Origin of the sequence: Gallibacterium salpingitidis, from assembly GCF_001678495.1 — a bacterium.
In the GTDB taxonomy this organism is placed as follows: Bacteria; Pseudomonadota; Gammaproteobacteria; order Enterobacterales; family Pasteurellaceae; genus Gallibacterium; species Gallibacterium salpingitidis.
In genome coordinates this window covers 1-57671 of record NZ_JTJL01000012.1, presented here as the reverse complement: position 1 = coordinate 57671, position 57671 = coordinate 1, and the positions used below count along the sequence as shown (strand labels likewise).

The window sequence follows — 57671 nt, the reverse complement described above, 5'->3', positions numbered from 1 at the left end:
TTAGTCAGTTTTAGTGATATCTCATTTGTGATTAAAGAGGCTCACATTAACGGCTTTCGTTCACAATGTTCAACAATGAACTTAGTGCAAAGCCTAGCGATTTCATTAGCTTTCCAACAGGAAGAAGAGGCTTAAAAATTGAATTATTTGCAAAAAATAACCTAACCCAAAAAAGGTTAGGTTATTTCATTTACGCTTCCACTTAAAATTAACGACTAACCACGATATTTCTTCCAAAGATGAATTAAGCGACGATATTTTTCTGAAACTGCTTTCACTAATGCTTGATCATCTAACTCATTCGCTAGCCATTGTGCAGAAGGCTCACCAAAAATGGTTCTACCCACCGCAAACCCTTTCACCATTGGAGCTAATGCTGCTTCTTTAAAAGTTGCATCAAATACACTTTCTGGTGCATCTAAACCAAGAATTAAAATACCGCGACAATATTTATCGTTAGCATTAATAACTGCGGTTAATTGCTGCCAAGTAATTGACGTCATTCCCGGAAGTTTCCACCAATCTGGTTTAATACCTAATTGATAAATATGGCGCACAATATCTACATAATAGGCTTCATTTTGCTCCATATCTTTTGGCAAAATGATTTCGAGTAATAACTCATGCCCTGTACGGCAACACGCTTGATAAACTTCTAATAATTTATGATCTTGGCGTTGTTTAATACTGTCATTATCATTTGGATGATAGAAAGTTAAACATTTCACGACGTGCTCTTTCGGCCAAGAAATTAATTGGCTACCTAAATCACCATGTTCTAATTCCAATGGACGAGAACCCGGTTTTTCAATCGGACGTCCAATCCACCATTTCTTACCAGTAATCGCATTTAACGCATCTTGTCCATAAGTCGTATCCGCTAAAATGCCTGCGTGTCCTTGATAGATTCCCTCTTCTTGCGCAGTCTGTTCTGCCGCTCGCAATAATAATTGTTTAAGCTGTGGAATACGTTTCACATCTGCGCCGCACTTCGCTGCCATCTCTTCTAATTGCATACGGTGATCAAAGGCAAAAATACAAAGATTTTCCCACTGCTGTTTACGGGTAGTCACACGATGTAAATGATTCAACGTACTATCTAAATCTGGACGAGGTACCGATTCTGCTCGTGATAGATAATCATCTAATTCCGCTTTTGTTGGCATTGCCGGCGCACAACCATGACGAGAAACCACTAACGCTCCACACGCATTAGCATAACGACAGGCTTGTTCCCATCCTTCACCATTGACATAACCACGCAATAAACCTGACATAAAGGCATCACCAGCGCCTAATACATTCAAGACTGCAACGCGTACACCATAAACATTTAAACCGCCATCAAGATCATCAGGGATTTCACTTTCAAAGACAGAACAACCCAATGCACCACGTTTACATACTAAAGTTGCTTTCGTAAATGTACGCACATTCTTTAATGCAGTTAGCGTATCTGTTGAACCACCAGCGATATGAAATTCTTCTTCTGTTCCCACTAATACATCAAAATGGTGTAAAACTTCTTGTAATGATTTAGTTACTGCTGCTGAGTCAATATAACGAGTTTCACCATCACCTAAAGAAGTTAATCCCCAAAGTACAGGACGATAGTCAATATCTAATAAACGTTTAGTACCATTACGTCCTGCATACTCTAATGCAGTCAATACAGCGTGGCGAGTTTTCGGATGTGATAAATGTGTACCAGTAATCGCCAGCGCTTTCGCAGAAGCAATATACTCTTCACTAAAGTCATCTGCCGTAATTGCCATATCTGCACAATTATCACGATAGAAGATCAATGGAAATGTTTCTGTATCTTTAATACCTAAGATAACTAACGCAGTTAAACGCTCTTTATCTGTAATTAAATGGCTAGTATCCACTCCCACACTTTGCAATTCTTCACGTAAAAAGCGCCCCATATGTTCATCACCAACACGAGCTAACATTGAAGATTTCAAACCTTGAATTGCAGTACCATAAGCAACGTTACCAGATGAACCGCCTAAATATTTGGAAAAACTACTCACATCTTCTAAACGAGAACCAATTTGTTGTGAATATAAATCCACTGCAACCCGTCCTAAACAAATGACATCTAGCGTTTTAGACATTTCCTGCCTCCTAAAATCAGTATTGCTTTGCATTTAAAGAAAATAAAAAATCTAATGAATTTAATTTTAGAATAAAAATTTCAATTTTCCACATCTTATCATCTTTTTTGCGAGAAAGATCGCAAAATTTTTTTCACTTACTATCAAAACTATATTTTTTCTGACTAATACATATAAAGTATGCGGCTATTTCTTCCTCAATCATCAACAAATTTTTTTAAAATAGTTGATCCACCTCTCAAAAATGAAATTTATATTTCATATTTCGTTTTATTGAAAAATTTTTTGAGTAGAATAACCACAAATCAATCTTAATTGATACGATTCATTAAGGAGAGGTAAATGAAAACTCAACGTCTTACAGTTGCTCAAGCGCTGGTCAAATTTTTAGATAATCAATATGTCGAAGTTGATGGCAAAGTGACTAAGTTCGTCAAAGGTATTTTTGGTATTTTCGGACATGGTAACGTACTCGGTTTAGGTCAAGCATTAGAACAAGATAGTGGTGAGTTAATTGTTCACCAAGGTCGTAATGAACAAGGAATGGCGCATATCGCTACAGGTTTTGCCAAACAAAAATTAAGAAAACAAATTTATGCTTGTACTTCTTCTGTTGGTCCAGGTGCAGCAAATATGATCACTGCTGCAGCAACTGCAACAGCAAACCGTATTCCTTTATTACTCTTACCGGGTGATGTGTTTGCTACTCGCCAACCCGATCCAGTGTTGCAACAGATTGAGCAACCTTATGATTTAAGTATCAGTACCAATGATGCTTTCCGCGCCGTCAGTAAATATTGGGATCGTGTTACTCGCCCAGAACAATTAATGAGTGCTTGTATCAATGCAATGCGTGTGCTTACCGATCCAGCTGAAACTGGGGCAGTCACTATCGCATTACCACAAGATGTGCAAGCCGAAGCCTATGATTATCCTGAATATTTCTTTGCAAAACGTATTCATCGTATTGAAAGAACACCAGCAACTGCAGCAATGTTGGCACAAGCCGTTGAATTGATTAAGAGTAAGAAAAAACCATTGATCGTTTGCGGTGGTGGTGTGCGTTATTCAGAAGCAGCTCAAGAGCTTAAAGCTTTTGCTGAAACCTATCAAATTCCATTTGCAGAAACTCAAGCAGGAAAAAGTGCTATCGTGGCAGATCATCCATTAAATGTCGGCGGTGTTGGTGAAACTGGTTGTTTAGCTGCAAATTTATTAGCAAAAGAAGCTGATTTAGTGATTGGTATTGGTACTCGTTATACCGACTTCACCACTTCATCTAAATGGATTTTCCAAAATGAAGAAGTGCAATTCCTTAATATTAATGTTGCTCGTTTTGATGCTTATAAACTTGATGGAGTACAAGTAACCGCAGATGCCAAAGCAACTTTACAGCAATTACAACCATTACTTGCGGGCTATCAAGCACAATGGGATGAACAAATTGCAACTGCTAAACAACAAATGGCAGCAGAATTAGATCGTGTTGCTCACGTGACTTATGGCGAAAACTTTGTGCCTGAAGTGAATGACGCTTTACCAAATCGCGACAAGATTTTTGCCGAGTTTATTAAATTAACTGGATCCTGCTTAACACAAAGTCGTGTCTTAGGCATTTTAAATCAACAACTGACCGAAAATGACATTATTGTGGCAGCGGCAGGTAGCTTACCGGGTGATTTGCAACGGGTATGGCAGGCAAAAGGCGAAAATACCTATCATCTTGAATATGGCTACTCTTGTATGGGTTATGAAGTAGCGGCTTCTTTAGGCGCCAAACTCGCCGAACCAAATAAAGAAGTTTATACCTTATTAGGCGATGGTTCTTATCTAATGCTCCATACTGAGCTAGTTACCGCGGTTCAAGAGCATAAAAAAATCAATGTAGTGTTATTCGATAATATGACTAATGGTTGTATCAACAATTTACAAGTTGGTCATGGTATGGATAGCTTCTGTACCGAATTCCGCTTTAGAAACCCGAATACTAATAAATTAGATGCTGGCTTTATTCCAATCGACTTTGCAATGAATGCAGCAAGCTATGGTTGCAAAACCTATACCGTTCGCAACGAAGAAGAACTACTTGCTGCATTAGCAGATGCAAGAAAACAAACAGTTCCAACTTTAATTGATGTCAAAGTATTGCCGAAAACAATGGTTCATGGTTATGGCAGTTGGTGGCACGTTGGCGTTGCCGAAGTTTCCACTAAAGAACGTGTACGCCAAGCTTATGCCAATGCGCAATTACGCATCAATGAAGCTAGACGTTATTAATAATTAACTTATCTTCCAGTAGGAGAAATTTATGAAAGCAGAAAATGTAAAACTTGGTATCGCACCAATTGGCTGGACTAACGATGACTTACCTGAACTAGGCAGCGAAAATACCTTTGAGCAATGTGTAAGTGAAATGGCGCTTGCGGGTTATCAGGGCTGTGAAGTGGGTAACAAATATCCTCGCGATATCGCCGTATTGAAACATAAGTTAGATGTACGTGGTATTCAAATCTGTAATGCGTGGTTTAGTACATTTTTTGTCGATGGTAAAAAAGAAGAAACTATTAAAGGTTTTATTGAGCATCGTGATTTTCTCCACGCAATGGGAGCAAAAGTGATCGGTTGTTCAGAGCAAAGCCGTAGTATTCAAGGACAAAAGAAAGCGATTTTCAAAGAAAAAACAGTATTTACTGACGCAGAATGGCAACTATTAGCAGAAGGCTATAATGAATTAGCGAAACTCGCTGCTGAAAAAGGAATGAAAGTTTGTTTACACCACCATATGGGTACAGGTATTCAAACACCTGCAGAAGTTGATAAATATATGGAAATCACTAACGATGATGTTTATCTCCTCTTCGATTCAGGTCACCTTTACTATTCAGAAGGCAGTCAAAAAGCGATGTTAGATGTATTAGAAAAATATATCGATCGCATCGTTCACGTTCACTTAAAAGATGTGCGTGATGAAGTAGTTGCTGAAGTGAAAGCAAAAGATCTTAGCTTCTTAGAAGGCGTGAAAAAAGGGACTTTCACTGTTCCGGGCGACGGCGTTATTGATTTCAAACCAATTTTTGAGATCTTAGAAAAACACAATTACAAAGGTTGGATGGTCGTAGAAGCAGAACAAGATCCTGCGTTAGCGAATCCATTTGAATACGCATTAAAAGGTCGTAAATATATCAAAGAAGTTGCAGGTATTTAAGGAGTCTATGATGATTAAAGTAGGTATTATCGGTGCTGGTCGTATTGGTCGTGTCCATTCAGAAAGTATCAGCAAATATGTAAAAGGCGCTGAAATTAAAGCGATTTCTGATATTAAAGTAACAGAAGAGTTGCAATCTTGGGCAGCAAGTATGGGGATCCCAAATGTTTACGATGATTATCGTAAAATCTTACAAGATCCAGAAATTGATGCAGTATTAGTTTGTTCATCAACCAATACTCACGCACCAATCTCAATTGAAGCAGCACAAGCAGGAAAACATATTTTCTGTGAGAAACCAATCGATCCAAACAAAGATAAAATTCGTGAAGTGCTTGATGTCGTTGCAAAAGCTGGCGTGAAATTCCAAGTAGGTTTTAACCGCCGCTTTGACCACAACTTTAAAGCAATCAAAGATCGTGTTGTGGCAGGTGATATTGGCGAGCCACATCTTATTCGTGTAACTTCTCGTGACCCAGATGCGCCACCAATCGAATATGTCAAAGTGTCTGGCGGTCTATTCTTTGATATGACCATTCACGATTTCGATATGATTCGCTACTTATCTGGCAGCGAAGTAGTGGAAGTGTATGCAGCAGGTGGTGTGTTAGTTAATCCGGAAATTGGTAAAGCTGGCGATATTGACACTGCCGTAATCACGTTAAAATTAGCCAATGGTGCAATTGGTGTGATTGATAATAGCCGTAAAGCAGTTTACGGTTATGACCAACGTGCCGAAGTATTTGGTTCTAAAGGTGCGGTACAAACTCGCAATGATACAGACTCTACTGCAGTTTACTCTTGCGAAGCTGGCGTGATTGCTGAAAAACCAAAATATTTCTTCCTTGAACGCTATATGCAATCTTTTGCTGATGAAATTAAATGCTTTGTGGATTCTATTGTTAATGACAAACCAACATTAGTGAATGGCAATGACGGCTTACAACCAGTATTAATCGCATTAGCAGCGAAAAAATCATTGGACGAAGGCCGCCCAGTGAAAATTAGTGAAGTAGCTTAATTAGTCATTATTATTAGACTTACCCCGATATGGCGAACCTATATCGGGGTTTATTTTATGTTTAAGCAACCTCGCGATTAACCAAATTTTTCTTTGGTTTTTCTGGTTGTAACGCAGCAATGAGATTTTCAACGGCTAATTCCGCCATTTTATATCTGGTTTCAAAAGTAGCTGAACCAATATGTGGCGCTAACACAACATTGGATAATTGCAATAATTCAGAGTCCATTGGCAACGGTTCTTGCACAAAGACATCCAAACCTGCTGCTCGAATTTGCTTTGTTTTTAATGCATTGATCAACGCCTGCTCATCAATAATTTTACCGCGTCCGCCATTAATTAAGATCGCGCTCGGTTTCATCAAACTTAATTTTTCTTGATTAATCAAATGTTCAGTTTCTTTTGTTAATGGCAAGGTAATACAAACAAAGTCCACCTCTTTTAATAATTGATCTAACTCGCACCATACAGCTTGATATTGTTGATCTACTTCTGGTTTACGATGACGGCTGTAATAAAATACCTGCATATCAAAGCCTAGATAAGCCCGCTTCGCTACTGCTTGTCCAATATTTCCCATTCCGATAATGCCGATTTTCTTATGATGAATATCAACGCCAAATAAAGATTGATCAACACTTCTTTTCCAATGTCCTTGATGAATAAAATCAGATACTTCTACAATTCTTCTTGCGGTTGCCATCAACAACGTAAAAATCAAATCAGCGGTAGTATCAGTCAATACATCTGGCGTGTGCATCAAACGAATCCCTTTCGCCGTTAACTCTGCTACATCAAAGTTATCATAGCCAACAGAAATGGTAGAAATCGCTTTTAAATTAACTGCTTTCGCTAAACGATCGCCTTTAATATCAATTCCTGTACCAATTACACCTACCGCAGTGGGTAATGCTGCTAAAAATTGTTGCTCATTATTCTGATCAATTTTATTGAAAAAAATGACTTCAAATTCCTGTTCTAAACGAGCGCGAAGTTCGTGAGCAATAGGCGCATATAGAATTACTGTTTTTTTCATACTAGTTCCTCTTTGTGTTTTAGCATATTGTGTCATCCTATCACTTAATAAATATTTGAAATAGACAAAAAATAACCTAGCACATCGGCTAGGTTATTTCTCATTATGTTGTCATTTAAATGGCAAACAGCAATATCGCTAACAACTGCGGTGAAATAATCCGTAAGAACATTACCAGCGGATACACAGTAGCATAAGAGAGCGCCGCTGCACCGCTTTCTTCTTTCATTGCATTAGCAAAAGCTAACGCTGGGGGATCGGTCATTGAACCGGCGAGTAAACCACAAATAGTAAGATAGTTTAACTTGCCATAAATTCTCGCGATGATTCCTGTTATAAAGAGTGGAATAAAGGTAATAAAGACACCATAAAGCACCCATTCACCACCATCACCATCAATCAATGACTCTAAGAAATTACCGCCTGATTTTAAACCAACCACAGAAAGGAATAAGACAATCCCAATTTCCCGTAATGCTAAGTTAGCACTTGGCGGCATAAACCAATAAAGTTTACCGATACTACCGATTCTTGCCAAAATTAACGCTACCACTAATGGCCCACCTGCTAACCCGAGTTTTAATGCTACTGGGAAACCAGGAATTTGTACTGGAATAGAACCGAGTAATACCCCTAAACCAATCCCAATAAAAACTGGCAACATTTGTACTTGTTGTAATTTTTGTTGTGCATTACCAATAATCGCAGTAACGGCTTCAATCGCATCTAAACGTCCAACAAGGTTTAACACGTCCCCGAACTGTAAACTGGTGCTTTGACTTGGTACAAGTTCTACCCCAGCACGATTTAAACGAGAAATTACTACTTCATATTTTTGATGAATATTTAAATCACGAATTTTCTTACCAAGCACCTGTTCATTAGTAACTACCACACGCACAGTACGTAAATCTGTACCACGAGTTGTTAATAATTCACTACCAGCCAATTCACCAACAACTAATTGCACACGATGCAACGCTGCTGGCTCACCGACTAAATGTAAGTAATCATTTAACTGAACAATGGTTTCATCTTTTGGCACTAACAAAGTATCGCCGCGTTTTAAGCGAGAACAAATCACTTCTTTTACTTCTAATCCTGGGATTTCACCAATGCGTAAGCCTTCAAGATTTGGGTTGGTCACTTTAACATTGATCGCACTTAAGGTTTCCTTGTCGTGATTCATTTCACGTTCAAACGCTGCGGCTTCTTGATCAATCTTGATTTTGAAGAATAAGCGCACTAACCACATAGTGAGCAAAATACCACAAATACCAAATGGATAAGCCATTGCATAAGCAGTACCCATCGTTTCAGTAATATTGGTAAAACCTAATTCAGCAAGAATTTGTTGCCCTGCCCCTAATGATGGCGTATTAGTTACCGCACCTGAGAAAATACCGAGTATTACAGGCAATTCCAAACCAAATAGTTTGTACATAACGACCACTAACACCGCACCTAAAAAAACGATCATCATGGCGAATAAATTGAGTTTTAAGCCAGATGATCGTAGTGAAGAGAAGAAGCCCGGTCCAACTTGAATCCCTATGGTATAAACAAAGAGAATGAGACCAAATTCTTGCACAAAGTGCATAGTGTGCGCATCTAAAGTGATACCATATTGTGTAGTGAAATGGGAAACTAATATTCCGCCAAACAATACACCGCCGATACCAAGACCGACGCCCCTAATTTTCCAGTGTCCTATCCATAATCCAAGTACAGCAACTAATGATAGGAGACTGATAGTGATAGCAATATCACTCATACAACTACTCCTTAATAGTTAAAAAATAAAACTGCGCAAAATTATAGTGCTTTCTTTTTGGAAAAAAACTGAGAAAAGGCAATTTTTGCTAAATTTTTTCGAAATTTTTTGCTTAAATTGTTGTCTGTAGGCAAAATAATAAGCAACGTTGTATCAATTACTTAGCAATTTTAGGTTTTAACAGAATGGATTTAGTTTCAGAAGCAGTCACTTCTCTTGTTTGGATACTCAAAAGTCTAATTATCAGCAGCATTTGTTTTTGTTTAGCACTCACCTTATTGATTAAATTTACCCGTTGGGGGCATCAATTTTGGCAACTAACCAAAACTTATTTTTTTGGTAAACATGGCGTGGTGCCGTTAATTACTTTCACCATTATTGTCTTTTTAACGCTCTTATCTGTGCGACTCGATGTAATCTTTTCGCAGTGGTACAACAATATGTATAAATCCTTACAGGATCTAAATGAAGAAGCGTTTTGGCAACAAATGATCTTCTTCTGTATCATCGCCGGGATCAATTTAATCAATGTACTAGTGATTTATTTTGTAAAAAGTAAATTTAATATTCACTGGCGGGAATGGCTTAACAGCAATTTTCTCGATCGCTGGCTCAGCAATCAAAGTTTTTATAAAACGCAATATACTTACAACCAATTAGATAACCCTGATCAACGTATTCAACAAGATATTACTGCTTATGTCGAAAACTCAATGAATTTCTCTACCGGCGTCATTAGTGCGACTGTATCCATTGTCGCCTTTACCGGTATCTTATGGAATTTATCTGGACCAATGACCATCGCTGGTTTTGAAATTCCACATATGATGGTGTTTTTAGTATTTATCTACGTTTTGATTACCAGTGTGTTCGCATTTAGATTAGGGCGCCCATTAATCAAACTTAATTTTGCTAATGAAAAACTTAATGCGGATTATCGTTACTCATTAATTCGTATCAAAGAGTATGCGGAAAGTATTGCCTTTTATGCCGGTGAAAAAATCGAACGAATTCTATTAAATGATCAATTCAGAAAGATTATTGATAACGTGTGGAAGCTCGTTTACCGTACATTGAAATTATCAGGCTTTAACTTAGTCGTCAGCCAGGTTTCGGTCGTCTTTCCATTTATTATCCAAGCACACCGTTTCTTCTCTAAACAAATTACCTTAGGTGATATGGTACAAACTGCGCAAGCATTTGGACAAGTTCACTCTTCACTCTCTTTCTTCCGTAATAGTTATGACGCTTTTACCGAATATCGTGCAACTTTAGAACGGTTAAGCGGTTTTACTGCGGCAATTCAAACTTGCCAGCAAAGCAATGTAGCACAAATTGCCCTCAATACAGACGACGTTGTTTTTGATCAATTATCCGTTTATAACGCCGAAGGGAAAACACTATTAAAACAACTCAATTTAACCTTAAAAACAGGGCAACGTTTATTAATCCAAGGACCTTCCGGTGTAGGTAAAACCACATTATTGCGAACAATCGCGGGTTTATGGTTATATTCAGAAGGGAAAATTCAACGCCCAGATGAAGCATTGTTCTTATCTCAGAAAAGTTATCTACCGCAAGGGACTTTACGTTCAACCCTATATTACCCAAATACTATTCCTGACAATGATCAAGCACGCGCAGCGGAAATCTTAAAATCGGTACAATTGGCACATTTAATCGATAAATTAGATGAAGAACGCGATTGGACTAAAATTCTATCCTTAGGTGAACAACAACGTGTTGCTATCGCACGTTTATTGCTGGCGCAACCAAAAGTTGCTTTCCTAGATGAAGCGACTTCTAGTATGGATGAGGGGTTAGAATTCGCAATGTATCAATTGCTAATAGAACGTTTGCCTAATACGATTTTAATCAGCGTTGGTCACCGTTCAACCTTACATCAACATCATTCCGATCTACTTACCTTATTAGGCAATGGCGAATGGCAAGCTAAAACAATCCATTAATCACAACAAATAACCTTATATGTTTCCTATATAAGGTTATTGCAGACTGCTGACAAACCTATACCTCTAAAGGTTTGTCAGCAGTCTGTATTTATTACTATTTCACTACTTGGAATGTTCGGTTGAAATAGACTAAACCTTGTCCCTCATGCACATCGATCTGATCTAATGTCACTAGAAATAATGAATGTGTTCCGACTTCATGCACTGTAGTAATTTTGCCATGTAAATTAGACAAAGAACCTACTAAAGCGGGTGCATGTCCCGGTTCGCACTTCTCTTTCCAGATATCCATTTTAAAACGATCTTCCATCGAGCTATCACGCATGCCAGCAAAATGACAAGCCAGCTCTTCTTGTTCTGCGGAAAGAACATTAATACAAACTTGTTTATTTTGTTGGAATACAGGATTCATTTGGCTATTACGATTTACACAAACCAACACCGTAGGAGGGGTATCCGTAATCGAGCAAACCGCTGTTGCAGTAATACCACAAGTTCCCGCTTCACCATGCGTTGTAATAATATTTACCGCAGCAGCCATCTTTGACATTGCATTACGGAAATTTTGTTGTTCTGGGGTCAAGGTTTTCGACATAAAACACTCCTAGCGTTCAGGATAAAAGAAGGTACGTGATCTCTGCTCACGTACCTTAATACATCATTATTTACAGAATTTATTAAGGTCACCGAGCATATTAATATCATCCGGGTTAGTCAAGTGCGGTACTTTCCAACCGTTTTCATCGTAATCAGCCAAACATTGATCAGCAAGATCAAAGCATTTTTGCAGAATACCATTAGCAGTTGATTGTCCAAGCACTTGTAAGCGTACTTCTTCTTGGCTACCCGCATAGTTAATTTCATAAAGCTCGTGACGTCCACCAAACTCTGTACCAATAGCGTCCCAAAGTAATTTTAAGATCTTAATACGTTCGCGATATTCAATATTGTTAGAACCACGCACATATTTTTCGAGATACTTATCAATATCTGGGTTTTCAAAATCTAATTTGTGTGACGGTAGATAAATTAAACCACTGGTTACGGTTTGTTCAGCAATCTTCTTCACTGCTAAATAAGCCATTGGCGCCATTACACGATAAGTTTGAATCGCCGGTAAGCTTGGCATACGGCAACCACTTTCCCAAGAGAATGAGTTACCATACATTGCATCTGTTAATGACCAGAATAAATTACGCCACGCAAGAATTTCACCCATTTGTGCCGCTACGCCGCGGAACTCAATTACCCCAGTACATTGCAACGCTTTATGAATAATTCCTGATAAGAAGTCCAATTTAACTGCCAAACGTGTACAAGCCTGCATTGGGAATAGTGTTGCGAAACCTGCATATTGTGCCCATTTACGACAACGATCAAAATCTTTATAAATCAAGATATTTTCTTTTGGAATAAATACTTTATCTAACACCAAAATCGCATCGTTTTCATCAAAACGGCTAGAAAGTGGGAAATCATACGGTGAACCTGTTGCACCAGCTGCTAATTCATAAGAGTGACGACAAATTAATTTCACCCCTTTTGCATCCATTGGTGCAATAAACATCATCGCAAATTTTTCATCTGAACCAATAATTTGTGCTGAACCAAAACCGATAAAGTTATAGTGAGTTAATGCAGAGTTAGTTGCCACCACTTTAGCACCGCTCACAATAATACCGTCTTCTAGTTCTTCTTCGACTTTCACATAGACATCTTTTACTTCATCAATTGGTTTATTACGATCAATCGGTGGGTTAACAATAGCGTGGTTAAAATAGAGGCAAGATTCTTGAATACGTTTATACCATTCGCGTGCATTATCTGCATAAGGGCCATAGAAATCTGCATTTGCGCCTAATGATGTACCAAATGCCGCTTTATAATCTGGTGTTCTACCCATCCAACCATAACTGAGTCTAGACCAAGCAGCAATTGCATCACGTTGTTCGCGTAAATCTTCAGCAGTTCTTGCATAACGGAAGAATTTGTGTGTGTAACCGCCATTACCGGTATCCGTTTCCCAACATAATTCATCTTTACTTTTTGGATCATGTAAGGCGTCATAAAGTTTCGCAATTGAGGCTGCGGCATTTCTAAATGCTGGGTGGGTTGTTACATCTTTAACACGTTCACCATAGATATAAATTTCACGCCCATCACGCAGACTTTCTAAATATTCTTCACCAGTGAAAGGACGATTTTTTTCTTTACGGCAATCATCTGGTCTTTTATGTTCATAACGATTTTGGTTGGTCATGGCAGTCACTCCTTAATAAAGTTTTTGGAAGTTTTACCCCCTATTGGGTAAGTATTAACATTTATAGAGGAGAAAATGTGTTATTAAAATGTAATTTTTAAGTTAAAAAATGTACTTTTCTGTTATTCCACTGTTTTATAAATAAAATGTGAGTTAGATCTCATTTACTTAGGTTAATGACTTCTTTACTTACAAAATAGTGATAGAATTAAATCGTTCCCTGTTGTTCTGTTATTTAATGTTCAATAAATTTTTGAGGCTTCGTTTATGCGCATTTATGATAAGGAAAGTTTTATTACACTATTAGATGACTCCAAAAATGAAGCTATCAATATCGATATTAATCTCACTTACGGTGCACCTAAAGATGGGTCACAAATTCATTATGAATCGTTTGAGAAATTACGGATTTTCTATGGGCAATTTTCAAAATTGCATTTTCACGACCGTTATTTTCAATTGCATTATTTAACGAAAGGCGCAATTTACTTACAACTTGGCGAAAATATTTATTCATTAAAAGCACCTTGTTTTATTTTAACCTCTCCATCAGTACCTCATAGTTTCTATACAGAACTTGATACCGTCGGTCACGTATTAACGATTCCCCAACAGTTCATTTGGGATTTACTTCGTTCTATCCAGCAAAACAATAACTATTTCCAGCAACTTTGCATGGAATTAGATAAAAACAGTCCTGACACTAAAGAGATGGAAACGATTTTGGATAAAATCGTTGAGGAGTATCAAGAAAGTCGCGCAGAAAAGCACACGATGTTGCGACTCTATACCAAAATTCTATTTATCAATATTGCACGTCTAAAAGAGAAAAATGTACAGGTTGCCGAGAAATTACCGGTAAAAGGCGGCGATATTGATATGTTCAATCAATTTAACCAACTGATTGAACAACACTTTAAAAAGAATTGGGTCATTTCTGAATATCTAACACATCTTTGTATTAGTGAAAGTCGTTTGAATGTATTGTGCAAAAAGTTTTCCGGACTTTCGCCAAAACAAATCATTATTGAGCGGCAATTACAAGAAGCGAGATTTAAATTGTTATTTACCCAAGATTCGATCAGCAAAATTGCTTACGATTTAGGGTTTAGCGACCCCGCTTACTTTTCTCGTTACTTTCAAGCTCGCGTTGGTGTATCACCAAAAAGATTTCGCGATCGAGATCACACATCATAAAAACTCTTCCTGTAGAACAGGAAAAGTACATTTTTTTACCAGAAAAGTACATTTCAAGTTTGTAAAAAATCTATTATAAATTTTAACAATCTTAATATTTTTTTAACCATAAAGTATTAAGATGAGTTTTGACCTTTATGTCTGTTTTCTAAATTGTCTTAACGATTTTAATAATAACTACTCTGCTTGCTTCTATGGTTTTAGGCAAGTGTTCATGCAACACCTCATATTCGTGATGGAGATGACCTACCATGAAAAAAATGACATTATTAGTCCCTATTTTAGCTCTTTCAGCTGCAACGCACGCTTTAGCTGCAGATAAAGTTACATTAAAAATTGGACACTTTTTACCGCCGCTATCAACCATTCACCAACATATTCTTACTCCATGGTGTAATGATCTAAATAAAGAATCTAATGGTCGCATTGAATGTCAGCTTTATCCATTAAACCAACTTGGCGGTACTCCAGCACAACTCGTTGACCAAGTTCGTTATGGAGTAGCGGATATTGTTTGGACAGCTCCTGGCTATTCTGCTGGACGTTTCAAAACTATTGAAGCGCTAGAAACACCATTCTTGCTTCCTAATTCTCGTGTAGGTAACCAAGTTGCATGGAAATTCTTTGAAAAATATTCCAAAGATGGTGAATTTAAAGATTTCAAAGTGATCAGCGTACAAACTGACGGTGGGGTAACTTTCCACGCCAATAAACCGTTGGACAATGTGAGTGATCTAAAAGGAATGAAACTCAGAACACCTACTCGTTTAGCTTCTCAAATGATGAAAGCACTTGGTGGTGAAGCGATCTCTATTCCACCATCACAAGTTGCAGAAAGTATTTCTAAAGGGGTTGTGGATGGTGCTATGGGTGCATGGGAAGTGGTTCCACCATCTAAATTAGATGAGGTAACCAAATACCACGTATTACCAGAAAGCGGCCAACCTTATCCAACAGTTACTGTATTAATGTTGTTAATGAACAAAAACAAATACAACAGTATGCCAGCTGATCTAAAAGCAATTTTCGACAAATATAGCGGCCCAGCAATGGTTGAACGTATTACTAAAGCGTGGGAACAAGCTGAAAAAGACGCTATTGATAAAACTTTATCTGGTAAAGGCGTTATTGCTAAATATGACGCTGCGAAGATCCAACAAATGCAAGAAATGACAAAATCTGTCACTGCACAATGGATCAATGACGCAAAAGCAAGCAAAGTTGATGGACAAAAATTGATCGATGACATTAAACAAATGGTTAAAGAACAACAATAAAACCATCAATAACTTTTCCTAATTTTTCGCCCCACATTCACGCTGTGGGGCAGGAGGATACAATGAGTGAAACATTGTCTGTCAACCAAATCCCTATTCTAGTTGATACTCCTGTAGGTCGTGTTCTCTATCAAATTGCTAGAAAATTAGCTCTACTTGGTGGCTTTATCTTTTTAATCCTAATTGCGATTTCGCTCTATTCTTTAGTCGGAAGAAAATTAGGCTTCGGTGGTGTCGTTGGCGATATTGAGCTGGTTCAAGCTGGCAGTGCCGTCGCAGGTTCACTATTTTTACCATTTTGTACCATTATGTACGAACACCTAAAAGTGGATTTCTTTACGATGAAATTGCCAAAAGCTATCCAAAACAAAATGGATGCCTTAGCGGATCTTGCACTGTTTGCGGTGGCAATTTTATTAGTGTATCGAATGATATTTCAAAGTATGGCGTTATATGACTTCGCCGAAGTCACTGCATTAATGTCAATTCCTGTCTGGGTGCCTAATATGTTGATGATCCCTGGATTCATTTTAATGGCACTTTGCTCTCTCTATTACTGCGTCGTACACGCTACGAAAAAAGAGGTATAAATTATGATGAGCGGTGTAGAAATGGGAATTGTGGGATTCCTTATCTTATTAACTTTATTACTTATCCGTATTCATATTGGGATCGCAATGTTCTTAGCCGCCGTAGGTCTATATTTATACCTAGGGCAAGGCGATGCCAGTATGCTGATGTTTACCTTAAATGGTCTAGTTTATGCTCGCTTATCCAATTACGATTTAGCTGTTATTCCATTCTTTATTCTAATGGGACAATTCGCCCTAAATGGTGGGATGTCGAAAGCATTATTTAAAGCAGCCAGTAGCTTTATCGGTCATTGGCGAGGCGGTTTAGCCATGGCGGCGATTGGTAGTTGCGCAGCATTTGGCGCTATTTGCGGTTCTTCCCTTGCTACTGCTGCAACAATGGGACAAGTTGCGTTACCAGAACTGAAGAAAAGAAAATATTCTGGTGCATTATCCACTGCTACTTTAGCGGCTGGCGGTACTTTAGGTATTTTAATTCCGCCTTCTGTACCATTAATTATCTATGCCGTATTAACGCAAGAATCTATTGGTAAATTGTTCGTTGCTGCCATTATTCCTGGATTATTGGCAATGCTAGGCTATGTATTAGTCGTCAAAATCTTAGTATCAATTAATCCGGACGCAGGTCCAACTGCACAAAAAATGCCATTTAAAGAAGCATTGAAAAGTCAATTCCAAGTTATTCCAATTTTTATTGTGTTCTTGATTGTCATCATCAGTATCTATGCTGGTTGGGCAAATCCAACTGAATCAGCATCAATTGGTGCGGCAGCCTGTGGAATCATTGCTTGGTTAAATGGCGGACTAAATTGGCGTGGTGTTCTCGACAGTATTTTAGGAACAGCAACAACAACAGCGATGATCTTCATGGTGTTGATTGGCGCCGATCTATTGAACTCTGGTTTAGCCATTACGCAAATGCCAAATCAATTAGCCGCTTGGGTGGTCGAACAACAGTTTCCTCCATTATTAGTGTTGCTAACCATTTTATTAATCTATCTATTCTTAGGTTGTGTAATGGATTCGCTCGCAATGATCCTACTCACTATTCCTATTTTCTATCCAATCATTATGGGATTAGATTTCTGGGGATTAGGTGCACAAGATAAATCGATTTGGTTTGGTATTTTAGCCTTAATGGTTGTGGAAATTGGCTTGGTAACGCCACCAGTAGGAATGAACCTATTTATTATCAATAAAATTGATGGTGAAACCTCGTTAGGGCAAACCTCAAAATGGATTATGGCATTCCTCTTATCAGACTTTATGCGTATTGCTTTAGTGACCGTAGTACCAGTTTTAGCGTACGGACTCGTACATGTATTTGAATAAGGGTATTTTTATGACTCAATCATCATTAGCTAAACAAGTCGTTACAACTTGTACCACCGCAGCACCTACTGTGTTCGCCATTGCATTAAATAGCCAAGCACAATTAGCTCGACTTGATGCGGTTTTTCAACAAGCACCTTATAAAGAACCGCCTAAAACACCAGTCATTTTTTTACAACCGCCAAGCACATTAAATCGTAACGGTGGCAATGTGGTTTTACCACAAGGGGAAAATGAATTACGTATTGAACCACATATTGGTGTTGTTTTTGCACAAGACACTTCTCGTATTACTGAAACAGAGGTTGAGCAATATATTCGAGGTTTTGTACCTGTCAATTTATTCTCCTTACCGAATGACAATTACTATCGTCCTGATATTACTGGGCGTTGCCGCGACGGTTTCTGTGCAATTGGGCAAGAAGTACCAAAACACGCAATCAACAATCCAGATCAAATTGCTATCCATATCAGTGTAGATGGACAACCGAAAAAACAGAGCGAGGGAAATAAGATGCTACGTAATATCAATCAATTAGTTTCATTTTTAAGTCAGTTTATGACCTTTAGATGCGGAGATATCTTATTAGTTGGTACAGATGATTGCCCAATTATTGTCACCAAAAATAACTGTGTAGAAACGACTTTTGAACAGTTAGGCAGTGTTAGCAATACCGTTATTGAGCAAGCGAGATAAGGAGCAGATTATGGCAAAATATGCACGCGTGTTATATCGCAATCAAGCTCAAATTGTGACAGTTTTAGATGATGACACCTTACTGTTAGCCAATCAGGAAAAAATCCCAGCTGCCGCCGTACAATGGTTACCACCATCAACAGGCACGATGTATGCGTTAGGATTAAACTATGCTGATCACGCTTCTGAACTTGAATTCAAAGCACCGACTACCCCATTAGTATTCATTAAAGCGCCTAATACTTATACAGGACACAAACAAGTTAGCTGGCGTCCGGATAATGTTGAATATATGCATTATGAATGTGAATTGGTTGCGGTGATTGGTAAAGCAGCTAAAGACATCAAACGTGAAAATGCAATGGATTATATTGCTGGCTATACCTTATGCAACGATTACGCTATTCGTGATTATCTAGAAAACTATTATCGTCCAAATCTTCGCGTCAAAAATCGTGATGCCACCACGCCAGTTGGTCCCTGGATTGTCGATAAAGAAGATATCCTCGATCCAATGAATCTCACCTTAAAAACATGGATCAATGGTGAGCTAAAACAACAAGGCAGCACTAAAGATATGATTTTTGATATTCCCTTCTTAGTAGAGTACCTCTCGCATAGAGTGACATTGCAACCCGGTGACATGATTGCGACAGGCACACCGAAAGGTTTAGCCGATGTCAAACCAGGAGATGTTGTTGATGTTGAAATTGAACAGGTTGGCAAGCTAACCAATTATCTCGTTAGTGAACGTGCATTTTTTAATAAATAAAATTTTCAGAGAGGAGAAACACTATGACTATGCTTAAACATTGGATCAACGGTAAAGAAGTCGCCAGCGAAGAAACATTCCAAAATATCAATCCGGCAACTGGTGAAGTAATTTGTGAAGTTGCTAGTGGTGGTGAAAAAGAGATCAATGCGGCTGTACAAGCTGCTAAAGATGCTTTTCCAAAATGGTCAAGAACACCAGCAAAAGAACGCGCTAAATTGATGCGTAATCTTGGCGATTTAATTGATAAACATGTGGCGAAATTAGCTGAATTAGAAACCTTAGATACCGGGTTACCAATTCACCAAACCAAAAATGTATTAATTCCACGTGCGTCCCATAACTTTAATTTCTTTGCCGAAGTCTGTACTCGTATGAATGGGCACTCCTATCCTGTCGATGACAAAATGCTCAACTATACGTTATATCAACCAGTTGGTGTTTGCGGATTAGTTTCTCCTTGGAACGTACCATTTATGACCGCCACTTGGAAAACTGCACCTTGCTTAGCGCTTGGTAATACCGCAGTAATGAAAATGTCTGAACTTTCTCCTTTAACTGCCAATGAGTTAGGACGTTTAGTGTTAGAAGCGGGTATTCCGGAAGGGGTATTTAACGTTGTTCAAGGTTATGGTGCAACAGCTGGTCACGCTTTAGTATGTCACAATGATGTAAGAGCAGTTTCCTTCACTGGTGGTACCGTTACTGGACGCAATATTATGCGTAGCGCTGGTTTGAAAAAATTATCAATGGAACTTGGCGGTAAATCACCAGTGTTAATCTTTGATGATGCAGATATCGGTCGAGCTTTAGATTCTTCTCTCTTTGCAATTTTCTCGCTCAATGGTGAACGCTGTACCGCTGGTTCGCGTATTTTTATCCAAGAAACTATCTATGATGATTTTGTAAAAGAATTTGCAGAAAGAGCAAAACGTATCATTGTCGGCGATCCGCAAGATTTCAATACCCAAGTAGGTTCAATGATTACTCGTCAGCACTATGACAAAGTAACTGGTTATATCCGTATTGGTATGGAAGAAGGCGCAACTTTAATGGCTGGTGGTTTAGAACGCCCTGAAGGTTTACCTGAACATCTCAGCAAAGGTAACTTCATTCGTCCAACAGTCTTTGCCAATGTGAATAACAAAATGCGGATTGCGCAAGAAGAGATCTTTGGACCGGTAGTTTGTTTAATTCCATTCAAAGATGAAGATGAAGCATTACGTTTAGCAAATGACGTTGAGTACGGCTTAGCCTCTTATGTTTGGACTAACGATTTAGGTAAAGCCCACCGTTTAGCTCATGGCATTGAAGCAGGTATGGTCTTTATCAATAGCCATAATATTCGTGATTTACGTCAACCATTTGGTGGTATCAAAGCATCCGGTGTCGGACGTGAAGGTGGTGAATATAGTTTTGAAGTCTTTACTGAAATCAAAAATGTTTGCTTACCACTAGAAAATCATACGATCCCTCGTTGGGGTGTGAAGTAATTAAAGGAGATACATTATGGGAAAATTAGCCTTAGCTGCCAAAATTACGCATGTACCGTCCATGTATCTCTCTGAATTACCAGGGAAAAATCATGGCTGTCGTGAAAGCGCTATTCAAGGGCACAAAGAAATTAGTCGTCGCTGTCGTGAACTAGGGGTCGATACCATTATTGTGTTCGATACACACTGGCTAGTAAACAGCGCTTACCATATCAATTGCTGCGATCACTTCCAAGGTGTTTATACCAGTAATGAATTACCACATTTTATTAAAGATATTACTTTTGATTATGACGGTAATCCTGAATTGGGGCGTTTAATTGCCGAGTTTGCTGTGAAAAAAGGTGTACGTGCACAAGCACACGAAATTCCAAGTCTAAAATTAGAATATGGCACGCTCGTACCAATGCGCTATATGAATGGTGACAAACATTTCAAAGTAGTATCTATTTCGGCATTTTGTACCTCTCATGATTTTGCCGATAGTCGCAAATTAGGCGAAGCAGTATTACAAGCGATTGAGGCTTATGATGGTACCGTAGCAGTATTAGCGAGCGGATCTTTATCTCACTACTTTATTCCTGATCATCGCGCCACAGAGGGAATGAATAGTTATACCCGCGAATTTGAACATCAAATCGATCTGCATGTTGTCGATATGTGGAAAAGAGGCAACTTCAAAGATTTCTGCGCTATGTTGCCAGAATATGCTGAATTTTGTCGTGGCGAAGGCAATATGCACGATACCGTAATGTTATTGGGTATGCTCGGTTGGGATAAATACGATAAAGGTGTTGAAGTCTTAACAGATCTATTCCCAAGTTCTGGTACTGGGCAAATCAACGCTATTTTCCCATTAAATTAAGGAGCTAATATGCCGCATTTTATTGTAGAAGCTACCGACAATCTGAAAGGTGATGTTGATTTTGCTGCGTTATTTCCAAAAGTGCATAAATACCTTGCCGGAACAGGGATTTTCCCGTTAGGCGGTATTCGCAGTCGCGTACATTGGGTAGATGTTTATCGTATGGCAGACGGTAAAGAAGATGATGCGTTTGTCCATATCACCTTAAAAATTGGTGCAGGCAGAGATCAAGCGGAACTGAAAAAAGTGGGAGAAACCCTTTTTGGCATTCTGACCGATTTTTTCCAACCGCTTTTTGAGAAACGTTATTTCGCCTTGTCATTTGAAATTAGTGAATTAAGTGAAACCTTAAATTTCAAGAAAAATAATGTTCATCATCGCTTTAAAAAATAACTAACTTTATTAGGAGAGTGTATGCCAAACCCTCGTACACCAGTCAAACCATTATCAGAAATTGCGTTAATTATCTTTTTGGGTAGTTTGGTTGGTTTTGGCCCGCTCTCCATTGATATGTATTTACCTACTTTCCCGAATATTGCGCAATCATTGCAAACTGATATTGCCAGTGTGCAATTTACGGTGAGTACATTTTTAACCGGTTTTTGTGCCGGTATGCTGCTATATGGACCATTATCCGATCGCTATGGCAGACGTTTTATCTTAATTGTTGGTATGTCTTTATATGTCCTTGCTAGTATTGCTTGTGCCTTTGCTACCAACATTGAACAACTTTTGATTTTTCGCTTTTTACAAGCCTTTGGCGGCGGCGCTGCCCCTGTTTTAGGGCGAGCCATTGTCCGCGATCGCTTTCCACCACAACGAACTGTCAGCATCTTATCTATGATGCAATTAATTACTATGTTAGCGCCTTTATTAGCGCCAATGATTGGTGGATGGTTGCTATTCCTTTTTGACTGGCGAGCTAATTTTACTTTACTCGCGATATTAGGCTGTGTTTGTTGGGCAATTATTTATTTTCGTTTAGAAGAAACTCATCACGTCAATACCGATTTACCTTTACGTTTTAATACTATTTTCCATCCATATTGTATTGTATTACGTGATACCACCACTGTTGGCTATATCTTCTGTCTATCGGCAATGTTTGGTGGATTATTTACTTATGTCGCCGGTACCCCTTTTGTTTATATTGATTATTTCCATTTCTCACCACAGCAGTATGGCTACTTCTTCGGTGTCAATGTTATCGGCATTATTCTCTGCACCGTATTAAACAACAAATTCGCTAAAAAATATCCATTACCTACTTTATTACGTGCAGAAGTATGTTTAGTCGCTATTGCCGGCTTAGGCTTTTTCCTCGCTGATCCTGATAGCCTTATCGCCATTATGCTGCCGTTATTTCTCTTTATTGCCCTTACCGGCGCAATCGCCCCGAACATTATGGCACAGTTATTACAATTACATCGTGAACGTGCCGGTACCGCAATGGCATTAGCCACTTCTATGCAATTTGCTGGAGGATTATTTGCTAGTGCCACATTGTCATATTTCTTCCAAGGAACACCACAAACTATGCTGACGGTACTTTGTGTCTGTTCTTGCTGTGCTGTCATTGGCTTCCTATTGGCAGCGTTCTTACCAAACAACCAACAAAGATCATAAAAATTGAGGTGAATTATGCTAACTCCAGACATCATTCGACAAGCAGCAACTGCATTAAATGAAGCAGAAAAAAGTGGCACTCAAATTGAACAGTTTTCATTAAAGTATCCCGGCATTACTATCGAAGATGCTTATGCAATCCAAAAAGAGTGGGTGGCAATGAAAATCGCTGAGGGGCGTGTATTAAAAGGTCACAAAATCGGTTTAACATCCAAAGCAATGCAAAATAGTTCTCAAATTGATGAACCTGACTACGGCGCCTTATTAGACGATATGTTTTTTGAAGAAAATGGTGAAATTCCAATGTCACGCTTTATTGTTCCTCGTGTTGAAGTGGAATTAGCATTTATCTTAAAACGTGATTTACAAGGTCCAAACTGTACTATTTTTGATGTCCTAGATGCCACCGATTATGTGATTCCAGCGCTAGAAATTATTGACGCACGTATCGAATCTTTCGATCGTCACACCAAAGTGCCACGTCGTGTCTTTGATACTATTTCTGATAATGCTGCTAATGCTGGCGTTGTATTAGGTGGACGTGCGATTAAGCCAATGGATGTTGATTTACGTCGTGTATCCGCAGTGTTATATCGCAATGGTATTGTTGAAGAGTCAGGCGTATCTGCCGCGGTTTTAAATAATCCTTTAAAAGGCGTCGCTTGGCTTGCTAATAAATTAGCACCGCATGGTGTTGGTTTGAAAGCTGGACAAATTATTCTTGGCGGTTCATTTACTCGCCCTGTTCCTGCAAGAAAAGGTGATACTTTCCATGTTGATTACCATGAACTTGGCAGTATCTCTATGCAATTCGTTTAAGGAGTAATACAGATGAAACTCCCTGAAAATCGTTTTAAAGCTGCTATTAAACAACAGCAAGCACAAATTGGGCTTTGGATTGGTATGGCAAATGGTTATGCTTGCGAAATTGCCGCAAATGCGGGATTCGATTGGTTATTATTAGATGGCGAACATGCGCCAAATGATATTCAAACCTTATTACACCAATTACAAGTAGTCAGCGGCTATCCTGATTCTTCTGCTATTGTGCGCCCACCAATTGGTAATCCGGTTATTATTAAACAATTATTAGATATTGGTGCACAAACATTACTGATTCCAATGGTGGAAACAGTCGAACAAGCAGAAGAATTCGTACGTGCAGTACGCTATCCGCCTAAAGGGATTCGTGGTGTAGGTAGCGCATTAGCCAGAGCTTCACGCTGGAATAACGTAACTAACTATTTACATCAGGCAGATCAAGAAATCTGTTTATTATTGCAAATTGAAACGCAAAAAGGCTTACAAAATCTATCTGAAATCGTTAAAGTGGATGGGGTAGATGGTATTTTTATTGGGCCAGCAGATTTAAGTGCTTCGCTAGGTCATCTTGGTAATCCAGCACATCCTGAAGTACAACAAAAAATTGAGGAATCAATTCAAATTATTCGTCAAGCAGGTAAAGCACCGGGTATCTTATATGCGGACGCAAAAATGGCACAACATTATTTAGATTTAGGTTGTTTATTTGTTGCTGTTGGTGTCGATACCTCAATTCTAATGCGTGAATTAGTAAAACTAGCAAATAGTTTTAAACAAAATACCACTACGATGAGCGCTAACCAAAATAGTGTGTATTAATCACTAAGGAAGATAGTATGGATATTGCAAAATTTTCTCTGTTGCGTACTCAAGGCTATATCAACGGACGTTTCGTTGCAGCTGAGTCAGGCAAAGTCTTTGATGTACAAAATCCGGCAACGGGAGAAGTACTTTGCCAAGTCAGTGATCTTGGCATTAATGAAACCGAACAAGCATTACAAGCGGCGCAACAGGCACAAAAAGCCTGGGCTGCAAAAACCGGTAAAGAAAGAGGGCTAATTTTACGTCGCTGGTTTGAATTAGTAATGGCAAATCAAGAAGAGTTAGCACAACTATTAAGCCTTGAACAAGGGAAACCATTAGCAGAAAGTCGTGGTGAAATTGCTTATGGCGCTAGCTTTTTAGAGTGGTTTGCTGAAGAGGCGAAACGTGCTTACGGTGATGTGATTCCACAAGATAAAACCAATCGTCGTATTGTGGTAATCAAACAACCTATCGGGGTGGTGTCTGCAATTACACCATGGAATTTCCCTAATGCCATGATTACACGTAAAGCCGCCCCAGCACTAGCAAGTGGCTGTACAATGGTATTAAAACCTGCACCAGAAACGCCATTATCCGCATTAGCATTAGCTGTTTTAGCTGAACAAGCAGGCGTTCCTGCTGGTGTCTTTAATGTGGTGACAGGAACTGATGCAATTGGCATTGGTAAAGTATTAAGCCAGAATCCAATCGTCAGTAAATTAACCTTTACTGGTTCAACTCGCGTCGGCAAGATTTTAATGGAGCAATGTGCTTCTACAGTGAAAAAAGTCGCATTAGAATTAGGTGGTAACGCGCCATCAATCGTATTTGATGATGCTGACTTAGATAATGCGATTGAAGGTATCATTGCCTCTAAATTTAGAAATGCAGGACAAACTTGTGTCTGTACTAATCGTATTTATGTACAACGTGGTATTTATGATGCTTTCGTAGAAAAATTCTTAGCGCGCGTACAACAAATGAAGGTCGGTTCTGCGTTTGAACAAGCTGTCGAAATTGGCCCACTCATCAATCAAAATGCAGTGAAAAAAATTGAAGATCATATTGCCGATGCTTTAGCCAAAGGAGCAACTAAAGTTTGTGGCGGTAAATTACACGCTTTAGGCGGTACTTTCTTTGAACCGACTATTTTGACTAATGTGACACAAGCAATGAAAGTGGCAAAAGAGGAAACTTTTGCCCCATTAGCACCAATATTCTGTTTTGATAGCGAAGAAGAAGCAATTCAAATGGCAAACGATACCGAATTTGGTTTGGCATCATATATTTATACACCAAATATGAGCCGTATTTGGCGCGTAAGTGAAGCCTTAGAATATGGTATGGTCGGCATTAATGAAGGTATTATTTCTACTGAAGTTGCACCATTCGGCGGGGTAAAACAATCTGGACTTGGTCGTGAAGGTTCCCGTTATGGTATGGAAGAGTTTATGGAAATGAAATATCTCTGTATGAAAATCTAGCAACAAAAATGCCAGTATCACTACTGGCATTTTCTTGTATCAAAATTTCCTGAAAACCAAGCTTCTTTTTCTCTGAAAGCTAAATCTGCATTAGATGTTCCGATTTTTCACTTACCTTTATCACCTTATACGATTTTATCTGATTTTCTTGATTTCTAAGAATGTAATCACCACCACGAGATAGTAAAGAAATGTTGTAATAGCAAATAGAACTATGAGACCATACATAAACCAAGACAAGCTCAGAGAATCTTCCACAGACATAATAATAAATGCTATCACCACGCCACTAATGAAAATTGTGGAAGTACCCGCCAGTATATCGCCTGTATGTGAGGCTTGTCCTGACCCTGCGATCGGATAATAATTCGCTTTTTTGATGCTGCTACCTATCAAGCTCACAATCACAGTACAAACCAAGCCACCACCGACTACGTAGAGAAGATCACGAGACCAAGGGCGAGCAATATGTGGATCAATGAACCCATACACGATGTAGTAGACCAAAATAGCTACGAGCGCAAGCCCTGCCAGCGCCGACAGTACATTACCGATGATAAGGAAACTTATCGTATCTTTAGGTTGGATGGTATCTTTAGATTGTGCTGGCATAAGGCTCTCCTTAATTTGCTATCTTAATCTCTTAAACCGAGTTTTTTCTCCAAATAGTGGATATTGGTACCACCTTTTTGGAAATTCTTATCAGATAAAATTGATTCATGCAGTGGAATATTGGTCTTAATACCTTCAATAATAGTTTCACTTAACGCATTCTGCATTCTGCGAATAGCTACTTGACGATCTTCACCATAACTGATCAATTTACCGATCATAGAATCATAGTTAGGTGGTACAGTATAACCACCATAAATATGTGAATCCCAACGAATACCAAAACCACCTGGTGAATGTAAGTGCTCGATTTTACCTGGTGACGGTAAGAAAGTTGTTGGATCTTCTGCATTGATACGGCACTCAATCGCATGACCACGTACTTTAATATCTTCTTGTTTAAATGATAAAGGCAAACCGGCAGCAATGCGTAATTGCTCTTTCACTAGATCAACACCAGTAATCATCTCGGTCACAGGATGCTCTACTTGAATACGAGTATTCATTTCAATGAAAAAGAACTCGCCATTTTCATATAAGAACTCAAATGTACCTGCGCCACGATAACCAATCTCTTTACACGCATTGGCACAACGTTCGCCAATATGACGGCGCATTTCTTCAGTGATACCTGGTGCTGGCGCTTCTTCCACCACTTTTTGGTGACGACGCTGCATTGAACAATCACGTTCCGCCAAATAAATCGCATTGCCATGTGTATCCGCTAATACTTGCACTTCGATATGGCGTGGATTCTCTAAATATTTTTCCATATATACCATATCGTTGTTAAATGCTGCTTTCGCTTCCGCTTTTGTCATTGCAATAGCTTCTTCTAAAGCACTTTCTTGACGAACCACACGCATACCGCGTCCGCCGCCGCCGCCAGAAGCTTTAATAATGATTGGATAACCGATACGTTTTGCAATCTCTTTATTTTTATTAATATCACGACCTAATGGACCATCTGAACCTGGCACACAAGGAACACCAGCTTTTTTCATTGCTTCAATCGCAGACACTTTATCACCCATTAAGCGAATAACATCCGCAGTCGGCCCAATAAAAATAAAACCTGAACGCTCAACTTGCTCCGCGAAATCAGCATTTTCAGATAAAAAACCATATCCTGGGTGAATAGCATCTGCACCTGTCACTTCTGCAGCAGCAATAATCGCCGGAATATTTAAATAACTTTTTGCTGAAGGTGCTGGACCGATACATACCGTTTCATCAGCAAGCAATACGTGCTTTAACATACGATCTGCGGTCGAATGAACTGCTACCGTTGCGATATTTAGCTCTTTACACGCTCTTAAAATACGTAATGCTATTTCTCCACGGTTAGCAATAACCACTTTTTCTAACATAACTTGTATCCATGACTTAAAGATTAACAACGCAACTTAAAATTCGCTTAGTGAGAAACTACATCAAGCAACCGCTGCGCTGTATATTTACCGAGTTTATTCGATCACGATTAATTGTTCGTCAAACTCAACCGCGTCACCATCATTGACTAAAATCGCTTTTACCACACCTGCTTTATCAGATTCAATACGATTCATCATTTTCATTGCTTCTACAATGCAAAGGGTATCGCCAACTTTAACGGTTTTACCCACTTCAATAAATGGTGCTGCTTCTGGGCTTGGGCTACGATAGAAGGTTCCCACCATTGGTGAACGAATAACGTGGCCAGAAACGGCATTAGCCGCTGTTTCTGCTGGTGCTGGTTTTGCACTAGTATCTGCTGCAGCAACAGGTGCTGGCGCAGCAGCTTGAGGTAGGACAATTTGTTGTGGTGCAACAGGTGCCGCAACAACATTGCCACGACTAATACGCACAGACTCTTCACCTTCGGAAATTTCAATTTCCATAATGCCTGATTCTTCAACCAATTCGATGAGTTTTTTTATTTTACGAATATCCATAGTTTGATCCGTTATAAGTTAATTGTTTAATCGACAAACCACTAAAAATCTGTGGCAATGATTAATTTGCTTGTTGCTGTTGCAAATGCGCAACGGCAAACTGTAACGCATATTGATATCCCGCCGCACCTAAGCCACAAATCACACCAACAGCAACATCACTTAAGTATGAATGGTGACGGAAAGGTTCTCGACGATGAATATTTGAAAGATGAATTTCCACAAAGGGAATTTCAACTGATAATAGAGCATCTCGCAACGCTACACTTGTATGGGTAAACGCTGCAGGGTTAATCAAAATAAAATCCACTTTGCCTAAGCTTTCATGGATTTTATTAATAAGTTTTTCTTCGCTATTTGCTTGGAAACAAGTCAACTCAACATCATATTGCGCCGCCATTTTCAGCATATCGTTTTCAATATCTTGTAACGTTTGCTTACCATAATGTTTAGGTTCTCTTTTTCCCAACATATTTAAATTTGGTCCATTTAACAGCAAAATATGAAATGACATAGCTTCCTCTTCATTCTCTAAATGAAATGTAACATTATAATGATTTTATCGAAAATCACAGCATTTATCTGCTCGTACCACTCAAATTATCTTAAATTTACTCGAAATAGTCTATTTTCCCAACAAGTGCATTTTATCTTTTTTCAAATTTTTTCTGCATTTCCTAGTAACACTTATCAATCAATAAGCGTTAAGATATTTTCCTCAATTAAGGAGTATTACCATGAAAATTGCAGTTTATAGTACAAAAAGTTATGACCGAAAATATCTCGAACTCGTTAATGTGAAATATGGATTTGATCTAGAGTTCTTTGATTTTATGCTTAGCAAACGTACAGCCAAAATGGCTGAGGGCTGTCAGGCAGTCTGTATTTTCGTCAATGATAGTGCAGATCGTGAAGTTTTAACACAACTTGCGCAACTCGGTATCAAAACTGTTGCTTTACGCTGTGCAGGATTTAACAATGTTGATCTTGCTGCTGCTAAAGAACTAGGCATCAATGTTGTACGTGTTCCAGCCTATTCTCCTGAAGCAGTGGCTGAACATACTGTTGGTTTAATGCTAACGCTAAATCGCCGTATTCATCGTGCTTATCAACGTACTCGTGAAGCTAACTTTTCACTAGAAGGATTAATTGGTTTTAATATGCATGGCCGTACTGTTGGTGTTATTGGTACAGGGAAAATCGGCTTAGCTGTAATGCGTATTTTAAAGGGTTTTGGTATGCATATCCTTTGTTACGATCCTTTTAAAAATCCTGCTGCTGAAGAATTAGGAGCAACCTATGTTTCGTTGGATGAACTATACGCTCATTCTCACGTAATCACCTTACACTGCCCAGCTACTGCAGAAAATTACCATTTATTAAATGCTGATGCTTTCAATAAAATGCGTGATGGTGTGATGATCATTAATACCAGTCGCGGCACTTTGATTGACACTAAAGCTGCTATCGAAGCATTAAAATCAAGAAAAATTGGTTCTTTAGGTATGGACGTTTATGAAAATGAACGCGACCTATTCTTTGAAGATAAATCAAATGAAGTGATCCTTGATGATGTTTTCCGTCGTTTATCTTCTTGTCATAACGTTTTACTCACAGGGCACCAAGCATTTTTAACTGAGGAAGCATTAACCAGTATTTCTGAAGTAACATTAAACAATATTGCACAAATTGAACACCAACAACCTTGTGCAAATTTACTTTAGTTTTAGCTATCAATGGAATTCATGTTTTTTCATAGAATAGTGTTATACTATTGCAACATTTTTAACATTGATGAAAAAATCATCATGGCATTTATTGTTTAACTAAAAGGATTAAATTATGAGTGATAAAATCGTTTACTCAAGCGACGCTAACTTTGAAGCGGATGTTTTAAAATCTGATGTACCAGTATTAGTGGATCTTTGGGCACCATGGTGCGGACCTTGTAAAATGATCGCACCAATTTTAGACGATCTTGCAGAAGAATTTGGTGATAGAGTAAAAATCGTAAAAATTAATATCGATGAAAACCAACAAACTCCGGCACAATTTGGTGTTCGTAGTATTCCAACTTTAATTCTTTTTAAAGATGGCCAACCAGTAGCAACTCAAGTGGGCGCAGTACCAAAACAAAAACTTGCAGATTTTATCAATAACGCTATCTAATCATATAAAAAATCCCTAATTAACAAAAATTAGGGATTTTTAATTCTACCTTCCCGCATTCTTCATAATGCGATCTTTCGTTAATTTCCACTCTCTTTCTTTAATATCTTCTCGTTTATCGTGTTGTTTTTTACCTTTAGCAATACCAATTTTCACCTTTGCCCAAGCACTCTTCCAATAAAGTGATAAAGCGACAATGGTATAACCATCACGATTTGATTTCCCAAATAGAGAATCAATTTCCTTTTTACTTAGTAATAATTTTCTTGTGCGTGTTGGATCACATACAACATGTGAAGATGCAACATTTAATGGAGTAATATTTGCACCAAATAAAAACGCTTCACCTCGTTGGAAAATCACATAACTATCGCCAATATTTGCTTTACCTGCACGTAATGATTTTACTTCCCAACCTTGCAAAGCCAATCCTGCTTCAATTTCTTCTTCAATAAAATAATCGTGTCTAGCACGCTTATTTAATGCAATGGTATTATCTTTTTTCGTAATCTTTTTCTTGGTCATTTTTTAAATCCTGTCAATTTTGTTGGCTATTCTACCCAATCACTTTTAGAAAAACAAAGAAAAGCGTCCCTATTCCCAGTTATCGCGCTCTAGTATAGAATGCGCTACAATTTGGCAATATTATTTTAAAAAGATGAGGACGTTATGTCTGAACAAGCGATTTTAACTACATCTAAAGGTGCGCGCGTTGCCGTTGTTGATGGTCTGCGTACTCCTTTCATCAAACAAAACACGCTGTTTAAAGACGCTAAAGCGAAAGATCTCGGTGCTATGGTTGCTAATGAACTACTTAGCCGTTTAGCAATTCCAAAACAAAAAATCGAACAAGTGGTATTTGGTCAAGTTATCCAAGATCCTGATATTCCAAATATTTCACGTGAAATTTCATTGTTGCTAAATATGCCATATGCGCAATCTTATACGGTAAGCAGCTCTTGCCCAACCGGATTACAAGTTCTAGTGAATCTAAGCAATAGTATTTTAATGGAAAATACACATTATGCTTTAGCTGGCGGTGCTGATTCATTATCTAATGCACCAATTCGATTAAATTCCCATTTAATTCAACTTGTCAGAGAAATTTTAGCGGCAAAAAGTTACGAGGAAAAATACCGTTTATTTCGTCAAATTAGTTGGCAGGATTTGAAATTACAAGCTGTTAATTTAAAAGATCCTTTAACCCAGTTATCTCTCTCTGATGTATCTGAACAAATGGCGCAAGATTTTCATTTAAGCCGTCAAGAATTAGATGAGTATGCAGCGCGCTCGCATCGTTTAGCACATCAAGCATGGCAAAGTGGTGTTTTACGTCAACAAGTTATGGTGTCATTTCCACCACCTTATGAAAAATTCGTCGTTTCTGACAACCAAATTGAGAAAAATCTGAAACCTGAATTTTATCAAAAATTTAAACCATTTAATGGTAAAAGCTATGGCACTGCTACCGACTGGAATACTTCTCACTCTTGTGATGGTGCTGCCGCAGTCTTATTAATGAATGAACATACCGCTAAAGCAGAAGGCTTAAATATTTTAGGTTACATTCGTCACTACACTATGACCGCTAATGATGTGTGGAAAAATATGTTTGTTGGAGTTACTCATTCAGTCGCTAAAGTGCTTGATAATGCCAATATGCGTTTAAATGATCTTGATTTAATTGATTTTCACGAAACCTCATCCGCACAGATATTAGCTAATTTAAAACTCCTCGAATCCGATACCTTTGCGCGCCAACATCTTAATCGAACCACAGCAATAGGTTCTGTTGATATGAATAAATTTAATGTATTAGGTGGTTCTATTGCTTATGGTAACCCACGTGCGGTAAGTAGCTTACGTTTAATCATTCAATCTTTATACGCGTTAAAACAACGTGGTGGTGGCACTTCATTAATCGCCTCTGGTGGTTTAGGCGGAATTGGCGGCGCAATGATTTTGGAGAGTGAATAATGAATATGACAGAACAAAACAATCAATTATCTCCATTTACTTTAAGCATTGATGATCAACAAATAGCTTGTTTACTGATTAATGTACAAGATAAAAAACGCAATACTCTTTCAGTAGATTTTGTCGCTCAGTTAGATCAATTGTTGACATCATTGCCGGCAGGAACAAAAGGTTTAATTCTCCAATCTGCTAAAGAAAATAATTTTATTCAAGGTTTTGATCTTAATAGCTTAATTGGTAAATCTGATTTACAACTAGAGGCATTTATCAATCAAGTACATCAATTAATTGAAAAAATTCAAAACTTGCCATTTCCAACTGTCGCCGTAATTCATGGCGCTTGTTATGGTATCGGCTTAGAGCTAGCGTTAGCTTGTCGTTATCGTATTGCATCTGATGACATCACTACACAATTTGCTATGCCGCAAGTACGTTCCGGGATCGTACCATTCGCAAATGGTAGTTCATTCTTAGTAGAGCGTGTTGGGTTAAAAAATGCCCTCTCCTTTTTATTATCTGGTGATAAACTTGATGTTCATACTATGCAATCATTGAATTGTGTAGATGCTGTTGTACCGAGAAGCCTACTAACAGTGACTGCTTATGAATATTTTGCGCAAAAAACATTAGTGGCAAAAACACTTTCGCAAACTGCTCAACTTTGGCAAAAAGTGCAAAGTCATTTGCATAACAATCGAGTGACTCGCCATTTTCTTTTTGATGCCGCTGAAAATAAAGAATGGTTAGGCCCAATTGATAATTATCCAGCTATGTTCAAAATTATTGAAATTTTGAAACAGCCGACACATCAAGAACGCTTAAATACCGAGAAAAATGCATTTATTGCACTATTTAATAGCGATAATTCTCGTGTTTTACGCAACCTTGAACAAACCAAACGAGCAATGCGGTTGCAATATGAAACACGCGGTAATGTGCGTGATGTCAATAAACTCGCTATTATTGGTGGTGGTTTTATGGGTGCAGGTATTGCCTATATCACTGTGCGTAATGCCAAAATTCCTGTTCGTATTAAGGATATTCACCCGAGCGGTATTACCAAAGCGTTGCATATGACACACTCGCTCTTACAGCGAGAAGTCAGTAAAAAACTACTCTCGTCTGGTCAAATGCAACAAATGATGTATTTGATTTCCGGCGGAGAACGTTTTCTGGCAGCACCAGATGCCGATTTTGTTATTGAAGCCGTTTATGAAGAGTTAGAAGTAAAACAACGTGTATTAAAAGAAAGTGAAGTTTTCTATGGTAAAAATACAATTTTCGCCAGCAATACTTCCACACTTTCTATTTCCGATATTGCTAGCGTTGCTAATCGTCCAGAGAATGTGATCGGTTTCCACTATTTCTCGCCAATTTCACAACGGAAGATGCTAGAGATTATTCCTCATGCAACAACTTCCGAAAAGACAATTGCAACGGCAATCCATTTTGCGATTCAACAAGGAAAAATTCCATTGTTAGTTGCTGATAAACCAGGGTTCTTTGTTAATCGTATTCTGATTCCATATCTATTAGAGGCATTTTATTGCTTATGCGACGGCGAAGCAGTTGATTTTGTTGATCGTGCCTTACAAGAATTTGGCTTTGAAGTTGGCCCTCTCGCGATGTTGGATGATTTTGGCTTAGATCTATTAGCAAAAATGTTGCCAAATCTTGAACGTTATTATGGTAAGCCTTTTGCTGTCCCGGCAAAATTGGGGAATTTACTGCGTGATGATCGTAAAGGTCGTAAAAATAAACGTGGTTTCTATCTCTATAATTCGCAAACTGATGAACGCACAATGGTAGATAAGAGTATCTATTATGTGATGGAAACCATTTCAGAAAACAATCTTGAGTCTGAACAAATTGTCCGCCGTTGTATTTTAATGATGTTAAATGAAGCTGCCCGCTGTTTAGAGGAAGGTGTGATTAGTAATCCAGATGAAGGTAATATGGCATCGGTATTGGGCGTATTCTTCCCAGAATTCCGCGGTGGTATTTACGCTTATATGCAACATATTGGTGCAACCTCTATTGTTAAGGCGTTAAATGAACACGTCAAACTTTATGGCGAGCGTTTCCAACCTTGCGAATGGCTAATTAATAAAGCTGAGCAAGAACGCTTAAATCATTAGGAGTAAAAAAATGGCATCTGCAGCACGTTGGAATTATTACAGCAAGATTTATAATTTTTTCTTACAGGCTGCAGATAATATGCGCCATCACCAATTTGATTTACTTGACCAACAACAAGTATGGCAAAACGTACCACAACAGATCTATATTGCTGGTGCTGGCACTGGTTTAGATTTACCTTATCTTGCTAATAGATTAGCTACCAACAGCCAATTAACTTTGGTTGACTTTTCCTCCGAGATGTTGGCACGAGCTGAAAAACTTATTCAGCAACGCCAATATCCTTGGCAAATCACTACAAAAGTCGGACGCGCCGAACAGAGTGGATTAGCAGATAATAGCTGCGATCTGGTTTTATTACACCTGATCCTAGCAGTTACCTCAACGCCACAAGAGTTACTGAATGAAGCAGTTCGAGTACTCAAACCTAATGGCGTTATCTCTTTATGGGATAAATTTTTACCTGATGGAAAAGAAGCGTCTCTTTGTCGCAAAGGTTTTGATGCAGTTACTACCGCATTAGGTACAACTATTAATTTGCGATTACAAGAATTAATCGAACCTTTGCCATTAGTGATAGAACGGCGTCATTTCTGTCATTTTGGCTTAATGCAACAAGTGATATTACGCAAACAAACTGCGTAACATCACTTGTTATCAATGACTAATAGCCATTCATATTATCTTTTGGCAAGAATACTTTCTCTTTGATACGTTGTACTCTCGTTTCTAAATGCCCATCTGGATATAACGTAATTTCACGCCAACCTGGTTGTAAATTATCTAATGTAAAATGGGCACAATCCGGTTTGAACTGAATACAAGTTGATGGTGTTGAAAACACTGGAATTCCTTGCCATTCACCATTTACCTCTTGATGAATATGACCATAAAAAATTCCTTTAATCTTTTTATGTTTTGCTAATACCTCAGAAAAATCATATGGATTTCTTAGATTATGCTGATCTAACCATGCAGAACGAGTTGGTAATAAATGGTGATGCAATACAACCAATGTATTGCGATCAGGATACATTGCTAAACGTTGCTCTAACCAAGTTAATTCATCTTCAGCCAACATTCCATGAGGCACGCCATATAATTGGCTATCTAATAAGATAACTTGCCATTGTTCGCCTAGTAAAAGGTGTTTTTGTGGTTGAATGATGGCTTTATAGACATCAAACACTGCTTCCATTTTTGGTTGGAAATCATGATTGCCTGGAATCCAGAAAACTTTTTTGCCTAATTGTGCAATCTCTTTAACAAAACGATGGTAACCCTCTTCACTACCATCTTGCACAAAATCTCCCGTTGCTAAAATAAAATCGCTCTCAAAGCCAGAACTCTTAATTTCGCTTAATACCTGCTGAAAACTTGCATACGTATTAATGCCTAATAACTCACCATTCGCATCCGCAAATAGATGAGGGTCTGTCACTTGGAGCAATTTTATTACACCAGTCGATTCATCTTGAAATAGATCTGACATAATGCCCCCTAAAATAATTTTAAATTTCTCCTTACTACTTTAGACATTTCAGTAAAAAAGTCAGTAGGCAAATAGTAAAAATGTTAGTTTCCGCACATTTTTTAACAATTTTTTTTCGGAATTGCTTGCTCTATCACAGATTTATTGCCAGATTTGCTGCAACTTAGTGTAGTTTAATTGTAACCACTGCAAACCAATGACAGCGACACCATTATCAATTTTGCCTTCTTGTAACCATTGGTAAGCAGTTTCACGACTTACAACATGCACACGAATATCTTCATTTTCTTCTGCTAATCCATGTACACCACCAACAGTACTGGAATCCACACGACCAGCGAATAAGTGAATCCGCTCCGACATACCACCCGGGCTATCCCAAAATTGCATAATTGGATAGAGTTCTGTCAAATGCACACCGGCCTCTTCTTCACTCTCTCTCACTGCCACTTCATCTGGTTTCTCACCTGTTTCGATCATCCCTGCCACTAACTCTAACAACCATGGTGAAGCAGTTGAATTAGCATCAATAGCCCCGATTCGGATTTGTTCAACTAATACCACATTATCTTGTTGTGGGTCATACAACACAACTGCAGTTGCTTCATTCTTCGTTAATACTTCACGCGTGACGACACCGCTCATTTCACCTGAAAATAAACGATGACGAAATTGAACACGCTTCATCGTATAAAACCCTTTAAACACGACTTCATCATGTAACATCTCAACATCTTGTTGACCATATTGACGAATTTTTGTTTCTACTGTCATCTTCAATTCCTCTATTTTCTTTTTTCTGCGATATTTGTTAAAAAGAGCGCCGCTACCATCAATAAAATTGCGGCTGCTATCGCTAATGTCCCTATCGCACTTGAATGATCCACAATAATTAAGCGAATCATCGCTGTAATTCCAATATATAAAAAATAACGCAATGGGAAGTGAAAGCCTGCATTGAAATATTTCACGATCAATGCCAAAAATTCAAAATACAAGAAATACACCACTATCCGCTCTGCTAACACATAGGCAATCGTGGTATCGCTAGCTTTCAGAACAATAATTTGGCCCAATTCAAAGGTTTGTTTACCAAGTAGAATAACCAAAATAACAGAAAGGACAATTAATGCGGCATTGAGAATCCATTGCAAAATATTGGCAAATTTAATCCCAAAAGCATGTTGATCTACATTTTTATGTTGTTCTTCTGTCATGCTCACTCCTGATGAGTCACTGGATATGTAGTCAAAATCATTTTGGCTGATGATAATTTTTCCCCACCCCAGCCATAATACTGTATTTTTGCTGATTGATACTTTTCCACAAAACAAGCCAAATAAAATGGCAATGATTGCGCAAAAAGCAAAGTACCTTCCGGCGCTTCCTTAGTAAGAAATTGATGACGATCGACAGCAAAAACGACTTTCGACAATGCGCCAATACCACGCCCTGTTGCCTTCAAAATCGCTTCCCTAGCACACCAACTTAAATAAAAAGCACCATGTTGGTCATAATGTTTTTGCCACCACGCCAATTCTGCAGGTTGCGCATAATATCGCAATAAACGAGAGAAATTGCGGGCCTTTTTAGGATGTTCAATATCAATACCAACCACTTCATCAGCAGTTGTTCTTTTTAATAAAACCACCACTACCCAATCTCCCGAATGGCTTAAATTAAAATCAAATTCAGTATTCAACAAAAATGGACGGCCATTATCCGCTTTACCTATTCCTGTTAAATAAACATCCTCTCGATCAATTTGTTGCAGCAATTGCCATAACAAAAAATCAGCAATTTGCCGTTCTCGTTTTTTTACGGTGGTTACTTCTGTATTAGAATCAATTAACGGTGAGAGTAAATGAAGAGGATATTCTTGATGAATATTTCCCCAAGCAATAAAAACTTCAGACATAGTACAATCATCATCATTACAACATAATGCAAGTGTACTCAAATTCAGCGCTAATACCAATAATATTTCTATTAATTAACTGCATTTTAAGCTATTCTATACCACATTTTTTAATTCTAAATTTTCACTTAATTATCGGTACTAATAGGACAACTTATCATGCAAGAACAATATCGTCCCGACTTAGTAGAGAGTCGAATTCAAAAATTCTGGCAAGACAATAAAACCTTCAAAGTTCAACAAGATCCACAAAAAGAAAAATATTACTGCTTATCAATGTTCCCTTACCCATCTGGGCGTTTACATATGGGACATGTACGCAATTACACTATCGGTGATGTTGTCTCTCGTTACCAACGTATGAATGGTAAAAATGTATTACAACCAATCGGTTGGGATGCTTTCGGTTTACCAGCAGAAAATGCAGCGATCAAAAACAAAGCTGCACCTGCAACTTGGACTTATGACAATATCGAATATATGAAAAACCAACTTAAAATGTTGGGTTTCAGCTATGACTGGGATCGTGAAATTGCCACCTGTAAACCACAATATTACAAATGGGAACAATGGTTCTTCACTGAGTTGTATAAGAAAGGCTTAATTTATAAAAAAACCTCTACGGTAAACTGGTGCCCTAACGATCAAACCGTATTAGCTAACGAACAAGTGAATGATGGTTGTTGTTGGCGTTGTGATACACCAGTGGAACAAAAAGAAATTCCACAATGGTTCGTAAAAATTACTGAGTATGCTGAACAGTTACTACAAGGTTTAGATCAATTACCAGACTGGCCTGATCAAGTAAAAGCAATGCAACGTAACTGGATCGGTCGTTCTGAAGGGGTAGAAATTACCTTCAAGATGCAAGACAGCGATGAAAACGTAACCGTTTATACGACTCGTCCAGATACTTTCTATGGCGTATCTTACCTTGCTGTTGCCGCAGGACATCCTTTAGCAGAACAAGCAGCAAAAGATAATCCAGAACTTACCAAATTCATTCAAGAATGTCGTAATACCAAAGTTGCTGAGGCTGAATTAGCCACAATGGAGAAAAAAGGGATGTTCACTGGTCGTTATGCGTTACATCCAATCACCGGTGAAGCAGTACCAGTTTGGGTAGCAAATTTCGTCTTAATGCACTATGGTACTGGCGCCGTAATGGCTGTACCAGCACACGACCAACGTGACTGGGAATTTGCCCAAAAATATAACTTACCATTAAAACCAGTTATTACACCTGCTGATGGTAGCGCATTAGATATTAGCAAAGCCGCTTATACTGAACATGGTATTGCGATTAATTCTGCTGAATTTAACGGTTTAGATTTTGAAAAAGCTTTCAATGGTATTGCAGATAAATTAGAAGCAATGGGTGTTGGTAAGCGTCAAGTCAATTACCGTTTACGTGACTGGGGTGTTTCACGTCAACGTTATTGGGGTGCACCAATTCCAATGATGACACTCGAAAATGGCGAAGTAGTGCCAGTTCCATTAGCTGACTTACCAGTTGTTTTACCGGAAGATGTAGTAATGGACGGGGTACAAAGTCCAATTAAAGCTGATCCAAATTGGGCAAAAGCAACTTACAACGGTCAACCTGCATTAAGAGAAACTGATACTTTTGATACCTTTATGGAATCTTCTTGGTACTATGCTCGCTATACCTGTCCAGATTATCAACAAGGTATGTTAAATAGCGAAGAAGCTAACTATTGGTTACCTGTTGATCAATATATTGGTGGGATTGAACACGCTACAATGCATTTGCTCTATTTCCGTTTCTATCACAAATTGTTGCGTGATGCCGGTTTATTAGCGTGTGATGAACCTGCGACAAAATTACTTTGCCAAGGTATGGTGTTAGCAGACGCATTCTATTACACCTCAGAAACAAATGAACGTATTTGGGTATCACCAACCAAAGTTACCGTAACTCGTGATGAAAAAGGACGCATTATTAAAGCAGTAGATCCAGAAGGGCATGAATTAGTGCACGCTGGTATGACCAAAATGTCTAAGTCCAAAAATAACGGTATTGACCCACAAGAGATGGTTGAGAAATATGGTGCCGATACAGTACGTCTATTTATGATGTTTGCTTCACCAGCTGAAATGACACTTGAATGGCAAGAGTCAGGTGTAGAAGGCGCTAATCGTTTCCTTCGCCGTCTATGGAAATTGGTTTACGATTATCAACAACAACCGGCAACAACTGCGATTGATGTTAAAGCGTTAAATGCAGAACAAAAAGCATTACGTCGTGATTTACACAAAACCATTGCTAAAGTGAGTGATGATATCGGCCGTCGTCAAACCTTTAATACGGCGATTGCTGCAGTAATGGAGTTGATGAATAAACTCACCAAAGCTTCATTAGAAACTGAACAAGACAAAGCGGTAATGAAAGAAGCATTAAACGCAGTGGTGAAAATGCTTTATCCAATTACACCACATATCTGCTTCCAATTATGGCAAGATCTTGGCAACCAAGATGTGATCGATTTCTCACCTTGGGTAGTCGCCGATGAAAAAGCAATGATTGATGATGAAAAATTAGTCGTGGTGCAAGTAAATGGTAAAGTACGTGGTAAAGTAACCGTACCGGCATCTGCATCTGAAGATGAAATTAAAGCAACTGCAATGGCTGATGAGAATGTGAAAAAACATTTAGATGGATTAAACATCATCAAAGTCATTTATGTTCCGGGTAAATTACTCAGCTTTGTAGCGAAATAATAATCTAATAATGCCATATTTATTATTTGGAAATGCCTTAAATGGCATTTCCTTATTAATTGGCATAGCTCTAAAGGAATCCCTATGAAAAAGCTAAAACACCTTTTAACTTTATCATTGACCTTGTTGTTATCTGCTTGTGGTTTTCATTTTGCCAATGATGCCCTTTCACAAAAAGTCTTTAATGAAGTGCAATTAGATACAGGCGATAAATATAGCGACATCTCTATGGCAATGAAAAAAGAGTTACGCTTACGTGGTGTGACTTTAGTTGAGCAAGGTAATGTACCTATCTTACGCTTAAATGGTGTTTCTACCGGTGATACTGTTGCCTCTGTATTTAAACAAGGTCGTGAAGCGGAAAGTTTATTAACATTATCAGTAAGTGCATCATTACAAATGCCTGATAAGAAACGTTATCCAATTAATGTACAGGTTTCTCGTACCTTCTTTGATAACTCTCGTGCTGCATTAGCGAAAAATGCGGAACAACGTACTATCTGGAACGATATGTATCGCCAAGCAGCTCAACAGATAATGATCAAAATGATCAGTATCCAACAACAATATTAATTATTATGATGATAAGGATCTTCCCGAACAAATTAGTTCATTCATTACAACAACAATCCTACCTTGGGTATCTGTTAGTTGGGCAAGATCCTTTATTATTGGAAGAAACTAAAGCAACTATCTTGCAATTTGCCAAACAACAAGGTGTAGAACAAAAGCAAGATCTGATTATTGATACCACCACAGATTGGTCGCAACTGTTTAATGAACTACAAACGTTTGGACTTTTCTCTACCAAACAACTCTTTTTTCTTACACTTCCCGAAAATCTTTCTACGACATTACAACAACAGTTACAACAATTAGTTTCGCTATTGAATGAAGATGTTATTGTTGTACTACAAATGGCTAAACTCTCTCTTTCAACCGAGAAACAGGCGTGGTTTACCCATTTAAATCAATTGCCAATTTTACAAATCAATTGCCAAACGCCGCCAGCAGAACAATTACCTCAATGGATTAAACAACGTGCTGCAACAATGTCGTTGGAATTAGAACCAGCAGCGATTGAGCTGTTAGCTTATAACTATGAAAATAATTTGGCTGCACTTAAACAAGTGTTGCAATTAATGCAATTGTTATATCCACAACAAATTATAACTTTATTAAATGCGAATCAGTGTATTGAGCAAGCAGCCGTTTTTACTCCCTATCAATTAGTTGATGCGATTTTGCAGGGAAAACAATATCGTGCTACACGTATCTTAGAACAGCTACAAAATGAAGGTGATATTCAAGCAGTTGTGCTACTGCGTATATTGCAAAAAGAACTCTTTTTACTATTAGAATTGGGAACAGAACCTACTGCCAAAATCACACAAAGCCAACAAATGTTAGCCACGACAGGTTTAAAAGAACGATTTGATCAACTACGCATTTGGAAAAATCGCCGTCCGTTTTATACTGCGGCACTCCAGCGCCTCTCTTATCATCAGATCTATTATTTAATTCATTTATTAACGGCATTAGAAAAAAACTTAAAGCAAAATGCAGATACTAATGCTTGGCAAGCGCTACAAGAAATTACCATTACAATGGCGAGTTAGAAAAGTTAATCCTTTTCTGTTTCTGCTAATAAGCGCTGAATGATCTTCACGTTCGCTGGTGGAAATTGCCCTACATCCAGTTGTTTTTGTTCCAACCAAAACCCTTCTTGCCCTTCTCTACCGAATGGTTCACCTACCCACTCTTCAACCAAATAGAAATAAAAAGAGATGATTTTTGTTGGGTATTCAAATTGAAAATGTTCATACAATTTACTTTGCAAGACAAAAATTCCCACTTCTTCTTCAAGTTCTCGTTTTAACGCTTGCTCAGGTGTTTCACCTTTATCAACTTTACCACCTGGGAATTCCCATGATTGCGCAAAATCTTTACCTTCTAACCGCTGCGTCAGATAAATTTGCTTAAACTCATTACGAATAATGCCAGCAGCCACTTTAATTAATGGTTTCTTCATCGTTCATTTTCCAATTGCTAAAAATAAAGCTGTACATTTGCAAATGTACAGCTTACCTCATTTAAACTACAAAACTAAAACGCTTATTGAATACGTCCATGACAATGTTTGTATTTCTTACCAGAACCACAAGGACAAGGTTCATTACGTCCAATTTTACGTTGTGGTTGCGTAGCTTCATCACCTGATGCAGAAGTATCACTATGATATTGCACTTGAGCTTGTTCAGCCATCTTAGCTGCAGCGGCTGCCGCTTGCATTCTCGCTTGTTCCGCTGCCTCAATCTCTTCCTGAGTACGCACTTGAACCTTAGTTAAAATACTTACCACATTGAATTTCAATGTTTCTAGCATATCGGTGAACATTTGGAATGACTCTTTCTTGTACTCTTGTTTTGGATCTTTTTGTGCGTAACCACGTAAATGAATCCCTTTACGCAAATGATCCATTGCTGAAAGATGTTCTTTCCAAAGTTCGTCTAATGTTTGCAGCATCACGCCTTTTTCAAAATTACGCATGGTTTCTGCACCCACCATTGCCTCTTTCTTCTTGTATTCTTCAATTGCAATCTCAACAATACGTTCACGTAAAGTTTCTTCATGTAAGTTGTGATCTTCATCCAACCATTTTGCAATTGGTAAATCCATATTGAAATCAGTTTTTAAGCGTTTTTCTAAGCCTTCAACATCCCAAAGCTCTTCCAATGATTGCGGTGGAATGTATTGATCAATCACGCTATTAAAGACATCTTGACGAATCACATCAATCGTATCTGAAATATCATCGTTCTCTAATAGCTCATTACGCTGTGCATAAATTGCATGACGTTGGTCATTCGCAACATCATCAAATTCCAATAGATTTTTACGTCCATCAAAGTTATGCGCTTCCACTTTCGCTTGTGCTGAAGCAATGACTTTAGTCAGCATCTTCGATTCCATCGCTTCACCTGGTTCAGAGAAAGCCTTACGCATTAAATTCAATTTACCTTCATTCAGATAAATTCGCATTAACGCATCATCAAGAGAAAGATAGAAACGTGAGGAACCTGGGTCACCTTGACGACCAGAACGACCACGCAACTGGTTATCAATACGACGTGATTCATGACGTTCTGTACCAATAATATGTAAACCACCTGCTTGCATCACAATATCGTGGCGCTCTTGCCACGCTTTTTTGATTGCTTCAATTTGTTCTTCAGTTGGGTTTTCCAATTTCGCAATTTCAGCTTTCCAGTTACCACCAAGCACAATATCTGTACCACGACCAGCCATATTCGTTGCAATAGTCACAGCACCCGGATAACCCGCATCCGCAACGATTTCTGCTTCTTGCGCATGGAATTTCGCATTTAACACATTATGTTTAATGCCTTCTTTTTTCAAAATATCTGATAATAATTCAGATTTTTCGATAGACACTGTCCCGACTAAGACAGGTTGTTTTCTCGCTACACAATCCTTGATGTCTTCAACAATCGCTTTGAATTTATCTTCTTCGCTCTTAAACATCAAGTCGGTACGGTCATCACGAATCATTGGTTTATTAGTTGGAATAACAATGGTTTCTAAACCATAAATTTGTTGGAACTCAAAGGCTTCTGTATCTGCAGTTCCTGTCATTCCGGCTAATTTTTCATAAAGACGGAAGTAATTCTGATAAGTAATTGATGCTACTGTTTGGTTTTCACTTTGGATTTTTACCCCTTCTTTCGCTTCAATTGCTTGGTGTAAACCATCTGACCAACGACGTCCTGCCATCGTACGTCCAGTATGTTCATCCACAATCACAATTTCGCCATCTTTCACAATATAATCAACATTGCGTTCAAATAGTGAGTGCGCACGCAATGCAGCATAAACATGATGCAATAGAGTAATTTTTGCAGGTGAATATAAAGATTCATCCTCTTTCATCAAACCAGCCTGCATCAATAATTTTTCAATTTTGATTTGACCACGCTCGGTTAAATAAGCTTGTTTATTTTTCAAATCAACGGTGTAATCACCATCGCCTTGGAACTCATCGCTATCTTCTTTATCTTGTTTAATTAATTGTGGAATTAACTTGTCAATCGCAATGTAGAGTTCTGAACTATCTTCTGCTTGTCCAGAAATAATTAACGGTGTACGTGCTTCATCAATTAAAATTGAGTCCACTTCATCGACTAACGCATAGTGTAACGGACGTTGGAAACGCTCATTCATACTATGTGCCAAATTATCACGCAAATAGTCAAAACCTAATTCACTGTTAGTCGCATAGGTAATATCAGCCGCATAAGCAGCACGTTTTTCTTCTGGCGGTAATCCAGGAATATTTACCCCAACTGTCATTCCTAAAAATTCAAATAACGGACGGTTTGTTTCCGCATCACGACGAGCAAGGTAATCATTCACTGTTACCACGTGTACGCCTTTACCTGTTAACGCATTCAAATAACAAGGTAATGTTGCCGTTAACGTTTTCCCTTCCCCAGTACGCATTTCTGCGATACAGCGATTATTTAAAACCATTCCCCCAATTAATTGCACATCAAATGGACGCAAGCCCAACACACGTTTACTTGCTTCACGCACAGTAGCAAACGCTTCTGGTAATAACTGATCTAAAGTTTCCCCTTTTTCTAAACGATCACGAAACTCCGCAGTTTTGGCTTTTAATTCATCATCGGATAACTCAGAAAATTTAGGTTCTAATTTATTGATTTGTGCTACACGTTTATTTAAACGACGTAAAATGCGGTCATTACGACTACCAAAAATTTTTCTTGCAATAGCTGATAACATAATAATTTCTTTTCTTGTTACAAAATAAAACTTACTGACTGCTCTAGTCAGAACACCAAAATATAAATTCTCATTTAACTTTGATATGTCGGGCCAGCACGAATCGAAATTTGATAACGATTGATTTGTGGTAGCCTATGTTGCTGCATCACCTGCAACACTGGCTGAACATTAATTTTTTGACGTGAAACGATAGTTTGTTGCTGTACTTTCTTTAACAACAAAAAATGTAAATTAAATTGTTGCTGTTGATTAACCGCAACGGTTTGATTAGCTTCTAATGGAGTTGTTGTTAGATGTTCCGGCTGTTCCGCATGGAGTGGTAAAAAAAACAGTGTCAAAACGCTCAATAAAAGCCGCTGCCACAACGTTTTTCTTCCGATTTTCGTTAATTGATAATCCACAATAATAAACCTAACAACACCTCTAAAAATAACCAGTGACGATTATAGAATAATTCCTCTATAATGTCATACAAATTGCTTGGATTAAGGCGGCAAGATGTCAACCAATAAAAATATTCGCAATCAAAAAGTGATGAATGTAAATGATATCTTACAACGTTCTTCACTCTCTTCGCTTATTGAGCGCCATAATCATCTACAACAATTTTATCAAGATATTGAAAAACTGATTCCAGCACAATTTCGTGGAAAAATGAGATTGGCTGAATTAACGGAAAACTCTATTCTATTTCATGTAGCAAATGGTGTTGTTTATCAGAGTTTACTATTTCAACAAGCACAATTATTAGCCAACATTCAACAACAATATCCCAATATCAAACAATTAACATTTAAAGTTATTCCAAGTTTGAGTTAGCCATTTTCTGCTGCCATTTGGCTAAAGATTGTGGTGAAAACAGCGCAATTAACTCTTTTACTTTCACTCGTTTTTCGCTCGATTGACTGATAGAACGTTGCACCTTAATTTTTTTGATTTTCGCCCCTTGATACAAAGCTCGAGTAAACAGCGTGTCATGATTAGAAATTAATACCGTAGCATTTTGCCGTAGTGCTGTTGCACGAGCCACATCCGCAAGTTCTTGCTGTTGTAATAGACTAAATTCATTACCTGCATAACGCGTAAAATTGGATTCTTGCTGTAACGGAGCGTATGGTGGATCACAGTAAATCACACTTTGCTCAGTTGCCAAGGCAAAAGTTTCTTGGAATGAAGCACAAATAAATTTAGCCTGAGCCGCTTTTTCAGCAAAATAACGCAATTCATTTTCAGGGAAGTAATGTTGCCGATAAGCGCCAAAAGGCACATTAAACTCATTGTCACTATTGTAACGACACAAGCCATTAAAACCAAAACGATTCAAATAAAGAAAGATCGTCGCTCGTCGCCAAAGATCCGCACTCTGATTAAATTCATCTCGTAATGCATAGTAACGTAATGCGGTATTCGCTTCAGGATGAATAAATAACGCTCTTGTATCCCGAATATATTGATCAACATCGGCTTTAACAAGATTAAATAAATTAATTAAATCAGGATTAATATCGGCAAGTAAATATTGTGAAAAATCGCTGTTGAGAAAAACCGTTCCTGCGCCAACAAAAGGTTCAATTAATTGGCTTTTGCCTTTTGGATAAAGGCTTTTAATCTCATCAATTAAACGGTATTTCCCACCAGCCCATTTTAAAAACGAACGATGTTTTACTGAATGTATTTTGTGCGACATGGATTAGTGGCTACGGATACAATCTTGAATCGCTTGCAACACCAACGTTTTCTCAACATCAGCAGTCACATAAGCTTGCCCTAATGATTTCAATAAGACTAAGCGTAATTTCCCTGCCAACACTTTCTTATCACGCATCATATGAGGCAAATACTCTTCTGCTGTCATTTGCTCTGGCGAGAGAACTGGTAAATTAGCCGCTAGTAACAATGCTTGTAAACGTTCAATATCTGTAATTTTTAGATCACCTAAACGATAAGACAAATAGGCAGCCATCATCATTCCCGCTGATACAGCTTCACCATGCAACCATTCACCATAGCCGAGATGTGCTTCAATAGCGTGTCCAAATGTATGCCCTAAATTAAGTAACGCACGTTCACCTTGTTCAGTTTCATCTTTCGCCACAGTCGCCGCTTTTAACTCACAACAACGTTGAATACAGTATTGCATTGCTTGTGCGTTTAGCTCAGTTAAAGCGCTAATATTTTGTTCTAACCAAGTAAAAAAGTCGTTATCTAAAATTGCGCCATATTTAATCACTTCAGCTAAACCCGCACTTACTTCACGAGCTGGTAATGTATGCAAAGTATCGGTATCAATAATGACTTTAGCTGGTTGATAAAATGCACCTATCATATTTTTGCCGAGTGGATGATTAACGGCTGTTTTACCGCCGACAGAAGAGTCAACTTGTGCTAATAATGTAGTTGGAACTTGAATAAAGCGAACACCGCGTTGATAAGAAGCTGCAGCAAAACCAGCCACATCGCCAATTACTCCCCCACCTAAGGCTAAAATGGTGGTATCACGTCCATGTCTTTCTTGAAGTAATGCAGTAAAAATAAGATTGAGTGAATCCAATGTTTTATATTGCTCGCCATCAGGCAATAACACTTCACTCACTTGGCACCCGACTTTCTCCAAAGTTGCACGCACTGTTTGTAAATAATGCGCTGCCACCGTAGGATTAGTCACGATCATGACTTTGTCGCCAGACTTTAAAGGATAGTAACTACTTGGTTCTGTTAATAATCCTGATCCAATACTAATTGGATAACGTCTTTCTTTGAGTTCTACGTAAACATCTACCATTTTTCTATCCTTTAAAGCGTTAATATCTCTATTGATTAACCAGTAAAATTCTCTAACAAATCAATGATATTATTCGCCATTAATTTGGCACTTTGATCATCAGTTTGTAAGGTAATATCGGCAATTTCTTCATATAACGGTGTACGAATTTTCGCTAAATCTTCTAACACTTGGCGTGGATCTTCAACACCTTGTAATAAAGGGCGTTTTTTATCACGCAGTGTACGTTGATGTTGTTTCTCAACGGTAGTTTCAAGATAAATCACAATGCCACGTGCTGAAAGATGGTTACGGTTTTCTTTTGACATCACTGCACCGCCACCTGTTGATAAAACTACACCTTGACGCTGCGTTAATTCATTGATAATTCTTTCTTCTCTTTTTCTAAAGCCTTCTTCGCCTTCAACGTCAAAAATCCAACCAATATCAGCACCTGCACGTTGTTCAATCTCAGTATCTGAGTCCACAAAATCCATACTTAATAACTGAGCAAGTTGACGACCAATCGTACTTTTTCCTGCTCCCATAGGGCCAATTAAAAAAATATTTCTTTTTTCTGCCATGTTTTTTATCGTTCTAAATGATTTAAAGATAAATGAATAGTTTGATCTTTGAGTGTGTGTAACTCAATCTAAGTTACTCAATTTATGTTGTTTTTACTGCAAAAGAAAAAGAATACCGAAGTATTCTTCTATAATCACAACACTCAAAAGATCCCCAAGACCTCGAATGTTCATTGAGATAGCGCGATATTATCTCAATAAATAGGCGCATTTTTCAACCTCACATTGAATTTTTATCAAAGATTATTCTTTTGCATAAATTCATCTTTGCGTTTTTGATAATTCTCTAATGTTTCTGCTGCATTATGGATAATTCTAGGGGTAATAAAGATGACTAATTCTCGCTTCTGATGGCGTTCAGATTTACTACGAAATAACTTTCCTAACCCTGGTATGTCGCCTAACAAAGGTACCTTATTTTCACCTTTACCAATCAAATCATGAAAGATTCCACCTAATACAACGGTTTCACCATCCTTGACCATAACTTGTGACTGTACTTCCTGTTTATCAATTGTCACTACTTGCCCAGCACCATATGGAATACTGGCCCCTGCCGAGTTTTGTGTTACAATCAGATCTAAAGCAATCATTCCTTGATGCAAAATTTGCGGCGTAACTTCCAACCCTAATACCGCTTCTTTAAACTCAATATGTGTACGGCTACTCCGTTCCGTATCATCTTCAATTACATAAGGAATTTCAGAGCCTTGTTTAATCACTGCTCGTTTTTGATTAGAGGTTAATAAATGCGGACTAGCAATAATCTCCACATTATTTTCTTGTTCCAATGCCTTTAATTCTAAATCTAATAAACGTCCATGGATTTTTGCTACTTGTAATGCAATAGAGGCTGCTTCAGAACTAGTTGAGAAATTCACATTCAGATGCGCATTTAAATTTTCTGTGCCAAAACTATCTAGCTTTGCAGCAACTTTATGAAAATTATCTGCATTACTAAACATCCCCCAACGCACACCCAACTCATTTAAACTTTCATTATTTATAGTGACAATCCTTGCTTCAATTGCAATTTGCTCACCCGGTTTATCCAATTGAGCAATTAATTTTCGAAATTGTGCAATCTGCTTTTTATCTCCTTTTACTACAATCAAATTATTACGAGGTTCAACACTAAAACCAGACAATGATGACAATAATCCGCCACCATTTTCACTAAATACTTTTGCCAGCTCATTCACTTGAATATATTTCACTGCAATAGCTTCAAATTCATCGGCAACCATATTCACATCATCAACAGGAAGATCACTGACAAAATTAGGTGTGACCGTATCGAAAAAAGGATCCTTGATAGAAGGTTTCGCAAAGGCATCCATTGCGAACGCGACACATAACAGAGAAAACATTAACGATTTCATCAGCGTAACTCCTCAGAAAATAGATGAATGGAGATGGACAACAAACCATGCGAAGCAGGATCAGAATTACGTTCTATCTGAATCGAAGAAATCGCCCAATTAGCCAAAATGGATTGGAATAGTAAATCAAAATGCTCAATAAAAGATTGAAATGCAATATGCAAACGTAAGTCAACACGTAATAAATCCTTGTTACTCATTTGCATATCAAAAGTGAAAGCCTGTTCGCTACTTAATTCCGTTAAATCTTGATGTAATTTATCCAGTTTTTGCGTATTTTTTTGTGAATCTCTGCCTTCACTTACTCGCTGTTGCAATAACTGTAAAATTTGCTGCTGTTTATGCTCCAAACTAGTTAATTCCACTAGAGTTTGTTTTAATGCTGAAATACGTTGATGTATTGTCCAGTTTTGCCACAATGGATAAGCAACAATCGAAACCAATAGCAATAACCAAACTAAATACAACATATAATTAGGTAAATACAACAAATACCAATGCAGACCTTTGGGATACTTTAAAGGTAACTTTGTCATTCATTTCCCTCTTTTTTATTGAAACGTAACGTAAACTGATATTGTTTTTGTGCGTTCTGAACAAGTGTTCCAGGTTCCAGCTCCAGTGGATAAGGCCAATGCGAGAGTAAATATTGTTGTAGTTGATAAAATTCCTGTTGCGCAATATCTTCCCCTGCAATCATAAAATGCAGTTTATTTTTCTGCTCCCCTACAAAAGGATTAATTTCTATTTGTGCTAAAGACAATCGTCCCTGATTGCCTAAAGGTAGGTGTGACAGTATTTGTGTAAAATGAACGATGTCGGTTAACGGGATTTTCTCCAGTTGTAATTGATGATTTAATAACTGGCGTTGTTTATGTTGTGCCTGTTCAATTTGTTGTAAATTTTGTCTCAGTCGTTGCTGTTGTTGTTGCAACTTTTGGTATGTAGAATCTTGCTGCTGAAAATCTTGCAACAAATAATAATTCACCGTCACCGATAGCAGGATCAACAGTAACAATAAGCTTGTTAATAAGCGGTAACGTTTGCTGTGATGCAACTTTCGCCAATTTAATAAATTGATCTCTATTCGATATTGACTAAACATCTAACCCCCATAAAGCACAGCCTAATGTAATAAACTCTCCTGCTGCCATTGTTGGCAAGATTTGTACCTCATCTCGCTGCTCAATAACGGTGAAATCAATTTCTGTTTGTTCCGCTGTTTGCAAAATAATAATGCTGGAACAGTTTTGCGCAAAAGTACTCGCCAACTTATGCCAACTCGCGGAAAAATCCTCTTGTGAAAACAACATTTCCGTTTTATTTGGTGAATCAACCAGAAAAATTAACTGTTCGGCACAAAAGCAATACAATACCTTCTCCTGCTGACTTTTCCCTGATAAATAACGAAATGCCCTTAATAAAGTTCGCGGTAAAACATCTAATACTTGTAATGAAAGAGGAGAATATTTGCCTAATTCTTGTTCTGCACTTTGCTGTTTAATCACATAAACATCTAAAGATTCCTGTCGATACAAATAATCAAACCAAATTGGCGCACCATCATTAGGAAGATCATTTTCTAAAATATGATACAGTTGCTGTTCTAAAGCATACTGATGTAATGTTTGTGATACATAAACGCTTTTTCGCCAAATTAAATGCTGTGGTAATACAGAAATAAAAACAATCTGTTGTAAATGACAACGATACTGTACAGTCAATAGTTCTATTAACTCATTTATAGTTAACGCTACGCCCGAGTTAATTTCATCATCAGCAGTTATTAAAGTATAATAAAAACAATTAGATACAAAAAACACTCCTACTCTTATTGAGTGTTTTTTAGCTTTTTTTCGTGGAGGAAATGCAACTTTCATCGTATAATCAACACTCAAATTAAAAAACACAAGTACACTTTACTTTCGTTTATTACCTTTATTTCTATATAGAGAGTCTTTTTTCGATGAAGATCGTAAAATTAATATTTAGTTCTATTTTGACTTTATTTGTTATCGGCTGTGTAGCCGGTGGTTTGTTCTATTTTCACATCAAATCACAACTACCTGATGTGAATGAGTTAAAAAATGTTGAATTACAACAACCAATGCAGATCTTTACTGCTGATGGGAAACTTATCGGTGAAGTTGGTGAACAACGTCGTATTCCAGTACCTTTGGCACAAATTCCACAGCAAATGATCAATGCAGTAATCGCAACAGAAGATAGCCGTTTTTATGAGCATCATGGTATTGATCCAATCGGGATTGCTCGTGCATTAAAAGTCGCTATTACTTCTGGCGGTGCTTCTCAAGGCGCAAGTACCATCACCCAACAAGTAGCGCGTAACTTCTTTCTTACGCCAGAAAAAAAATTAATTCGTAAGATTAAAGAAGCGGTTCTCGCTATCGATATTGAAAACAATCTAACTAAAAATGAAATTTTAGAACTCTATCTCAACAAAATTTATCTTGGATATCGTGCTTATGGCGTAGCTGCTGCCGCACAAACCTATTTTGGCAAAACCTTAGATCAATTAACATTAAGTGAAATTGCAGTATTAGCTGGGTTACCAAAAGCACCTTCCACAATGAACCCACTCTATTCATTAAAACGAGCTACAGAACGCCGAAATATCGTACTTAGCCGTATGTTAGATGAAAACTACATCACTCCAGACCAATACAAACAAGCGTTACAAGAGCCTATTGTCGCTAGTTATCATGGCTCAAAGCTCGATCTTCATGCCGATTATGTCGTCGAAGCCGTTCGTCAAGAAATGGTAAAACTATACGGTGAAGAACAAGCCTATACTAAAGGTTATCAAGTATTTACTACGATCAATTCAGCAGATCAATTAAACGCACAACAAGCCTTAAGAAATAACTTATTAGCTTATGATATGCGCCATGGCTATCGTAAAAACGCCACCTTATGGAAAGCTGATGAAACAGCTTGGGATAAAGAAAGAATTATCGGATTCCTAAATAAACAACCTGCTGCCGATCCATTACAACCAGCCGCAGTCTTAGAAGTAAAAAATGCTCAAGCTCAAGCAATGTTAGCCAATGGCGAAACCATTACCTTGAATCAAAATGCGGTCAAATGGGCTGGCAACATCAATAAAATTTTACACGTTGGTGATATGATTTGGGTTATGCAAGATAGCAAACAACAATGGGTTTTACGCCAAATTCCAATTGCTAACTCAGGTATGATTTCATTAAACAGTGCTAATGGTGCTATCGAAGCAATGGTGGGCGGTTTTAGTTTTGCAATCAGTAAATTCAATCGTGCCACTCAATCTATGGTTCAAGTGGGATCATCTATCAAACCTTTTATTTACACTGCAGCTTTAGATAAAGGCTTAACTCTTGCAACCATCTTGAATGATGCACCAATTACCTTGCGTAAAGCAGGGCAAGCACCTTGGCAACCAAAAAATTCACCAAATGTATTTAATGGACCGCTACGTTTACGTGTTGGTTTAGGATTATCGAAGAACGTTATGATGGTACGTGCGGTAAATATGGTAGGCATTGACTATATTGCTGATTATCTACAACGTTTTGGTTTCCAAAAAAATCAATATGCAGCAACTGAAGCACTTGCTCTCGGAGCAGCTTCTTTTACACCTTTAGAAATGGCTAGAGGTTATGCGGTTATTGATAATGGCGGCTTCTTGATTGATCCTTATATTATCCAATCTATTAAAGATAATACTGGCAAAGAAATTTTTGTCGCTAAACCAAAAATTGCTTGCTTCCAATGTAATGATAAACAAGTTCCTGTGATTTATGGTGAAGTCAAGCCGATTGATTTCCTTTCTTTGAAAGTAGATAACTCTGCTACTGAAAATTCAGTACCAGATACCCCACTATCATCTAATACTTCTGTAGATGAGGATAACAGTGAGGCTGTGCCAGATGTTCCTGAATTAAACACTAATAATGTGAAATTAGAAAATGCGCCAAGTTTATTAGGTGAAAATGGTAATGACACCAAACAAACTGATGAACCTCAATATGCACCACGAGTCATCAGCGGCAAAATTGCTTTCCTAATGCGTAGCGCTTTAAATTCTGGTATTTATGGTGAACCTGGTGGTAACTGGACAGGTACCAGTTGGCGCGGTAAATCAATTGGACGTCCTGATATCGGTGGTAAAACAGGGACAACGAATAATTCCAAAGTTGCATGGTATGTTGGTTATGGCTCGGATTTAGTGACCTCAGTTTATATCGGCTTTGATGATAATAAATTAGATCTTGGACGCGGTGAGTCAGGTGGTAAATCAGCGATGCCGGCTTGGGTTGATTATATGACCAATGCATTAAAATCACTGCCAGTGAGAGAAGATCCTATGCCAGATGGCGTTATTCAAAAACGAATTTCGATGGAAAATGGCTTATTAACCGATTCTGGTGGTAGATTAGAGTACTTTATTGAAGGAACAGAACCAACACAACACTATGTTCCAGAACAAGGTAATCAAATTATTAACAGTCAAGGAGAAGTCAAAGAACTTTTCTAACAACAATCAAAAGGGGCTAAATGCCCCTTTTTACTAAGTATTATGCTTGTACTACTAGCTGTAATAATTCAATTGCCAATCTAGCTCTGGCAAATCCGCGTTCATCGCTAACTACCCATAGATTTAATTGTTCATCTTCACTAGCTACCTGACCAATATGTAATTTTGGTAACTGTTCAGCGTTTTCTTCTGTTTCCCCATTAATCACTGGTGTAACAATTTGTTCAGGATGATATTGTAACAATTCATTTTGTTGCCAACTTAACATTGGATCAAATTGTTCAAGATCACAACCCGATACAGCAATCATTTGAGAAAAACCATAAAATACCGGAACTTGTACTTGATGCTCGATAAATTGTCCTGAAAAAGTTGGTAATACTTTCGCTAATAAAAGGCGTTGTTTATTCACTTCTTCTCGATGCGATATCGGTGCTACATCAAAAGCCAATCGTTGCTGTTCTTCACTTAATGGTACGCCATTTAATAATTGGGCTGTTTGCCCTACCAACTCTTTCACTTTCTCTTCACCAAAATAAGACATTGGCAACAAAGACGTTACTGTTAGCTGAGTAATTTGATACTGTTGCAATAGCGGTTTCAGGATAAGTGCTAATTGACAAATCTGCGGATTAGGTAACGAAACAATATTTCGTTGTCTAAGATCCGCTAACATATCTTCATTTACCGTTGGTACTACTGCTGGAATATCGCTCAAATATGCACATATTCCTAACACATCAATAGATATACAGCCTGCTTCTGCCGCTGCCGCTAAATGAGGAACTTGTTCTAAACTGCCCGCAAACAATAGATAGTCATATTCTTTCCAATCAACATCAGCAAAACTTAATTGCTCAACATACTTTCCATTGAAACGAATATTTTGTTCTTCAGAAAACTTTTGCGCTTCAACAACGGTTACTGTTGCTGAAGCTAACGAACTTTCTTCTAAAATCGTGACTAGCTTTTCAGCTAGAGCAAAATCTGCTGCAATCACAATATTTAAACTTGAATTCATTTTATTCTCCATGCTACTCTTCGGCTAGCTATTCTAACAAATTAACATTTAAGACGGGAATGTTTTCCATGACACCGGCAATTAACTTATTAAAAAAACAAAAAATTTCGTTTCAGATTCACCAATATGATCATGATCCTAACAATACTCACTTCGGTAAAGAGGCTGTTGAAAAATTAAATTTATCACCACTACAAACTTACAAAACCTTATTAGTTACTGCTAATGGTGATGATAAACAACTTGCAGTGATGGTAGTGCCTGTCACTTACAATTTAAGTCTAAAAAAAGCAGCGAAAGCATTAGGAGTAAAAAAAGTAGATTTAGCAGATAAACATCTTGCTGAGAAAGTCACTGGTTATCTTGTTGGCGGTATTAGCCCATTAGGACAAAAAAAACGTTTACCTACGGTTATCTCTGCTACTGCACAAGAATTTGATACTATTTTTATTTCTGGTGGTAAGCGAGGTATTGATATCGAATTAAACCCTCAAGATCTCGCTAAACTTACACAGGCTAACTTTGTGGATATTAATGAGGAATAATCCATATACACCTTGAAATTCCTCAGGATTTCTCATGGGAATTAGCACAATTAGGTTATTTTTCAAACAAACTGGTTTTGATTGCACCAAACAGCAAAAAATCTCAAAATTTTTATTGATTAGTTCCTGAAAATCAGTATTATAAGCACCCGTTGCGATATGGTAACGCTTGGGTCGTTAGCTCAGTCGGTAGAGCAGCGGACTTTTAATCCGTTGGTCGAAGGTTCGAATCCTTCACGACCCACCATTCATTCCATATTTTACCCTTAAGGGTCGTTAGCTCAGTCGGTAGAGCAGCGGACTTTTAATCCGTTGGTCGAAGGTTCGAATCCTTCACGACCCACCACTTAACACTTATTTATTTAAGTGGGTTATTAGCTCAGTTGGTAGAGCAGCGGACTCTTAATCCGTCGGTCGAAGGTTCGAGCCCTTCATGACCCACCACTACATTAACTCACCTTACGACGGGTCGTTAGCTCAGTCGGTAGAGCAGCGGACTTTTAATCCGTTGGTCGAAGGTTCGAATCCTTCACGACCCACCATTAAATCCAATTGTAGTAAGTGTATTAATATTTTTACCAATAATACGTTTTACAGGCGATTTTCTCCTAATCAACAGTTAAAAGAGCGATATTCCTCTATAATCACTCATTAGTTAATAATACTTTCTTTTAGGTCTAATA

Annotated in this window: 54 protein-coding genes and 4 tRNA genes (1 of these 58 running past the window's edge); 33 read left to right on the top strand and 25 right to left on the bottom strand. The window is 38.0% G+C overall.

Features of this window, described 5'->3' with window-relative positions; all coding sequences use genetic code 11:
* Window positions 1-135 carry the 3' portion of a MurR/RpiR family transcriptional regulator gene (locus QS62_RS03200; RefSeq protein WP_066105792.1) on the top strand. 699 nt of this gene lie to the left of the window's left edge, so only the last 135 of its 834 coding nucleotides appear in the window; its start codon lies off the left edge, out of view; the stop codon is at window positions 133-135.
* Between the two features lie 80 nt (window positions 136-215).
* Here QS62_RS03200 and QS62_RS03195 read toward each other — a convergent pair whose 3' ends face one another.
* The gene (locus tag QS62_RS03195) at window positions 216-2120 is read right to left on the bottom strand and encodes a bifunctional 5-dehydro-2-deoxygluconokinase/5-dehydro-2-deoxyphosphogluconate aldolase (protein WP_066105788.1); all 1905 of its coding nucleotides are present in this window, start codon (window positions 2118-2120) and stop codon (window positions 216-218) included.
* Window positions 2121-2462: 342 nt separating this feature from the next.
* On the opposite strand from QS62_RS03195, the gene iolD reads away from it, so the two are divergent.
* From iolD to iolG, 3 genes are read left to right on the top strand one after another with little or no spacing between them, the layout of a single operon-like run.
* Window positions 2463-4397: a 3D-(3,5/4)-trihydroxycyclohexane-1,2-dione acylhydrolase (decyclizing) gene (gene iolD, locus QS62_RS03190; RefSeq protein WP_066105785.1), complete on the top strand. Its 1935-nt coding sequence runs from the start codon at window positions 2463-2465 to the stop codon at window positions 4395-4397.
* Between the two features lie 31 nt (window positions 4398-4428).
* Window positions 4429-5325, top strand: a complete 897-nt coding sequence (iolE, locus tag QS62_RS03185) for a myo-inosose-2 dehydratase (RefSeq protein ID WP_066105782.1) — start codon at window positions 4429-4431, stop codon at window positions 5323-5325.
* A 10-nt stretch (window positions 5326-5335) separates the two neighbouring features.
* Complete coding sequence (iolG, locus tag QS62_RS03180) at window positions 5336-6346, top strand: inositol 2-dehydrogenase (RefSeq protein ID WP_065239325.1); 1011 nt, start codon at window positions 5336-5338, stop codon at window positions 6344-6346.
* Between the two features lie 61 nt (window positions 6347-6407).
* Here iolG and QS62_RS03175 read toward each other — a convergent pair whose 3' ends face one another.
* Both QS62_RS03175 and QS62_RS03170 read right to left on the bottom strand, forming a co-directional pair.
* Entirely contained in the window at window positions 6408-7382 is a 975-nt protein-coding gene (locus QS62_RS03175; RefSeq protein ID WP_066105779.1) for a 2-hydroxyacid dehydrogenase, read from the bottom strand.
* 115 nt (window positions 7383-7497) lie between these two features.
* The gene (locus QS62_RS03170; protein ID WP_066105776.1) at window positions 7498-9156 is read right to left on the bottom strand and encodes a putative transporter; all 1659 of its coding nucleotides are present in this window, start codon (window positions 9154-9156) and stop codon (window positions 7498-7500) included.
* Window positions 9157-9341: 185 nt separating this feature from the next.
* Between QS62_RS03170 and QS62_RS03165 the strand changes: the two genes are divergently transcribed.
* The gene (locus tag QS62_RS03165; RefSeq protein ID WP_066105774.1) at window positions 9342-11126 is read left to right on the top strand and encodes an ABC transporter ATP-binding protein/permease; all 1785 of its coding nucleotides are present in this window, start codon (window positions 9342-9344) and stop codon (window positions 11124-11126) included.
* A gap of 97 nt (window positions 11127-11223) precedes the next feature.
* Here the strand turns inward: QS62_RS03165 and hpaC are convergent, their stop codons facing one another.
* Window positions 11224-11724 (bottom strand): 4-hydroxyphenylacetate 3-monooxygenase, reductase component, encoded by a 501-nt coding sequence (gene hpaC, locus QS62_RS03160; protein WP_066105771.1) that lies wholly within the window; start codon window positions 11722-11724, stop codon window positions 11224-11226.
* Between the two features lie 66 nt (window positions 11725-11790).
* Window positions 11791-13389, bottom strand: a complete 1599-nt coding sequence (gene hpaB, locus QS62_RS03155; RefSeq protein ID WP_066105768.1) for a 4-hydroxyphenylacetate 3-monooxygenase, oxygenase component — start codon at window positions 13387-13389, stop codon at window positions 11791-11793.
* A 267-nt stretch (window positions 13390-13656) separates the two neighbouring features.
* Between hpaB and hpaA the strand changes: the two genes are divergently transcribed.
* The 13 genes from hpaA to QS62_RS03090 all read left to right on the top strand — a co-directional run bounded on the left by hpaA (window position 13657) and on the right by QS62_RS03090 (window position 26351).
* On the top strand, window positions 13657-14586 hold the full coding sequence (gene hpaA, locus QS62_RS03150; RefSeq protein ID WP_082966123.1) for a 4-hydroxyphenylacetate catabolism regulatory protein HpaA: 930 nt from the start codon (window positions 13657-13659) through the stop codon (window positions 14584-14586).
* Window positions 14587-14837: 251 nt separating this feature from the next.
* The gene (locus QS62_RS03145; RefSeq protein ID WP_066105765.1) at window positions 14838-15863 is read left to right on the top strand and encodes a TRAP transporter substrate-binding protein; all 1026 of its coding nucleotides are present in this window, start codon (window positions 14838-14840) and stop codon (window positions 15861-15863) included.
* 62 nt (window positions 15864-15925) lie between these two features.
* On the top strand, window positions 15926-16453 hold the full coding sequence (locus tag QS62_RS03140; RefSeq protein WP_066105762.1) for a TRAP transporter small permease: 528 nt from the start codon (window positions 15926-15928) through the stop codon (window positions 16451-16453).
* A gap of 3 nt (window positions 16454-16456) precedes the next feature.
* Window positions 16457-17788: a TRAP transporter large permease gene (locus QS62_RS03135; protein WP_082966122.1), complete on the top strand. Its 1332-nt coding sequence runs from the start codon at window positions 16457-16459 to the stop codon at window positions 17786-17788.
* Between the two features lie 10 nt (window positions 17789-17798).
* On the top strand, window positions 17799-18485 hold the full coding sequence (locus QS62_RS03130) for a fumarylacetoacetate hydrolase family protein (RefSeq protein WP_066106161.1): 687 nt from the start codon (window positions 17799-17801) through the stop codon (window positions 18483-18485).
* Window positions 18486-18495: 10 nt separating this feature from the next.
* Window positions 18496-19257 carry a fumarylacetoacetate hydrolase family protein gene (locus QS62_RS03125; RefSeq protein ID WP_066105759.1) on the top strand — a complete coding sequence of 254 codons (762 nt, stop codon included), beginning with the start codon at window positions 18496-18498 and terminating at the stop codon, window positions 19255-19257.
* 29 nt (window positions 19258-19286) lie between these two features.
* A complete protein-coding gene (gene hpaE, locus QS62_RS03120) occupies window positions 19287-20750 on the top strand; it encodes a 5-carboxymethyl-2-hydroxymuconate semialdehyde dehydrogenase (RefSeq protein WP_066106158.1) in 1464 nt (487 codons plus the stop codon).
* Between the two features lie 16 nt (window positions 20751-20766).
* Window positions 20767-21615, top strand: a complete 849-nt coding sequence (gene hpaD, locus QS62_RS03115) for a 3,4-dihydroxyphenylacetate 2,3-dioxygenase (protein WP_066105757.1) — start codon at window positions 20767-20769, stop codon at window positions 21613-21615.
* Between the two features lie 9 nt (window positions 21616-21624).
* Entirely contained in the window at window positions 21625-22008 is a 384-nt protein-coding gene (locus QS62_RS03110; RefSeq protein WP_066105754.1) for a 5-carboxymethyl-2-hydroxymuconate Delta-isomerase, read from the top strand.
* Between the two features lie 21 nt (window positions 22009-22029).
* Window positions 22030-23241, top strand: a complete 1212-nt coding sequence (locus QS62_RS03105; protein ID WP_066105751.1) for a Bcr/CflA family multidrug efflux MFS transporter — start codon at window positions 22030-22032, stop codon at window positions 23239-23241.
* Window positions 23242-23256: 15 nt separating this feature from the next.
* Window positions 23257-24060 (top strand): 2-oxo-hept-4-ene-1,7-dioate hydratase, encoded by an 804-nt coding sequence (hpaH, locus tag QS62_RS03100; RefSeq protein WP_066105748.1) that lies wholly within the window; start codon window positions 23257-23259, stop codon window positions 24058-24060.
* A gap of 12 nt (window positions 24061-24072) precedes the next feature.
* Window positions 24073-24882 carry a 4-hydroxy-2-oxoheptanedioate aldolase gene (gene hpaI / locus QS62_RS03095; protein WP_066105745.1) on the top strand — a complete coding sequence of 270 codons (810 nt, stop codon included), beginning with the start codon at window positions 24073-24075 and terminating at the stop codon, window positions 24880-24882.
* 23 nt (window positions 24883-24905) lie between these two features.
* Window positions 24906-26351 carry an NAD-dependent succinate-semialdehyde dehydrogenase gene (locus QS62_RS03090; protein WP_269147575.1) on the top strand — a complete coding sequence of 482 codons (1446 nt, stop codon included), beginning with the start codon at window positions 24906-24908 and terminating at the stop codon, window positions 26349-26351.
* Window positions 26352-26486: 135 nt separating this feature from the next.
* On the opposite strand, the gene QS62_RS03085 is transcribed toward QS62_RS03090, so the two are convergent.
* The 4 genes from QS62_RS03085 to aroQ form a co-directional block, all read right to left on the bottom strand.
* The gene (locus QS62_RS03085) at window positions 26487-26963 is read right to left on the bottom strand and encodes a hypothetical protein (protein ID WP_066105739.1); all 477 of its coding nucleotides are present in this window, start codon (window positions 26961-26963) and stop codon (window positions 26487-26489) included.
* A 23-nt stretch (window positions 26964-26986) separates the two neighbouring features.
* Complete coding sequence (gene accC, locus QS62_RS03080; RefSeq protein WP_066105736.1) at window positions 26987-28333, bottom strand: acetyl-CoA carboxylase biotin carboxylase subunit; 1347 nt, start codon at window positions 28331-28333, stop codon at window positions 26987-26989.
* Between the two features lie 96 nt (window positions 28334-28429).
* Window positions 28430-28897, bottom strand: a complete 468-nt coding sequence (gene accB, locus QS62_RS03075; protein ID WP_066105734.1) for an acetyl-CoA carboxylase biotin carboxyl carrier protein — start codon at window positions 28895-28897, stop codon at window positions 28430-28432.
* Between the two features lie 61 nt (window positions 28898-28958).
* Window positions 28959-29411: a type II 3-dehydroquinate dehydratase gene (gene aroQ, locus QS62_RS03070; protein ID WP_066105732.1), complete on the bottom strand. Its 453-nt coding sequence runs from the start codon at window positions 29409-29411 to the stop codon at window positions 28959-28961.
* A gap of 223 nt (window positions 29412-29634) precedes the next feature.
* On the opposite strand from aroQ, the gene QS62_RS03065 reads away from it, so the two are divergent.
* Window positions 29635-30621 (top strand): 2-hydroxyacid dehydrogenase, encoded by a 987-nt coding sequence (locus QS62_RS03065; protein ID WP_066105728.1) that lies wholly within the window; start codon window positions 29635-29637, stop codon window positions 30619-30621.
* A 118-nt stretch (window positions 30622-30739) separates the two neighbouring features.
* Window positions 30740-31066 (top strand): thioredoxin, encoded by a 327-nt coding sequence (gene trxA / locus QS62_RS03060; protein WP_066105725.1) that lies wholly within the window; start codon window positions 30740-30742, stop codon window positions 31064-31066.
* Window positions 31067-31111: 45 nt separating this feature from the next.
* Here trxA and smpB read toward each other — a convergent pair whose 3' ends face one another.
* The gene (gene smpB / locus QS62_RS03055) at window positions 31112-31591 is read right to left on the bottom strand and encodes an SsrA-binding protein SmpB (protein ID WP_066105721.1); all 480 of its coding nucleotides are present in this window, start codon (window positions 31589-31591) and stop codon (window positions 31112-31114) included.
* 144 nt (window positions 31592-31735) lie between these two features.
* On the opposite strand from smpB, the gene QS62_RS03050 reads away from it, so the two are divergent.
* From QS62_RS03050 to QS62_RS03040, 3 genes are read left to right on the top strand one after another with little or no spacing between them, the layout of a single operon-like run.
* Complete coding sequence (locus QS62_RS03050; RefSeq protein WP_066105717.1) at window positions 31736-33043, top strand: acetyl-CoA C-acyltransferase; 1308 nt, start codon at window positions 31736-31738, stop codon at window positions 33041-33043.
* Window positions 33044-33048: 5 nt separating this feature from the next.
* A complete protein-coding gene (locus QS62_RS03045) occupies window positions 33049-35181 on the top strand; it encodes a 3-hydroxyacyl-CoA dehydrogenase NAD-binding domain-containing protein (RefSeq protein ID WP_066106155.1) in 2133 nt (710 codons plus the stop codon).
* A 10-nt stretch (window positions 35182-35191) separates the two neighbouring features.
* On the top strand, window positions 35192-35827 hold the full coding sequence (locus tag QS62_RS03040; RefSeq protein WP_066105714.1) for a class I SAM-dependent methyltransferase: 636 nt from the start codon (window positions 35192-35194) through the stop codon (window positions 35825-35827).
* Between the two features lie 19 nt (window positions 35828-35846).
* Here the strand turns inward: QS62_RS03040 and cpdA are convergent, their stop codons facing one another.
* The 4 genes from cpdA to QS62_RS03020 all read right to left on the bottom strand — a co-directional run bounded on the left by cpdA (window position 35847) and on the right by QS62_RS03020 (window position 38592).
* Window positions 35847-36674: a 3',5'-cyclic-AMP phosphodiesterase gene (gene cpdA / locus QS62_RS03035; protein ID WP_066105711.1), complete on the bottom strand. Its 828-nt coding sequence runs from the start codon at window positions 36672-36674 to the stop codon at window positions 35847-35849.
* A 141-nt stretch (window positions 36675-36815) separates the two neighbouring features.
* Window positions 36816-37448 (bottom strand): ADP-ribose diphosphatase, encoded by a 633-nt coding sequence (gene nudF, locus QS62_RS03030; RefSeq protein WP_066105707.1) that lies wholly within the window; start codon window positions 37446-37448, stop codon window positions 36816-36818.
* A gap of 11 nt (window positions 37449-37459) precedes the next feature.
* Window positions 37460-37891: a phosphate-starvation-inducible protein PsiE gene (gene psiE / locus QS62_RS03025; protein WP_066105704.1), complete on the bottom strand. Its 432-nt coding sequence runs from the start codon at window positions 37889-37891 to the stop codon at window positions 37460-37462.
* A gap of 2 nt (window positions 37892-37893) precedes the next feature.
* On the bottom strand, window positions 37894-38592 hold the full coding sequence (locus QS62_RS03020; RefSeq protein WP_082966120.1) for a 4'-phosphopantetheinyl transferase family protein: 699 nt from the start codon (window positions 38590-38592) through the stop codon (window positions 37894-37896).
* Between the two features lie 159 nt (window positions 38593-38751).
* On the opposite strand from QS62_RS03020, the gene leuS reads away from it, so the two are divergent.
* From leuS to holA, 3 genes are all read left to right on the top strand, one after another.
* On the top strand, window positions 38752-41334 hold the full coding sequence (leuS, locus tag QS62_RS03015; protein WP_066105701.1) for a leucine--tRNA ligase: 2583 nt from the start codon (window positions 38752-38754) through the stop codon (window positions 41332-41334).
* 84 nt (window positions 41335-41418) lie between these two features.
* On the top strand, window positions 41419-41907 hold the full coding sequence (locus QS62_RS03010) for an LPS-assembly lipoprotein LptE (protein ID WP_066105699.1): 489 nt from the start codon (window positions 41419-41421) through the stop codon (window positions 41905-41907).
* Between the two features lie 5 nt (window positions 41908-41912).
* The gene (gene holA, locus QS62_RS03005) at window positions 41913-42953 is read left to right on the top strand and encodes a DNA polymerase III subunit delta (RefSeq protein ID WP_082966119.1); all 1041 of its coding nucleotides are present in this window, start codon (window positions 41913-41915) and stop codon (window positions 42951-42953) included.
* 5 nt (window positions 42954-42958) lie between these two features.
* Here the strand turns inward: holA and mutT are convergent, their stop codons facing one another.
* The 3 genes from mutT to secM all read right to left on the bottom strand — a co-directional run bounded on the left by mutT (window position 42959) and on the right by secM (window position 46562).
* Window positions 42959-43366 (bottom strand): 8-oxo-dGTP diphosphatase MutT, encoded by a 408-nt coding sequence (gene mutT / locus QS62_RS03000; RefSeq protein WP_066105697.1) that lies wholly within the window; start codon window positions 43364-43366, stop codon window positions 42959-42961.
* 83 nt (window positions 43367-43449) lie between these two features.
* Window positions 43450-46158 carry a preprotein translocase subunit SecA gene (gene secA, locus QS62_RS02995; protein WP_066105694.1) on the bottom strand — a complete coding sequence of 903 codons (2709 nt, stop codon included), beginning with the start codon at window positions 46156-46158 and terminating at the stop codon, window positions 43450-43452.
* A gap of 74 nt (window positions 46159-46232) precedes the next feature.
* The gene (secM, locus tag QS62_RS02990) at window positions 46233-46562 is read right to left on the bottom strand and encodes a secA translation cis-regulator SecM (RefSeq protein WP_066105691.1); all 330 of its coding nucleotides are present in this window, start codon (window positions 46560-46562) and stop codon (window positions 46233-46235) included.
* 97 nt (window positions 46563-46659) lie between these two features.
* On the opposite strand from secM, the gene QS62_RS02985 reads away from it, so the two are divergent.
* Complete coding sequence (locus QS62_RS02985) at window positions 46660-46980, top strand: DciA family protein (RefSeq protein ID WP_082966118.1); 321 nt, start codon at window positions 46660-46662, stop codon at window positions 46978-46980.
* Here the strand turns inward: QS62_RS02985 and QS62_RS02980 are convergent.
* From QS62_RS02980 to QS62_RS02950, 7 genes are all read right to left on the bottom strand, one after another.
* Window positions 46961-47848, bottom strand: a complete 888-nt coding sequence (locus QS62_RS02980) for a Dam family site-specific DNA-(adenine-N6)-methyltransferase (RefSeq protein ID WP_066105688.1) — start codon at window positions 47846-47848, stop codon at window positions 46961-46963. The two genes, QS62_RS02985 and QS62_RS02980, sit on opposite strands and share 20 nt — an antisense overlap.
* 3 nt (window positions 47849-47851) lie before the next feature.
* Window positions 47852-48943: a 3-dehydroquinate synthase gene (gene aroB / locus QS62_RS02975; protein ID WP_066105685.1), complete on the bottom strand. Its 1092-nt coding sequence runs from the start codon at window positions 48941-48943 to the stop codon at window positions 47852-47854.
* Between the two features lie 35 nt (window positions 48944-48978).
* On the bottom strand, window positions 48979-49506 hold the full coding sequence (aroK, locus tag QS62_RS02970; RefSeq protein ID WP_066105683.1) for a shikimate kinase AroK: 528 nt from the start codon (window positions 49504-49506) through the stop codon (window positions 48979-48981).
* 236 nt (window positions 49507-49742) lie between these two features.
* Window positions 49743-50888 carry a type IV pilus secretin PilQ gene (gene pilQ, locus QS62_RS02965; RefSeq protein ID WP_066105679.1) on the bottom strand — a complete coding sequence of 382 codons (1146 nt, stop codon included), beginning with the start codon at window positions 50886-50888 and terminating at the stop codon, window positions 49743-49745.
* Complete coding sequence (locus QS62_RS02960; RefSeq protein WP_066105676.1) at window positions 50888-51424, bottom strand: hypothetical protein; 537 nt, start codon at window positions 51422-51424, stop codon at window positions 50888-50890. Before QS62_RS02960 ends, pilQ begins: the two co-directional genes overlap by 1 nt.
* A complete protein-coding gene (locus tag QS62_RS02955) occupies window positions 51421-51993 on the bottom strand; it encodes a hypothetical protein (protein WP_066105673.1) in 573 nt (190 codons plus the stop codon). The genes QS62_RS02960 and QS62_RS02955 overlap by 4 nt, the downstream gene beginning before the upstream one ends.
* The gene (locus tag QS62_RS02950) at window positions 51986-52711 is read right to left on the bottom strand and encodes a hypothetical protein (RefSeq protein ID WP_156550043.1); all 726 of its coding nucleotides are present in this window, start codon (window positions 52709-52711) and stop codon (window positions 51986-51988) included. Before QS62_RS02950 ends, QS62_RS02955 begins: the two co-directional genes overlap by 8 nt.
* A gap of 143 nt (window positions 52712-52854) precedes the next feature.
* On the opposite strand from QS62_RS02950, the gene QS62_RS02945 reads away from it, so the two are divergent.
* A complete protein-coding gene (locus tag QS62_RS02945) occupies window positions 52855-55422 on the top strand; it encodes a penicillin-binding protein 1A (protein ID WP_066105665.1) in 2568 nt (855 codons plus the stop codon).
* Window positions 55423-55462: 40 nt separating this feature from the next.
* Here the strand turns inward: QS62_RS02945 and QS62_RS02940 are convergent, their stop codons facing one another.
* The gene (locus QS62_RS02940; RefSeq protein WP_066105662.1) at window positions 55463-56443 is read right to left on the bottom strand and encodes an Asd/ArgC dimerization domain-containing protein; all 981 of its coding nucleotides are present in this window, start codon (window positions 56441-56443) and stop codon (window positions 55463-55465) included.
* Between the two features lie 68 nt (window positions 56444-56511).
* On the opposite strand from QS62_RS02940, the gene ybaK reads away from it, so the two are divergent.
* The 5 genes from ybaK to QS62_RS02915 all read left to right on the top strand — a co-directional run bounded on the left by ybaK (window position 56512) and on the right by QS62_RS02915 (window position 57530).
* Window positions 56512-56988: a Cys-tRNA(Pro)/Cys-tRNA(Cys) deacylase YbaK gene (gene ybaK, locus QS62_RS02935; RefSeq protein WP_066105658.1), complete on the top strand. Its 477-nt coding sequence runs from the start codon at window positions 56512-56514 to the stop codon at window positions 56986-56988.
* 171 nt (window positions 56989-57159) lie between these two features.
* Window positions 57160-57235: transfer RNA gene (locus QS62_RS02930), tRNA-Lys, on the top strand.
* 23 nt (window positions 57236-57258) lie between these two features.
* Window positions 57259-57334 (top strand) — tRNA-Lys (locus QS62_RS02925).
* A 22-nt stretch (window positions 57335-57356) separates the two neighbouring features.
* Window positions 57357-57432 (top strand) — tRNA-Lys (locus QS62_RS02920).
* Between the two features lie 22 nt (window positions 57433-57454).
* Window positions 57455-57530 (top strand) — tRNA-Lys (locus tag QS62_RS02915).
* Window positions 57531-57671: the final 141 nt, after the last annotated feature.

Coding starts and splice junctions, on each gene's coding strand:
- QS62_RS03020 (WP_082966120.1), bottom strand. CDS start 38,592: ATGTCTGAAGTTTTTATTGCTTGGGGAAATATTCATCAAGAATATCCT.
- QS62_RS03110 (WP_066105754.1), top strand. CDS start 21,625: ATGCCGCATTTTATTGTAGAAGCTACCGACAATCTGAAAGGTGATGTT.
- QS62_RS03175 (WP_066105779.1), bottom strand. CDS start 7,382: ATGAAAAAAACAGTAATTCTATATGCGCCTATTGCTCACGAACTTCGC.
- nudF (WP_066105707.1), bottom strand. CDS start 37,448: ATGACAGTAGAAACAAAAATTCGTCAATATGGTCAACAAGATGTTGAG.
- QS62_RS03125 (WP_066105759.1), top strand. CDS start 18,496: ATGGCAAAATATGCACGCGTGTTATATCGCAATCAAGCTCAAATTGTG.
- QS62_RS03085 (WP_066105739.1), bottom strand. CDS start 26,963: ATGCCAGCACAATCTAAAGATACCATCCAACCTAAAGATACGATAAGT.
- iolD (WP_066105785.1), top strand. CDS start 2,463: ATGAAAACTCAACGTCTTACAGTTGCTCAAGCGCTGGTCAAATTTTTA.
- QS62_RS03130 (WP_066106161.1), top strand. CDS start 17,799: ATGACTCAATCATCATTAGCTAAACAAGTCGTTACAACTTGTACCACC.
- accC (WP_066105736.1), bottom strand. CDS start 28,333: ATGTTAGAAAAAGTGGTTATTGCTAACCGTGGAGAAATAGCATTACGT.
- QS62_RS02955 (WP_066105673.1), bottom strand. CDS start 51,993: ATGTTTAGTCAATATCGAATAGAGATCAATTTATTAAATTGGCGAAAG.
- secA (WP_066105694.1), bottom strand. CDS start 46,158: ATGTTATCAGCTATTGCAAGAAAAATTTTTGGTAGTCGTAATGACCGC.
- aroQ (WP_066105732.1), bottom strand. CDS start 29,411: ATGTCATTTCATATTTTGCTGTTAAATGGACCAAATTTAAATATGTTG.
- psiE (WP_066105704.1), bottom strand. CDS start 37,891: ATGACAGAAGAACAACATAAAAATGTAGATCAACATGCTTTTGGGATT.
- QS62_RS03135 (WP_082966122.1), top strand. CDS start 16,457: ATGATGAGCGGTGTAGAAATGGGAATTGTGGGATTCCTTATCTTATTA.
- trxA (WP_066105725.1), top strand. CDS start 30,740: ATGAGTGATAAAATCGTTTACTCAAGCGACGCTAACTTTGAAGCGGAT.
- QS62_RS03065 (WP_066105728.1), top strand. CDS start 29,635: ATGAAAATTGCAGTTTATAGTACAAAAAGTTATGACCGAAAATATCTC.
- QS62_RS02980 (WP_066105688.1), bottom strand. CDS start 47,848: ATGTCGCACAAAATACATTCAGTAAAACATCGTTCGTTTTTAAAATGG.
- QS62_RS03165 (WP_066105774.1), top strand. CDS start 9,342: ATGGATTTAGTTTCAGAAGCAGTCACTTCTCTTGTTTGGATACTCAAA.
- QS62_RS03195 (WP_066105788.1), bottom strand. CDS start 2,120: ATGTCTAAAACGCTAGATGTCATTTGTTTAGGACGGGTTGCAGTGGAT.
- QS62_RS02945 (WP_066105665.1), top strand. CDS start 52,855: ATGAAGATCGTAAAATTAATATTTAGTTCTATTTTGACTTTATTTGTT.
- aroK (WP_066105683.1), bottom strand. CDS start 49,506: ATGGCAGAAAAAAGAAATATTTTTTTAATTGGCCCTATGGGAGCAGGA.
- smpB (WP_066105721.1), bottom strand. CDS start 31,591: ATGACCAAGAAAAAGATTACGAAAAAAGATAATACCATTGCATTAAAT.
- hpaD (WP_066105757.1), top strand. CDS start 20,767: ATGGGAAAATTAGCCTTAGCTGCCAAAATTACGCATGTACCGTCCATG.
- accB (WP_066105734.1), bottom strand. CDS start 28,897: ATGGATATTCGTAAAATAAAAAAACTCATCGAATTGGTTGAAGAATCA.
- QS62_RS03140 (WP_066105762.1), top strand. CDS start 15,926: ATGAGTGAAACATTGTCTGTCAACCAAATCCCTATTCTAGTTGATACT.
- leuS (WP_066105701.1), top strand. CDS start 38,752: ATGCAAGAACAATATCGTCCCGACTTAGTAGAGAGTCGAATTCAAAAA.
- mutT (WP_066105697.1), bottom strand. CDS start 43,366: ATGAAGAAACCATTAATTAAAGTGGCTGCTGGCATTATTCGTAATGAG.
- aroB (WP_066105685.1), bottom strand. CDS start 48,943: ATGGTAGATGTTTACGTAGAACTCAAAGAAAGACGTTATCCAATTAGT.
- QS62_RS03045 (WP_066106155.1), top strand. CDS start 33,049: ATGACAGAACAAAACAATCAATTATCTCCATTTACTTTAAGCATTGAT.
- QS62_RS03145 (WP_066105765.1), top strand. CDS start 14,838: ATGAAAAAAATGACATTATTAGTCCCTATTTTAGCTCTTTCAGCTGCA.
- holA (WP_082966119.1), top strand. CDS start 41,913: ATGATGATAAGGATCTTCCCGAACAAATTAGTTCATTCATTACAACAA.
- QS62_RS03050 (WP_066105717.1), top strand. CDS start 31,736: ATGTCTGAACAAGCGATTTTAACTACATCTAAAGGTGCGCGCGTTGCC.
- QS62_RS03105 (WP_066105751.1), top strand. CDS start 22,030: ATGCCAAACCCTCGTACACCAGTCAAACCATTATCAGAAATTGCGTTA.
- QS62_RS03010 (WP_066105699.1), top strand. CDS start 41,419: ATGAAAAAGCTAAAACACCTTTTAACTTTATCATTGACCTTGTTGTTA.
- QS62_RS02960 (WP_066105676.1), bottom strand. CDS start 51,424: ATGACAAAGTTACCTTTAAAGTATCCCAAAGGTCTGCATTGGTATTTG.
- hpaA (WP_082966123.1), top strand. CDS start 13,657: ATGCGCATTTATGATAAGGAAAGTTTTATTACACTATTAGATGACTCC.
- hpaE (WP_066106158.1), top strand. CDS start 19,287: ATGCTTAAACATTGGATCAACGGTAAAGAAGTCGCCAGCGAAGAAACA.
- QS62_RS03040 (WP_066105714.1), top strand. CDS start 35,192: ATGGCATCTGCAGCACGTTGGAATTATTACAGCAAGATTTATAATTTT.
- iolE (WP_066105782.1), top strand. CDS start 4,429: ATGAAAGCAGAAAATGTAAAACTTGGTATCGCACCAATTGGCTGGACT.
- QS62_RS02940 (WP_066105662.1), bottom strand. CDS start 56,443: ATGAATTCAAGTTTAAATATTGTGATTGCAGCAGATTTTGCTCTAGCT.
- iolG (WP_065239325.1), top strand. CDS start 5,336: ATGATTAAAGTAGGTATTATCGGTGCTGGTCGTATTGGTCGTGTCCAT.
- hpaC (WP_066105771.1), bottom strand. CDS start 11,724: ATGTCGAAAACCTTGACCCCAGAACAACAAAATTTCCGTAATGCAATG.
- hpaB (WP_066105768.1), bottom strand. CDS start 13,389: ATGACCAACCAAAATCGTTATGAACATAAAAGACCAGATGATTGCCGT.
- ybaK (WP_066105658.1), top strand. CDS start 56,512: ATGACACCGGCAATTAACTTATTAAAAAAACAAAAAATTTCGTTTCAG.
- QS62_RS03170 (WP_066105776.1), bottom strand. CDS start 9,156: ATGAGTGATATTGCTATCACTATCAGTCTCCTATCATTAGTTGCTGTA.
- cpdA (WP_066105711.1), bottom strand. CDS start 36,674: ATGTCAGATCTATTTCAAGATGAATCGACTGGTGTAATAAAATTGCTC.
- QS62_RS02985 (WP_082966118.1), top strand. CDS start 46,660: ATGTCAACCAATAAAAATATTCGCAATCAAAAAGTGATGAATGTAAAT.
- hpaI (WP_066105745.1), top strand. CDS start 24,073: ATGAAACTCCCTGAAAATCGTTTTAAAGCTGCTATTAAACAACAGCAA.
- hpaH (WP_066105748.1), top strand. CDS start 23,257: ATGCTAACTCCAGACATCATTCGACAAGCAGCAACTGCATTAAATGAA.
- pilQ (WP_066105679.1), bottom strand. CDS start 50,888: ATGAAATCGTTAATGTTTTCTCTGTTATGTGTCGCGTTCGCAATGGAT.